Origin of the sequence: Myroides guanonis (assembly GCF_900114085.1) — a bacterium.
GTDB lineage: Bacteria > Bacteroidota > Bacteroidia > Flavobacteriales > Flavobacteriaceae > Flavobacterium > Flavobacterium guanonis.
The window spans coordinates 1-57,671 of record NZ_FORU01000013.1; the positions used below are offsets into that span (position 1 = coordinate 1).

Annotated in this window: 46 protein-coding genes and 1 riboswitch (1 of these 47 running past the window's edge); of the genes, 20 read left to right on the top strand and 26 right to left on the bottom strand. The window is 33.0% G+C overall.

Annotation, left to right across the window (positions count from 1 at the left end):
* From BM024_RS10610 to BM024_RS10620, 3 genes are all read left to right on the top strand, one after another.
* Positions 1-283, top strand: a 283-nt coding sequence (locus tag BM024_RS10610; protein ID WP_143077762.1) for an integrase core domain-containing protein, incomplete at its 5' end; no start/stop codon positions are given.
* Positions 284-1,021: 738 nt separating this feature from the next.
* On the top strand, positions 1,022-3,286 hold the full coding sequence (locus BM024_RS10615; protein WP_090680039.1) for a zinc-dependent metalloprotease: 2,265 nt from the start codon (positions 1,022-1,024) through the stop codon (positions 3,284-3,286).
* A 191-nt stretch (positions 3,287-3,477) separates the two neighbouring features.
* A complete protein-coding gene (locus BM024_RS10620) occupies positions 3,478-3,576 on the top strand; it encodes a 30S ribosomal protein THX (RefSeq protein ID WP_090680040.1) in 99 nt (32 codons plus the stop codon).
* A 110-nt stretch (positions 3,577-3,686) separates the two neighbouring features.
* Here BM024_RS10620 and BM024_RS10625 read toward each other — a convergent pair whose 3' ends face one another.
* Positions 3,687-4,526, bottom strand: coding sequence for a 1,4-dihydroxy-2-naphthoyl-CoA synthase (locus BM024_RS10625; protein ID WP_090680042.1), 840 nt, complete (start codon positions 4,524-4,526; stop codon positions 3,687-3,689).
* Positions 4,527-4,979: 453 nt separating this feature from the next.
* Between BM024_RS10625 and BM024_RS10630 the strand changes: the two genes are divergently transcribed.
* Positions 4,980-6,161, top strand: coding sequence for a serine hydrolase domain-containing protein (locus BM024_RS10630; protein ID WP_090680182.1), 1,182 nt, complete (start codon positions 4,980-4,982; stop codon positions 6,159-6,161).
* A gap of 38 nt (positions 6,162-6,199) precedes the next feature.
* On the opposite strand, the gene BM024_RS10635 is transcribed toward BM024_RS10630, so the two are convergent.
* The 7 genes from BM024_RS10635 to nhaA form a co-directional block, all read right to left on the bottom strand.
* On the bottom strand, positions 6,200-6,574 hold the full coding sequence (locus BM024_RS10635) for a DUF3037 domain-containing protein (RefSeq protein WP_090680044.1): 375 nt from the start codon (positions 6,572-6,574) through the stop codon (positions 6,200-6,202).
* On the bottom strand, positions 6,561-7,355 hold the full coding sequence (locus BM024_RS10640) for a HipA family kinase (RefSeq protein ID WP_090680045.1): 795 nt from the start codon (positions 7,353-7,355) through the stop codon (positions 6,561-6,563). Before BM024_RS10640 ends, BM024_RS10635 begins: the two co-directional genes overlap by 14 nt.
* 279 nt (positions 7,356-7,634) lie before the next feature.
* Positions 7,635-8,444: a prohibitin family protein gene (locus tag BM024_RS10645; RefSeq protein ID WP_090680047.1), complete on the bottom strand. Its 810-nt coding sequence runs from the start codon at positions 8,442-8,444 to the stop codon at positions 7,635-7,637.
* Positions 8,419-8,610, bottom strand: coding sequence for a hypothetical protein (locus tag BM024_RS10650; protein WP_090680048.1), 192 nt, complete (start codon positions 8,608-8,610; stop codon positions 8,419-8,421). Before BM024_RS10650 ends, BM024_RS10645 begins: the two co-directional genes overlap by 26 nt.
* 42 nt (positions 8,611-8,652) lie before the next feature.
* Positions 8,653-9,195, bottom strand: a complete 543-nt coding sequence (locus tag BM024_RS10655; RefSeq protein ID WP_090680050.1) for a DNA-3-methyladenine glycosylase I — start codon at positions 9,193-9,195, stop codon at positions 8,653-8,655.
* 13 nt (positions 9,196-9,208) lie between these two features.
* Positions 9,209-9,610 (bottom strand): hypothetical protein, encoded by a 402-nt coding sequence (locus tag BM024_RS10660; protein ID WP_090680051.1) that lies wholly within the window; start codon positions 9,608-9,610, stop codon positions 9,209-9,211.
* Between the two features lie 89 nt (positions 9,611-9,699).
* A complete protein-coding gene (nhaA, locus tag BM024_RS10665) occupies positions 9,700-11,046 on the bottom strand; it encodes a Na+/H+ antiporter NhaA (protein ID WP_090680053.1) in 1,347 nt (448 codons plus the stop codon).
* A gap of 192 nt (positions 11,047-11,238) precedes the next feature.
* Between nhaA and lipA the strand changes: the two genes are divergently transcribed.
* On the top strand, positions 11,239-12,111 hold the full coding sequence (lipA, locus tag BM024_RS10670) for a lipoyl synthase (RefSeq protein ID WP_090680055.1): 873 nt from the start codon (positions 11,239-11,241) through the stop codon (positions 12,109-12,111).
* Between the two features lie 45 nt (positions 12,112-12,156).
* Positions 12,157-13,164 (top strand): type I glyceraldehyde-3-phosphate dehydrogenase, encoded by a 1,008-nt coding sequence (gene gap / locus BM024_RS10675; protein WP_090680056.1) that lies wholly within the window; start codon positions 12,157-12,159, stop codon positions 13,162-13,164.
* 124 nt (positions 13,165-13,288) lie between these two features.
* Here gap and yajC read toward each other — a convergent pair whose 3' ends face one another.
* The 3 genes from yajC to nusB are packed head-to-tail and all read right to left on the bottom strand — an operon-like array spanning position 13,289 to position 14,999.
* Positions 13,289-13,564 carry a preprotein translocase subunit YajC gene (gene yajC, locus BM024_RS10680; protein ID WP_090680058.1) on the bottom strand — a complete coding sequence of 92 codons (276 nt, stop codon included), beginning with the start codon at positions 13,562-13,564 and terminating at the stop codon, positions 13,289-13,291.
* Positions 13,565-13,583: 19 nt separating this feature from the next.
* Complete coding sequence (locus BM024_RS10685) at positions 13,584-14,033, bottom strand: DUF1573 domain-containing protein (protein ID WP_090680060.1); 450 nt, start codon at positions 14,031-14,033, stop codon at positions 13,584-13,586.
* A 24-nt stretch (positions 14,034-14,057) separates the two neighbouring features.
* A complete protein-coding gene (gene nusB, locus BM024_RS10690) occupies positions 14,058-14,999 on the bottom strand; it encodes a transcription antitermination factor NusB (protein ID WP_090680184.1) in 942 nt (313 codons plus the stop codon).
* A gap of 317 nt (positions 15,000-15,316) precedes the next feature.
* Here nusB and BM024_RS10695 point away from each other — a divergent pair, with 317 nt between their 5' ends.
* The 4 genes from BM024_RS10695 to BM024_RS10710 all read left to right on the top strand — a co-directional run bounded on the left by BM024_RS10695 (position 15,317) and on the right by BM024_RS10710 (position 20,766).
* Entirely contained in the window at positions 15,317-17,068 is a 1,752-nt protein-coding gene (locus BM024_RS10695) for an ABC transporter ATP-binding protein (protein WP_090680062.1), read from the top strand.
* Positions 17,069-17,142: 74 nt separating this feature from the next.
* Positions 17,143-17,505, top strand: a complete 363-nt coding sequence (locus tag BM024_RS10700; RefSeq protein WP_090680064.1) for a PUR family DNA/RNA-binding protein — start codon at positions 17,143-17,145, stop codon at positions 17,503-17,505.
* Between the two features lie 90 nt (positions 17,506-17,595).
* Positions 17,596-17,656: riboswitch (Fluoride riboswitch) on the top strand.
* Between the two features lie 31 nt (positions 17,657-17,687).
* Entirely contained in the window at positions 17,688-18,953 is a 1,266-nt protein-coding gene (locus tag BM024_RS10705) for a chloride channel protein (protein WP_245753884.1), read from the top strand.
* Between the two features lie 274 nt (positions 18,954-19,227).
* Entirely contained in the window at positions 19,228-20,766 is a 1,539-nt protein-coding gene (locus BM024_RS10710) for an FMN-binding glutamate synthase family protein (protein WP_090680067.1), read from the top strand.
* A 184-nt stretch (positions 20,767-20,950) separates the two neighbouring features.
* On the opposite strand, the gene BM024_RS13745 is transcribed toward BM024_RS10710, so the two are convergent.
* Entirely contained in the window at positions 20,951-21,127 is a 177-nt protein-coding gene (locus BM024_RS13745) for a hypothetical protein (protein WP_090680069.1), read from the bottom strand.
* A 129-nt stretch (positions 21,128-21,256) separates the two neighbouring features.
* Between BM024_RS13745 and fumC the strand changes: the two genes are divergently transcribed.
* Positions 21,257-22,654: a class II fumarate hydratase gene (fumC, locus tag BM024_RS10720; RefSeq protein WP_090680071.1), complete on the top strand. Its 1,398-nt coding sequence runs from the start codon at positions 21,257-21,259 to the stop codon at positions 22,652-22,654.
* Positions 22,655-22,725: 71 nt separating this feature from the next.
* Here the strand turns inward: fumC and BM024_RS10725 are convergent, their stop codons facing one another.
* The 6 genes from BM024_RS10725 to BM024_RS10750 form a co-directional block, all read right to left on the bottom strand.
* The gene (locus BM024_RS10725) at positions 22,726-23,106 is read right to left on the bottom strand and encodes an OsmC family protein (RefSeq protein ID WP_090680072.1); all 381 of its coding nucleotides are present in this window, start codon (positions 23,104-23,106) and stop codon (positions 22,726-22,728) included.
* A 4-nt stretch (positions 23,107-23,110) separates the two neighbouring features.
* Positions 23,111-23,989 carry a pirin family protein gene (locus BM024_RS10730; protein WP_090680074.1) on the bottom strand — a complete coding sequence of 293 codons (879 nt, stop codon included), beginning with the start codon at positions 23,987-23,989 and terminating at the stop codon, positions 23,111-23,113.
* Positions 23,990-24,189: 200 nt separating this feature from the next.
* On the bottom strand, positions 24,190-24,846 hold the full coding sequence (locus BM024_RS10735) for a peptidoglycan-binding protein LysM (protein WP_245753885.1): 657 nt from the start codon (positions 24,844-24,846) through the stop codon (positions 24,190-24,192).
* Between the two features lie 354 nt (positions 24,847-25,200).
* Positions 25,201-27,060, bottom strand: a complete 1,860-nt coding sequence (locus tag BM024_RS10740) for an ABC-F family ATP-binding cassette domain-containing protein (RefSeq protein ID WP_090680078.1) — start codon at positions 27,058-27,060, stop codon at positions 25,201-25,203.
* A gap of 69 nt (positions 27,061-27,129) precedes the next feature.
* The gene (locus BM024_RS10745) at positions 27,130-27,669 is read right to left on the bottom strand and encodes a GNAT family N-acetyltransferase (protein WP_090680080.1); all 540 of its coding nucleotides are present in this window, start codon (positions 27,667-27,669) and stop codon (positions 27,130-27,132) included.
* 95 nt (positions 27,670-27,764) lie between these two features.
* A complete protein-coding gene (locus BM024_RS10750) occupies positions 27,765-28,586 on the bottom strand; it encodes an alpha/beta fold hydrolase (RefSeq protein WP_090680082.1) in 822 nt (273 codons plus the stop codon).
* A 290-nt stretch (positions 28,587-28,876) separates the two neighbouring features.
* Here BM024_RS10750 and hmpA point away from each other — a divergent pair, with 290 nt between their 5' ends.
* The 4 genes from hmpA (at position 28,877) to BM024_RS10770 (ending at position 33,649) form a co-directional block, all read left to right on the top strand.
* Positions 28,877-30,094 (top strand): NO-inducible flavohemoprotein, encoded by a 1,218-nt coding sequence (gene hmpA, locus BM024_RS10755; RefSeq protein ID WP_090680084.1) that lies wholly within the window; start codon positions 28,877-28,879, stop codon positions 30,092-30,094.
* A 140-nt stretch (positions 30,095-30,234) separates the two neighbouring features.
* A complete protein-coding gene (locus BM024_RS10760) occupies positions 30,235-30,822 on the top strand; it encodes a uracil-DNA glycosylase family protein (RefSeq protein ID WP_090680086.1) in 588 nt (195 codons plus the stop codon).
* 303 nt (positions 30,823-31,125) lie between these two features.
* Positions 31,126-32,859, top strand: coding sequence for an amidohydrolase (locus tag BM024_RS10765; RefSeq protein ID WP_090680087.1), 1,734 nt, complete (start codon positions 31,126-31,128; stop codon positions 32,857-32,859).
* A gap of 16 nt (positions 32,860-32,875) precedes the next feature.
* Positions 32,876-33,649 carry a glucose 1-dehydrogenase gene (locus BM024_RS10770; RefSeq protein ID WP_090680088.1) on the top strand — a complete coding sequence of 258 codons (774 nt, stop codon included), beginning with the start codon at positions 32,876-32,878 and terminating at the stop codon, positions 33,647-33,649.
* 20 nt (positions 33,650-33,669) lie between these two features.
* Here the strand turns inward: BM024_RS10770 and BM024_RS10775 are convergent, their stop codons facing one another.
* Positions 33,670-34,161 (bottom strand): 3'-5' exonuclease, encoded by a 492-nt coding sequence (locus BM024_RS10775; RefSeq protein WP_090680090.1) that lies wholly within the window; start codon positions 34,159-34,161, stop codon positions 33,670-33,672.
* 187 nt (positions 34,162-34,348) lie between these two features.
* On the opposite strand from BM024_RS10775, the gene rlmF reads away from it, so the two are divergent.
* Complete coding sequence (gene rlmF, locus BM024_RS10780; protein WP_090680092.1) at positions 34,349-35,257, top strand: 23S rRNA (adenine(1618)-N(6))-methyltransferase RlmF; 909 nt, start codon at positions 34,349-34,351, stop codon at positions 35,255-35,257.
* A 49-nt stretch (positions 35,258-35,306) separates the two neighbouring features.
* Here rlmF and BM024_RS10785 read toward each other — a convergent pair whose 3' ends face one another.
* From BM024_RS10785 to BM024_RS10810, 6 genes are all read right to left on the bottom strand, one after another.
* The gene (locus BM024_RS10785; protein WP_090680093.1) at positions 35,307-35,843 is read right to left on the bottom strand and encodes an NADPH-dependent FMN reductase; all 537 of its coding nucleotides are present in this window, start codon (positions 35,841-35,843) and stop codon (positions 35,307-35,309) included.
* Between the two features lie 3 nt (positions 35,844-35,846).
* Positions 35,847-36,164: a GNAT family N-acetyltransferase gene (locus BM024_RS10790; RefSeq protein ID WP_090680095.1), complete on the bottom strand. Its 318-nt coding sequence runs from the start codon at positions 36,162-36,164 to the stop codon at positions 35,847-35,849.
* 748 nt (positions 36,165-36,912) lie between these two features.
* A complete protein-coding gene (locus BM024_RS10795) occupies positions 36,913-38,871 on the bottom strand; it encodes an OmpA family protein (RefSeq protein WP_090680096.1) in 1,959 nt (652 codons plus the stop codon).
* A 12-nt stretch (positions 38,872-38,883) separates the two neighbouring features.
* Positions 38,884-39,813 (bottom strand): PorP/SprF family type IX secretion system membrane protein, encoded by a 930-nt coding sequence (locus tag BM024_RS10800; RefSeq protein WP_090680098.1) that lies wholly within the window; start codon positions 39,811-39,813, stop codon positions 38,884-38,886.
* A gap of 10 nt (positions 39,814-39,823) precedes the next feature.
* Positions 39,824-49,456, bottom strand: a complete 9,633-nt coding sequence (locus BM024_RS10805; protein WP_143077763.1) for a T9SS type B sorting domain-containing protein — start codon at positions 49,454-49,456, stop codon at positions 39,824-39,826.
* Positions 49,457-51,056: 1,600 nt separating this feature from the next.
* Positions 51,057-51,704, bottom strand: a complete 648-nt coding sequence (locus tag BM024_RS10810) for a rhomboid family intramembrane serine protease (RefSeq protein ID WP_090680102.1) — start codon at positions 51,702-51,704, stop codon at positions 51,057-51,059.
* A 97-nt stretch (positions 51,705-51,801) separates the two neighbouring features.
* Between BM024_RS10810 and BM024_RS10815 the strand changes: the two genes are divergently transcribed.
* Entirely contained in the window at positions 51,802-52,698 is an 897-nt protein-coding gene (locus BM024_RS10815; protein ID WP_090680104.1) for a lysophospholipid acyltransferase family protein, read from the top strand.
* A 140-nt stretch (positions 52,699-52,838) separates the two neighbouring features.
* Entirely contained in the window at positions 52,839-53,708 is an 870-nt protein-coding gene (locus BM024_RS10820; protein ID WP_090680105.1) for a pirin family protein, read from the top strand.
* Between the two features lie 86 nt (positions 53,709-53,794).
* On the opposite strand, the gene glmM is transcribed toward BM024_RS10820, so the two are convergent.
* Positions 53,795-55,183: a phosphoglucosamine mutase gene (glmM, locus tag BM024_RS10825; protein ID WP_090680107.1), complete on the bottom strand. Its 1,389-nt coding sequence runs from the start codon at positions 55,181-55,183 to the stop codon at positions 53,795-53,797.
* Positions 55,184-55,285: 102 nt separating this feature from the next.
* On the opposite strand from glmM, the gene BM024_RS10830 reads away from it, so the two are divergent.
* Complete coding sequence (locus BM024_RS10830; RefSeq protein ID WP_090680109.1) at positions 55,286-55,876, top strand: acyl carrier protein phosphodiesterase; 591 nt, start codon at positions 55,286-55,288, stop codon at positions 55,874-55,876.
* 177 nt (positions 55,877-56,053) lie between these two features.
* Positions 56,054-57,671, top strand: the 5' portion of a protein-coding gene (locus BM024_RS10835; protein WP_090680110.1) for a chloride channel protein. Its footprint extends 197 nt past the window's final position; only the first 1,618 of its 1,815 coding nucleotides appear in the window; the start codon lies at positions 56,054-56,056; its stop codon lies off the right edge, out of view.

Genomic DNA, 57,671 nt, shown 5'->3' on the forward strand with positions numbered 1-57,671 from the left:
CAGCACTACTCAGAATGGTAACCCTTTAGATAATGCTGTAGCCGAGAGGGTCAATGGAATCATAAAAGGTGAATTTGATTTAAATTATTCAAATCTGGGATATCAAAAAACAAAACAGATACTAAAGGATAACATAGAGGCATATAATAGTCTTAGACCACATAATAGTTGTGACAATTTAACCCCGAACCAAGCTCATTTAGAAAAGGGTTTTTTAACCAAGAGATGGAAGAACTATTACAAGATAAAACAACTAAAAAAAGAAGATGTACAGCAATCTTAGGACTACTAAATTACATGTACAGTTATAAGCAGGATTAATAACAATAACTGTACAGCTATACTAGGACGAGACAACCTCTATTACTCTAATAGACTTTGAGTGGGGGTTAAGTGGACCTTGAATGGACCCTGAACACGCTTTTACAAAAACATCCTTGCTTCGGCTATAAAGCTGACTTGGGTTTTAGTACCGAATGTTCTATATATTATAACCGATAGTCTCCTCTATATATAAGCGAACTTATTTGCTATTCAAATGGTGGACTATAAAAAAACACTCCTTATATATAGGTAGAGTTTTTATGCATACTTGATATCCTACACAACAAATCCAGCTATTAAAAAAAGAGTAGTTTAGGTTTTCAAACATAAATACAAAACATCCTAAAGAAAACCCTTCCAACAAAGCACTTCTTCCAATCATTAATCCCCTTCTCCTCTACTACTATATAAGCTTATTAAATCAACAAACCTTTTAAAATAAAAATATCACTGTTTTCCAGATAGCTGCACACACCAAATACTTTTTAATTATCAAAAGGTACTGTTCCACAAAAGCATGTTAATCACTTTCAATTGTAATGACATACAAAAAAGCGCAAAGTCACATATATTACTTAGAACCAAATAAAGACAAAGTCTGATTTCTATATTTTAACATAACTAAAAATAAGTATACATGTCATTTTTTTGTAGATTGCAACCAATTAACCTATATTTTTTCATATAAATTTCAATCATGATAAGAAATCACTATTGGATTCTACTCTTACTAACCCTATCCTTTAACAGCTATAGTCAGCAAATCAAATGGGCAAAAAGTTCCGTTCAAGAAGTTTATAAATTACAGAAAATGGATAGAGAAACTATCCCCGAAAATTTTCTAATCTATAAGTCAAACTTAGAAACATTAAAGAAAAAATTAAAAAAAGAGGCAAACCAGTTAATAGCTACGAATTCTAATCTTTCTTTTCCTAACGCTGAAGGAACAATTACAGAATATGAAATTCGCGAAATCCCTGTACTTTCTCCAAAATTAGCTGAAAAATACCCAAACATAAAATCATACTTAGGAATTAGTACGCAAGACAAAAATCAAAGTATCCGTTTTAGTATTACACCTTTTGGTTTACACGCTATTTTATACAGTCCAGACTTTGGAATAAATTATATAGATACTTATAGCGGAGACCAAAATTACTTCATAGCATATAACAGAAGCGATTTAAATACTCCTAATCGACTAAACTGTCTTGTAGAAACAAATGATGATTTCTTTCCAGAAATAAAAAGCAATGTCGATCTCCAAAATGACCCTCAAAATTTAAACGCTAAACACAGAGAATACCGTCTTGCAATGGCTTGTACTATTGAATATGCAAACTTTCATATTAATGCAGCCAACGCGATTGGCATACCAGTAACTACTGAAGCTGATAAAAAAGAAATTGTTTTAGCAGCAATGGCCACAACCATGACTAGAGTTAATTTCATTTTCGAAAGAGATTTAGGAATTCACATGAACTTAGTAGATAATAATGACGAAATTATTTTCATAGATTCAGATAATTTTGATAACAATAATGCCTACAATCTAATCGATCAAAGTCATAATGTAATTTCAAAAATTATTGGAACTAATAATTTTGATATCGGTCATACCGTAAGTACGGGAGATGGAGGATTAGCCAACTTAAATGCTCCTTGTAATAACTACTCGAAAGGAATGGGGATTACCGGAAGTTCATCTCCTGTGGGAGACCCATTTGATGTGGATTTTGTAGCCCACGAAATGGGACATCAATTTGGCGCCAATCATACTTTTAACAGTTCTTGTTCATATAACCGAAATAACTTCACAGCTGTTGAGCCTGGTAGCGGAAACAGTATAATGGGATATGCAGGTGTTTGTAGCCCAGGTCCAACTGGAGGAAATGTTAACGTACAAAACAACTCAACCCCCTTTTTCAATAGTATTAGTATAGCTGAGATAAATAATTTCGTCAATATTGGAGGTAATTGCTCTCAAAATACACCAATCACTATACCAGCTCCAGTTGCTAATGCAGGAGGCAATAGAGTATTACCTGTTGCAACTCCATTTTTTCTTAAAGGAATCATTCCAAACAATACTGACACCAGTACCTATACTTATAATTGGGAACAAATAGATAAAGAGATATCAACACAACCACCAACTGAAAATTCTATAAATGGACCTAATTTTAAATTTATCGCCCCTACTCAATCTTCTACCCGTTACCTGCCAAACTTTAAAGATGTAATAGAAGGAACTCAAACAATGTGGGAAGTATTACCTATAGTTCCCAGAACAATGAATTTCCGAATGATAGTTCGTGATAATAATACTTTAGAAGGTGGTCAAACGGCTTTTGATGATATAACTGTGAATTTCGTTGAAGCTGGTCCATTTCAAATCACTTACCCAGATTCTTTAAATATTGAGTTTGAAGCAGGCACAACTGAAACCATACTATGGGATGTTGCAAATACAGATGGAGTTGAATTAAATACGTCACATGTTAATATTTTATTTTCAGCTGATAATGGGCTTACATTCTCCACTTTAAAAACGAACACAGCTAACGACGGTAAGGAAACTATAGAAATTCCCAATTATTCCACAGAAGATGCTGTAATTTTAATAGAACCTACAAACTCAAGCTACTATACCATATCTAAGAAGTTTAAAATAAATAATGGCACAGCTTCAATAGAAACTCCAGATTCTGAAAATCTTAGCGTATATCCAAACCCTACATCTGACATTTTATTTATCTCATTGCCGAATAAAATAAATCAAGATTTAGAAATTGCAATTTATGATATCACCGGACGCTTGGTATACAGAGAAAATTCTATACCCTTAAACACAACAACTGACCAACATCAAATATCTATGAGTAGCTTTCCATTTGGAATGTATTTAGTACAATTAAAAAGTGGGCAATTACAAAAAACAATAAAAGTCATAAAACAATAATGAAAGAAGCCTCATAGTTTCTCAGACAACAAAGAGGCTTTTCTATTCAAAACAAACCTTTTTTACAAGACCTATATAAGTTCTATCTATAGTAAATTTTGTTTCCCCATAATATTTCGTATATTAGCTAAAATCAACTCTATAGCACATATAGATAGAAATTTTCAACAAAATCATAAAGCTAAAGAATCATGGGAAAAGGAGACTTAAAAAGTAAAAGAGGAAAAATCGTAAACAGTTCATACGGCGCAAAGCGTCCTCGTAGAAAACCAAAAAAAACAACAAAGTAATAAGCTTTTTACAACATTGTAAATATTCATAAAAATGCCCCAATAGTTTCAATAAACTATTGGGGCATTTTTATATAACTAAGAAACTTAATTACACTGTAATAAGATCTCTATGGAATCCATTTCTTTACAAAGTTAGGCTTTCTTTTTTCTAAAAAGGCATCTCGACCTTCTTTTGCTTCATCGGACATATAAGCCAATCTTGTAGCCTCACCAGCAAATACTTGCTGCCCAACCATTCCATCATCAGTCAAATTCATAGCGAATTTCAACATCTTAATTGAAATTGGTGATTTAGCTAGTATTTCTTGTGCCCATTCATAAGCAGTATCTTCTAACTCTTCGTGTGGAATTACAGCGTTTACCATTCCCATTTCGTAAGCTTCTTGTGCTGAATAGTTTCTTCCTAAGAAAAATATTTCTCTTGCGCGCTTTTGTCCAACCATCTTAGCCAAATAAGCAGATCCATATCCTCCGTCAAAACTAGTAACATCAGCATCTGTTTGTTTAAAAATAGCATGTTCTTTACTGGCTAAGGTCAAATCACAAACTACGTGTAAACTATGCCCCCCTCCTACAGCCCATCCAGGAACTACAGCTATTACAACTTTAGTCATAAAGCGAATTAATCGCTGTACTTCCAATATATTTAAACGATGCATTCCATCATCTCCTACATAACCTTGATGTCCACGAGCCTTTTGATCTCCTCCACTACAGAATGAATATACTCCGTCTTTAGGAGAAGGTCCTTCCGCGGATAATAACACCACTCCTATCGAAGTATCTTCTTGAGCATCATAAAATGCACGATATAACTCACTTGTTGTTTTTGGTCGAAACGCATTTCGAACTTCTGGTCTATTAAAAGCTATACGAGCGACACCATTACACTTTCTATAAGTAATGTCTTCAAACTCCATTGCCGTTTGCCATGCAATCTTTGCCATATTCTTACTATTTAAATGTAAAAATAATCTATTTTACATACTCCGTCATAATATAATTCCTCAAAAAAGCACTAAAAACCATATCTATTTGATTGTCCGACTAATAAACATCAATAAAAACTAACCTAACAATAAAAAATAATTTTCTAAAAACAATTAAAAAATGAGATCGAGTTAAACCATTATTTTACAGCAGGATTCATATCTATATTTTTACAAAAAAATAACCAATCAGATTTTATATTTTTTTTAAAATAACATACAAAAAACACATTGAGTCGAGTCCTTTAGAAGAAATCAACAACCATAATCCCTAATAAGCAAAGAAAACATCTATTCTTTGGCAAAATAATCAATACAGAAAGCGTATTTATTTGTTACTTTTTCAACAATTTTAAGTTGTGTGTATTGATGCTTTTCTTATATTTGAAATTCTTGAACAACAAACAACGCATGAAGCCAATATATTATACTTTAATTGCAAGCGCACTATTATTAGTGTCTTGTAAAAAAGAAGAAGCCTACCTAGCAGAGAATATCCCAATATTAAAAGAACATAACGTACTGGAAGACAAGCCATATTCTGTACCTTTTAAAACATTGGAACCTGAATACATTTTAGAAAAAGGGCATTTGGTTGAAGAGTTTTTTCACAAACACATAAAGAAAGACCCTAATTTTTCAGGTAGTTTCTTAGTAGCTAAGAACGGACAAATTATATATGAAGAGTATCAAGGTTATTCAAATAAGTCAAAAAACGAAGTATTAACAGAGAACACACCTATACATGTTGCATCTGTTGGGAAGGTAATTACTGCAGTTACAACTTTACGTTTAGTTGATGAAGGTTTTTTGTATTTAGATCAAAGTGTATCTTCAATCTTACCAGAATTCCCACATGAAGATATAACCGTACGTATGTTATTAAACCACAGAAGTGGATTGCGTTATTATGGTTATTATGACAACACCATTTGGGACAAAAGTAAAACCATTACAAATCAAGACGTATTGGACATAATAAGTACAAAAAAAGTAAGTCTTGATTTTATACCAAATAAAAAATTTACATATTGTAATACCAACTATGTAATACTAGCTCTAATAGTAGAGAAAATAACGGGTGATACATTTAAAAAAGCCGTAAAAGACCTAGTTTTCGATCCTTTACAAATGTCACACAGTTTTGTTTTTGATAATATTGAGAAAAAGAATGAGGTTTGTCAATCGTATTCAGCTTCTAATCGTCAAATGCATTGGGACTATATGGATGGTACTTATGGAGATAAAAATATATATACAAACCCTAGAGACATGCTTAAATTAGATACAGCATTATACTCAGATCAATTTTTAAGTCCAGCACTGAAAGAACAAATGTTTAAAGGTTACAGCTACGAAACTAAAGGAAAAAGAAATTATGGTTTAGGGTTTCGTCTTATTGAGATGGATAATGGTCATAATTACACTTTTCATAATGGATGGTGGAGAGGTAACACAACTTCATATATTCGTTTAGAACAAGACAGTGTGTCAATTATTCTATTTGCTAATAAGTATTCAAAATTATCCTACAAAACAATTGATTTAGCACATCATTTTGGAGATTATAAAGTAGGAGATTTAGACCTATAACTTTAATAAAAAACGCCCTTATATAAGGGCGTTTTTTATTAAAGTATCAATTGGTTAAACAACCTTTTAAATTCATAATCTAAATCATCTGCCTGTCCTGGATGAGGTCTCGATACCTGAATACAAGAGCTCTTAACAGCTGCTAACCATCTAAACCTCTCAGATACCTCCATCTGACCAATAACTCCAGAATTAGGTAAGGCTTTTGCTATTGACACAAAGGAATCAAGATGATCTTTTAATTCTTCTAAACAAACTTCAGTTGTAAATAACTTAACTTTACTTTCATCTAAATAGACCTCACCGAGTAATTCCCTCTTTTGCTTGCAAAATAATAACAAACCAACATTAATAAACTCTTCTCTTTCGACTTTAGGGACAAATCGAATTATTGCAAACTCATATAATAGCATGACGCGCCTTTTTTGCTTCATTAACAAACACTTCAGAATTATGAAGTCTAGTCGTTAAAAAAGAATAATAAACTTCTCTTATTTCATTCGAGCTAAATGTTCCTCCCTCCCATTGTAACCATTCTTCAGGAATTAAATTCACTAACTCTCTTAAAAAATCATGGGTTAGAATCTCTTTAAACTCAACATTAACCTTATCCAACTCACTAGCTTCTGGCAAAAGCACATGTTCTTTAATAAATGCAAAAGGAGTAACTGCACTTTGTTCCCAATTATTAAAAGAATGATGAAAATACAACGCCGCTCCATGGTCTATTAACCATAATTCGCTCCTCCAAATCAACATATTCGTATTTTTATAGGTACGATCAACATTGGTTAAAAATGCATCTAACCACACAATTTTTGATGCTAGTAATGAATCTACCTTTTTTGCAACGGGGTCATACGTCAAAGCACCTGATAGAAAATGCAATGCTAGATTAAGCCCTTGGCTAAATTGTAATAAATCTTGGATTTCCTCATCTGCTTCAGTTCTACCAAATGCTTCATGTAAATTTGCAAACACCAATTCCGGAACTTTTAAACCGAGTTTTCTAGCAACTTCACCTCCTATTAATTCTGCAATCAAAGCCTTCACTCCATGACCTGCACCCTTAAACTTTAAAACATATTGAAAACCATCATCTCCATCTGCTAAAGCGGGAAGTGAACCACCTTCTCGCAAAGGCAATACATAGCGAGTAACTTCAATCGTACGTAATTCCAAAATTTCTTTCATTTCTATTTAATTTTCAACAGAATCATCTAATTCTATTAAGCGAGCATAAAGCTACAAAAAACATTTAAAACTATCTCGAATACCATTAACACTTGAAAACATGTTAAGCTATATTACTATTCTGTATATCTTTCAATTCTAACTATTTTAGTCAATAACACTATCATTCCTCTAAACGCATCCAATCGAAACATAAAATATTTCTTTTAGTATACCATAAAAAAAGCGTAGATATCAATCGACACCTACGCTTTTAAAATTAATATTATCGACTTGAAACTAATTCACACTTTTAAAAAATGCTGGAGCATTACCATATATAGCTGTTTTACCATCCCATTTCTCAATAAATTGTTGTTGTATCAATAGAGGGTTTAAAGATGACTTACGAAGTTCATTCGCTTTGGCTTCTGCTTCAGCTTGTACAATTAGCTTACGTGCTTGTGCTTCTGCTATTTTTAATTCATTTTCTACTCTCATTGCCTGTTGAACAGCTGCATTTTTCTCATTAATTGCCTGAGTAATAGTTTCAGGATACTTAATTCCACTAGTCATTTGTTCTAATTGAAAACCTTCCTTATTCAGAAGATTCCCCATATTTAATTGAATAGAGTTTTCAAACTTCTCTCTATTACTAATGATACTATCTGTAGTATATTTATTAAACTCTATACGGAAAGCATCTTTGATATAGTTATACAAAGTTGTTTCTGTAATTTCACGGATATCTTTTCTATACTTTTTAAAAATCATAGGACTATTTCCATCTTTAACTTTAAAAGATAAAGTAGGGTCAACAGTAAAAACAGAACCATCTCTCGCGTTTACTGTAAATGCACCATAATCAATAGTTTGAACATAGGTAGGAAACTCATAAACACTTTCTATAAAAGGATTATACCAAACGCGACCTGTAACTAAACTAACATCTTGTACTCCCTTATCAGAACCATATAACTTTACCAAAATCCCTTCATATCCAGCATCAATACGTTCTGTACATGAAGCTGCACATACAGTTAGTGCAATAAACAATAAAACTCCAGATAAAATTCTTAATCCTTTAGTCGTTCCAATTTTTTGAGACATAAATTCCTGCTTTAATAATTATAAATATGATTATACATAGCAACATAACTCCATAAAAGACATCATAGTCCGAAGGTTGCCTTAACAATTCAAAAGCCTTTGAGAAAACAAAAAAAGCCAAAGCCAATACTATAGGGACTAAAGCAAATGCATAATATTTTTTCATCTCATAAGATTTTACGCAAAAGTACGATTTTTAACTTAAAATTCACAACCACTTTGGCTTACAATCGATATGTTTCTTATAAATATCACATTCTGGATAATGAGCACCTTCTAAAAAACCAATACTCATTAGAAATTCATTTACAATCTCTCCACCAACAAACTTGAAATTTTTCTTAAACAGAGAAACCCATTCATCTTTACTTATTTTTCCATTTGATTCTAACCAAAGCTTGAAACTTCCATATTCTTTTTGCAACTCTAAGATTCTATTTGCGTTGTACACAGCTGCATTTACCTTAAGTTTATTTCTTATAATTCCTTTATCTTGAAGCAATCGTTCAATATCTTCTTGTCCGTAATTAGCAACAATTTCAACATCAAACTCATCATAAGCTTTATAAAAATTATCCTGCTTTTTCAAAATAGTAGTCCAACTCAATCCTGCTTGATTAATTTCTAAAATAAGTCGACCAAAAAGTGCATTATCAGATTCAATTTCAAATCCATATTCATTATCGTGATAATGTTTATTTGGATTATCACTATTCTCATCTAAGCTAGCAACGAATTCACAATAATTCATTTTATATGTTTAATTATTTAATAATAATTCCAGCTTTTAAAACTTCTTTTTTAACAAGCTCTCTTTGCTTTTTAGAACTCATATTATAAATATCCCTAACCTTGCCATTGTTCAGTTTAAAAACAGCTTTGGATTTCATTCCTGTCGCCTGTTTAAAGAACTTAACATCCTTGGCTATCAATTCAGACGCAGCAGTTTTTACTAAGAAATTATTATAAATTAAATATGCGAAAACAAGCTCCAAAAAAATAAAGACAAAATCATATTCTGATAAATTTCTCCAGTCGATTAATGCCAATTTGATTCCACCTATACAAAATATCAATAGGGATAAAATACGGGAAGATTTCAGTCTTCCACTCATATCATCTTGAAATTCCAAGCTTAGTTTTTTTTCATTAAATTTTACTGACATAATTTAAATTTTAGTTATACTTCCAAAATAAAAAGCTGTTTCAAATATACTCGAAACAGCTTTTACATATAGTTTTAAAATACATTCTTTTACTTCTTTTTACCAGACGAAAGATTTAATAATATAAATCCAACAATTCCACCTAGTCCAGAAGCAATTAAAATACCCAACTTTGCCTGCCCAGGAAATTCAGGATGTACATTTATGTCAAATGCTAATTCCGTAACAAATAAGGACATTGTGAATCCAATTGCAGCTAAAAAACCGATACCTAATAAATTAGTATAAGTCATACCCTCTGGTTTATCTACAACTTTCAATTTAATCAATAATGCAGTCAAACCTGATACGCCAATAACTTTCCCTACCAACAAACCTAAAGCTACACCAATAGTAACATAACTAATAGCTCCACCTTCACCTAAAGAAATTGGAATTGCAGCGTTCGCTAAAGCAAAAATTGGCATCACAATAAAACTCACAAAACTATGCATGCTATGTTCTAAACGAATAGAAGGTGGCAATGCATCTTTGGAAAGTTTTTGCATATCCTCTACTATATGCATTTGCTCAGCCGTCAAGTTAGCTACCTTATCTTTAGGATCAATAGCTCTAAACTTGTTTTTTAGCTCATTCATCTTATGTACAAAATAGCCCTCATTTACTCGTGCTGTTGATGGGATCGCAAAAGCAGCTAGAACCGCAGCAATTGTAGCGTGAACTCCCGAAAGTAAAAACGCTAACCATATCCCACCTATACCAACGACTGCATAATAGATTGTATTTTTAATACCAATAAGATTACTTATAATTAAAAGACCAAAAAAGCCTAACCCCAGCCCCAAATTAATTAAGGATAAGTCTGAAGTATAAAATATGGCAATTACCATTACAGCACCTAAATCATCTGTAATAGCTAACGCTGTTAGAAATACCTTTAAAGAAACTGGAACTTTATCACCTAATAGATACAAAACTCCCAATGCAAATGCAATATCTGTCGCCATTGGAATCCCCCAACCATGCGAAGCATCTGTACCAGCATTAAAGATTGCATACATTAGAGCAGGAAACACCATACCCCCAATAGCAGCAATAATAGGTAACATCGCTTTTTTAGGTGATGATAATTCACCTGTTGAAAGTTCTCTCTTCAACTCTAAACCAACCACAAAAAAGAAGATAGCCATTAGACCATCATTCACCCATTCTTTCAAAGAATGATTCAAATAAAAAGCATCATTGAAACCAATTGCTATCATATTATCATCCCAAAAACTCATATACTGTTCTGCCCAAGGTGAGTTAGCCATAAAAATTGCTATGACTGCCGCTAGAAATAAAACTATACCCCCAGAAGTAGATTTATTTACAAATCTATTAATTGGATTTGTTATCCATTTTTCCGCAGGGGTTACCTTAATATTCTGCTCCATTTTTATAAAAATTAATTAGATAATGGGCGAAGATAGTTTTTTAAAAAATTCTCAACAAAATTGCTATGTTATTTTTATTATAAATCCCTTAACTTTTAGACATAGCAATAGTGCAAAAATCTAATTTAGTCTCAAAATTATTTTATACAGTTAGTATTAATTATATTTGTAGTTCCAAAATCCAAAAACAATATGGAAACCGTTTTAGAACAAAATAACACTACTATTGCTAAACCTAAATGGCTTCGTGTAAAGCTTCCAACTGGAAAAAAATATACGGAATTAAGAGGTTTAGTAGATAAATATAAATTAAATACTATTTGTACTTCCGGAAGCTGTCCTAACATGGGAGAATGTTGGGGAGAAGGAACTGCTACATTTATGATATTAGGGAATGTTTGCACTAGATCTTGTGGATTCTGTGGAGTTCAAACAGGAAGACCAGAAACTGTTGACTGGGATGAACCTGAAAAAGTAGCTCGTTCTATTAAAATCATGAATATCAAGCATGCTGTTTTAACAAGCGTTGACCGAGATGATTTAAAAGATGGAGGGTCAATTATTTGGGCTGAAACTGTTAAGGCGGTTCGTCGAATGAATCCTGAAACCACTTTAGAAACTTTAATTCCTGATTTTCAAGGAATGGAAAGAAATATTGACCGTATTATTGAAGTATCTCCAGAAGTAGTATCTCACAATATGGAAACAGTTCGTCGACTAACACGTGAAGTGAGAATACAGGCAAAATACGACCGTAGTTTAGAAGTTTTAAAATACTTAAAAGATAATGGTATAAAAAGAACTAAATCTGGTATCATGTTGGGGCTGGGTGAAACTGAAGAAGAAGTTATCCAAACAATGCACGATCTTAGAAGTGTAGGATTAGATGTCCTAACAATTGGTCAATACTTACAACCTAGTAAAAAACACTTACCAGTAAAAGAATTCATCACGCCTGAACAATTTAAAAAATATGAAGAAATAGGATTAGACCTAGGATTCAGACATGTTGAAAGTGGCGCCTTAGTTCGTTCCTCTTACAAAGCACAAAAACACATTTTATAATATCTATAGGTCGCTTTACAAAGCGACCTTCTTGTTTCAAACCTTATGAGCACAATAAAAGTAGCAATCAATGGCTTTGGTAGAATTGGAAGAAACCTTTTCCGTTTACTCTTGGATCACCCAGAGATCAAAGTAGTTGCCATTAATGATTTAGCGGATACCCCTACCATGGCACACCTACTGAAATATGATAGTATTCATGGTATTCTCAATAGAAAAGTCAGCCATGATTCTGAACATATTCTAATTGATGAAGAAAAAATTCCATTTTTTCACGAAAAAGATATCGAAAACTTACAATGGAAAAACCTCGATATTGATTATGTTATAGAAGCTACCGGAAAGCGAAAAACTCACAACCTTTTATTCCAACATATATCTCAAGGTGCCAAACGAGTAATACTTTCAGTTCCACCAGAAGACAATGAAATAAAAACTGTTGTATTAGGAGTTAATGAATCTATATTAGACGGCAGTGAACAAATCATATCCAATGCTAGTTGTACAACAAACAACGCTGCACCTATGATTAAAATCATAGAAGAACTCTGTGGTATTGAACAAGTTTATGTTACTACTATTCACTCATACACTACCGACCAAAGTCTTCATGACCAACCTCATAAAGATTTAAGAAGAGCACGTGGCGCTGCACAATCAATCGTACCAACAACTACTGGAGCTGCGAAAGCATTAACTAAAATTTTCCCTCAATATGAAGGTAAAATAGGAGGCGGAGGTATTCGGGTTCCTGTCCCAAATGGATCTCTTACCGATATAACCTGCTATGTAAAAAGAGAAGTAACCATCGAAGAAATTAATCTAGCATTTAAAAATGCTTCAAATAATGAATTAAAAGGTATTTTAGACTACACCGAAGATCCAATTGTATCAGTTGATATTATCAACAATACTCATTCTTGTTTATTTGATGCCTTATTAACCTCTGTTTTAGATAAAATGGTAAAAGTAGTAGGTTGGTATGACAATGAAATAGGATATTCATCGCGCATTATAGATCTAATACTATATTTTGATAAAATAAAAAAATAACACCGCTAAAACAGTTCATTGAACTGTTTTTTTTATCTCCCACTTTTCAATGCAATACCAACATAAAAAAAAGGAGCTCTCAATTAAGAGAACTCCTTAGGATGTAAACGAATAATAACAACTTTTATTTTTGTTCGTTCAATTTTTTACTCATTTCCATAGAGATTGCAGAACGCTCCATCTTCAACTTTCCTGCCATAGTCTCTAATACAACGGTTGTTTCAGCTAATTCGCTTATTTTTCCATGAATTCCAGACTTAGTAATAATACGATCACCAACTTTTATGTTAGCTTCATATTCTTTCTCTTGCTTCACTCGTTTTTGTTGTGGGCGTATCATTAAGAAATAGATAACCACAAACATTAAAATAAGCGGTAAAAATTGTGTAATACCTTCCATTGTAAGTTTATTAAATGTTTTATTCTTGCTTAGGAGCTACGTTTGCTTTTATAGTTAAAAGTTCATCTCCTTTTTCTGTGTTCGTTGTCAAAGTTACGGTTTTTTGTTGTTGTCCAACAGCAGAAGTTCTAAATCTTACCTTAATTTTTTCACTTTCTCCAGGCTTAATTGGTGTTTTAGGATACTCTGGCACCGTACATCCACATGATGCACTTGCATTTATAATTATTAAATCAGCATCACCTGTATTCTTAACTTCGAATTCTGTTTCCACAGATTCGTTATTTTCTATATTTCCAAAATCATGCGTAGTACGATCAAATTCAATTTGTGAATTCCCTGTCTGAGCTACTTCTGCAGAAGCTGTCGTTGTAGTTGTTTCCCCTTCTTGAATTCTTGAAGTAGCATCATTGTTTTTACATGCAACAACACTAAATGCGATTGCTGCGATAAAAGCTAATTTTTTCATTTGTTAGTTATTTTAGTTTAGTTATTACAATAGTCCTTTGCCAATTTTTTTAATCTTGTCATTATCTTGGCACAATTTAGAAATATTATCTAAAATACCATTAATAAAAATACTACTTTTTGGTGTGGAATATTCTTTTGCTATCTCTAAATACTCATTAATACTAACTTTTACTGGAATAGAACTAAATTTAAACATCTCACAAATAGCCATTCTTAATATGATAGTATCAATTTCAGCGATACGATCAACATCCCAGTTAGGAGTTTTATCTTCATACTCCTTAGCCAATTCATCATAATTTAGAATTGTTTTTCTGTACAAGTTAATAGCAAAGTCCTTATCATCTAAGTCCTTAAATATACGTGGAACTAAGAATATAGAATAATCATCCTTTAGTTGTTTTAATTGTTTCTGAATCAATGTATTAACAACTGGTAAATCATCTAACCAAGTAAGTTTATAATCTTCAAAAAACTCATAAATTTTCTCATTAGGTGCTATTATATCAGTAAAAACAGACACTACAAATTTACGATCTTCTTCAAACGATTGTAACTTACTCGACATATAATTTTTATATAGTTCGCTTGATTTTAACTCATCTAATAATATCTGAATGTAGTGATCATGAACTCTCCATTGAGTAATAGATCGTTCCTCTAGCTTATTGCTAATTGAAGTAGATTGAGCTAATAGGTTTAGCACTTGATTATCGATAAATTTTCGATTGGGATTTCGTTCTTCGGCTGTAGCTAAATGTTTTTTCTGAGAAACTTCTTGATATTCCTCTTCCTTGTTTCGGATTTCCGTCAAGGTGGTTAACATCAACAAATATAAATCTTCTACATTTTCAATACTATTAATCAAAAACTTTTCTCCGCTTTGAATTTGATCGGTATTACTTTGTTGCATCGCATAAAGTGATTGCATTACTTTAATACGAATGTGTCGTCTGTTTAACATGCTACTAATAAGAACTTTTTTGAATGATTTCACTATCGCTAAATAATTTAGCAGTTTGCAAAGATAAAAAAAAATATCTTGCACTTACTAGCTTTTTATTATTTGTTTTTTCTTACGTTTTACCAATCAATAGAAAAATACAAAGGTTTTAATGAATCCATATATTTCAATATATTTTACGACTATCCACATCATTTAAGAATAATTAAAGCTCCTATTCAATGCTTTTATAGGTCTAAAAAAAGTATATTTGCAATGTACGAAACTAAAATTTCCCAAAACACAACAATCATTAAATTCAAGTCTGAACGCTATATATGAACGATTTACGTCATTTAAACAAATATTTCTTTAAGTACAAAGTACGATTCCTTGCTGGAATTTTTATTACTATTATAGCACAATTTTTCACTCTTTACACCCCTAAATTAGTAGGTGATTCAATTCGTGTACTAGAACACCTCTCAGTAATTGATGCAAACGAGGTCAAGTCTATCTTATTAAATAATATTTTCTGGATTCTGGTCACTACACTTATAGCAGGCTTTCTAACATTTTTAATGCGTCAAACATTGATTGTTATGTCAAGGCATATTGAGTTTGATTTAAAAAATGATATCTACGAGCACTATCAAAAACTCTCTCAGAGTTTTTACAAGAAAAATCGTACTGGAGACTTAATGAATAGAATTAGTGAAGATGTCGGTAAAGTTCGCCAGTATGTTGGTCCTGCCGTGATGTATTCTATCAACACTTTAATTCGTTTTGTTGTTGTCTTAATACAAATGTTTATCATTTCACCAGAACTCACTCTCTACTCTCTTTTACCATTGCCAATTCTCGCAGTCTTTATATTCAAACTGAGTAATGAAATTAATATCAAGAGTGGTATTTTTCAACAGAACCTTTCAAAACTCTCCACCTATACTCAGGAAATATTTTCAGGTATTCGTGTTATTAAAGCCTATGCGATAGAAGATGAAACTCAAAAGGAATTTAAAAACTTAGCTACTGAGAGTAAAGAGAAAAACATGAGTCTTGCTAAATCAAATGCACTCATAGGCCCCTTAATGATACTACTAATAGGAATTAGTAATTTGGTAGTAATCTTTTCTGGAGGTCTTTTATACATAAATGGTAGTATCTCAGATATTGGAGTTATTGCACAATTTATATTATATATCAATATGCTAACTTGGCCAGTTGCTTCTTTGGGATGGATTTCTTCTATGATACAAGAAGCTAAGGCCTCACAGAAACGGATTAATGAATTCTTAAATGAAGTTCCTGAAATTGTAAACAAACAAAGTAATCACAGTGTAATTAACGGAAGTATTGAGTTTTCAAATGTGTCATTCACATATGAAGATACTGGAATAAACGCATTAAAAAACGTGAGTTTTTCAGTAAAAAAAGGAGAAACCCTAGCCATTCTAGGAAATACTGGTTCCGGAAAAACAACTATTTTGTCTTTAATATCACGTCTATATGATGTTGATCATGGCCATATTTATATTGATAAAACTCCTATTGAAGACCTAAATCTTTATGATTTAAGAGATCATGTTGCCATCGTACCACAAGATGCCTTTCTCTTTTCCGACAGCATTCAAAACAATATAAAGTTTGGTAAAATAGATGCGACTGATGAAGAAATAATTGCAGTAGCAAAACAAGCCGCTGTTCATGAAAACATTATACGCTTTAAGGATGGTTATAAGACCGTTCTAGGAGAAAGAGGTCTAACCTTATCAGGAGGTCAAAAACAACGAGTCTCAATAGCCAGAGCATTGATAAAAAAGGCCCCTATTCTATTATTAGATGATTCTCTTTCAGCAGTAGACACTGAAACAGAAGAAACTATTTTAAAAAATTTATTAGAATTCGCTAAAGACACCACGACCATCATTGTAACACATAGAATTTCCGCAGCAAAAAATGCTGATTTAATATTGATTTTAGATCAGGGAGAAGTAATTCAATTTGGAACTCATAAAGATCTATTAAACAAAGAAGGATATTACAAAGAATTACACAACAAACAATTGGCTGAAAAAGAAATTTTATAAATAGTTGGTTTTATTGGTTTTTTTTTCGACTTTTGGAAACTATATGAACAAATCAATTAATTGATAGAAGGATTATGAGAGATAACGACATGTTAGAAAAAGAAGAGATTTTCTCTAAAGTATTGAGAGCAGGAAGAAGAACTTACTTCTTTGATGTTAGAGCTACTAAAGCAGATGATTACTACATTACAATCACTGAAAGTAAAAAATTTACTGAAGAAGACGGTTCATTCCACTTCAAAAAGCATAAAATTTACTTGTACAAAGAAGACTTTGTACCTTTTAAAGAGATTTTAGGTGAAATGACAGACTATGTACTTTCTCATAAAGGTGAAGAAGTTATTTCTGAAAGACATCAAAAAGATTTCAAAAGAGATTATGACAACAATTCTGAAAGCGTAAGTAACTTTACAGATGTTAGTTTTGATGATATCTAATAGATATTTAAAAGTATTAAGCTGTACCTTTTAAAAGTGTACAGCTTTTTTTTTGACCATTTATAAGTTTTTTTTTTACTTTTGTATTAACAATTAATAGGCAATGATGTCTGCCTTGAACCGCCTCAGTGCTAATGACGTCTACAAAAAAGAACAATCCATTGTATTCTATTTGTATGACTATGAAATTTAAACAAGACATTTCTTCGGTAAAAAACCTCTCTTTAAACTTTCTTATTTGGTTCTTCTTCTCCCTTTTAATTGGAGCTATAATAGGTAGTACTGTCGCTTTATTTTTATTCGGTTTAAATTTAGTAACTACCATAAGAGTATCACACCCCATTATAATATTCGGATTACCATTAGCTGGTTTAATTATAGGGTTTATTTATCATTATTTAGGAGGTACTACAAACAGAGGAAACAATCTACTTTTAGAAGAATACCAATCATCTTCCGAAACGTTACCTTTGAAAATGGTTCCATTAATTATATTTGGAACTTGGACTACTCACATATTTGGAGGATCTGCCGGCCGAGAAGGTTCAGCCTTACAGATAGGCGCTACTCTATCCGATCAAATTGGAAACCTATTCCCTAAGATTCTAAAAGATAGAAAAAGAATTCTTTTAATTGGAATAGCAGCAGGTTTTGCTGCTGTTTTTGGAACTCCAATTGCAGGTTTTTTATTCTCTTTGGAAATTGTAAACAGAAAAATTAAAATTAATTTCCAAACGTTATTATTTATACTACTAAGTGCATATATGGCAAACTACACTTGTCACTTTTGGAAAATAACACATACGCCCTACCATATTCAACTAATTCCTGAATGGTCCTTTATACTAATTACTAAAATAAGTTTATGTGCAATACTATTCGGACTTACTGCCAGGTTCTTTATTTTTTTAACGGACAACTTTTCTCGCTTTTTAAATCATTATATACATTACCCGCCTCTTATACCATTCGTTGGCGCAATACTTTTTATCACTATCTACCTGGCTATTGGAGATGAACGCTTTTTAGGTTTAGGAATTCCTACAATTCAAGAAAGTTTTAATATTCCACAATTACCACAGGTATTCCTTTTAAAAATACTTTTTACCACCATAACATTAGGATCCGGTTTCAAAGGAGGGGAAGTAACTCCATTATTCTTTATAGGTGCAACACTTGGAAGTATGCTGTCAATATATTTCGATTTACCCTTAGGTTTTTCAGCTGCTATTGGTTTTATAGCTGTTTTTTCTGGAGCAACTAAAACCCCTATTGCATGCACTTTTATGGGGCTAGAATTATTTGGAGCAAGTGCCTTTCCATATTTCTTACTTGTATCTATCGTTTCATATCTGCTTTCTGGAGACCAAAGTATTTACAAGTCCCAAAATCACACCCATTTCTGGAAGCTATTTTTTGCAATAAAAAACAAATATAAAAACAGCTAATCAACTTCAAATTACGTTATTATCAATTTTAAACCCAGCACACAGCATTCTATTAAAACATCCTTTGTTTATTGACTTATTTGATAGGAAATAATAAATATAAAAATCCTTGTAGTAATAAAAACTTTATTAACTTTGCGTCAATTTTGACTACCTAAGCAAGCCCTTTATTTATAAGACAATCTTAAAAATAAGGACTTTAAAACTAGTCAAAAGACACGAACTGAAAACAAGCATTAACGAACAACGAACAGATTGCTTTAAATCCAATTTTATGTTTCACAAAAAATTTTTAAATCGATTTACTATTGGCCAAATAACTTTGGCTTTAATTGCTATTTATTTGATTTCAACACTCTATTTTGTGTTGTTCAAACAATCTAGCTTTTTCTTATTAATCGTTCCCATAATACTAGCGATTTTAGCGTTTGGTGATATCAAACAAACAAGACATACAATACGTAAAAACTACCCTCTATTGGGCCGTTTTAGATATATGTTTGAATCTATTCGTCCAGAAATGAGACAATATTTCTTTGAAGGAGAATTAGACGGAAAACCTTTTAACCGAAGAGAACGTTCTATCGTTTATCAACGTGCAAAAAATGAAAAGCAAACCGTTTCTTTCGGTATGCAAGACGATCCTAACCGTATTGGCTATGAATGGGCTTCACACTCAATCTATCCTAAGTCAATATCTAATGATGACTTTAGAGTACTTATTGGAGGAGACCAATGTAAACAACCATATAATGCAAGTATTTACAACATTAGCGCTATGAGTTATGGTGCTCTAAGTAAAAAAGCTATTACATCTTTAAATGAAGGTGCTAAAATTGGTGGATTTGCACACAATACAGGTGAAGGTGGAATTAGTCAATACCACCGTTCAGGAGGTGATTTAATTTGGCAGATTGGTACAGGTTATTTTGGCTGTAGAGATGAAAAAGGATTCTTTAGTGATGTTTTATTTCAAGAGCGCGCTAATTATCCAGAGGTCAAAATGATTGAATTAAAACTATCTCAAGGGGCTAAACCTGGACATGGTGGATTATTACCTGCTGAGAAAAATACTCCTGAAATTGCAAAAATAAGAAGTATTGTTCCACATACTACTGTTCACTCTCCATCATCTCACAGTGCATTCTCAAATGCAACGGAATTAATTCACTTTATTCAAAAACTTCGTGAACTTTCAAATGGAAAACCTGTAGGTTTCAAAATCTGTATTGGTCGTAGAGATGAGTTTATAGATATCGTAAAAGCTATGGTAGAAACAGGTATTCGTCCTGACTTCATTACTATTGATGGTGCTGAAGGTGGTACTGGTGCTGCTCCATTAGAATTTATTGACTATATGGGAATGGCTTTATCAGATGCTTTAGTATTTGCTAATAAAACTTTAATCGAATACGGTTTAAGAGACAAAATTAGATTAATGGCTTCAGGTAAAATCATATCTGCATTCGATTTAGCAAAAGCTATAGCTCTTGGAGCTGATGCTTGTTATAGTGCAAGAGGTATGATGTTTGCTTTAGGTTGTATACAAGCTTTACAATGTGATAGTGGACATTGTCCAGTAGGAATTGCAACACAAGACGAAAGTTTATACAAAGCGATGGATATTACAGACAAGAGAATGCGTGTAGCTAATTTCCATAAAAACACTATGAAAGCTCTTGCTGAATTCATTAGTGCATGTGGGTACGAAAGACCTTCTGACATTGAACCAAGAACTTTCCACAAAAGAACTGAACACGGTACCAGTAAGAGTTATGCTGAAATGTATTTTAGTGATATTAAAAAAGTCTAATAGACTTTTACATAAATTAAAAAAAGAGTTGTCTTTATCAAGACAACTCTTTTTTTTATGACTAGTCACTACATTTTTTAGTAATAAAACACTCACAGTTTAAGTTAAATATCAAAGCACAAAAAAGGGCTCACATTACTATAGTATGTGAGCCCTTTTTAAGTTTTGAAAACAAATTTAATTATTATCCAATTTGTTCTTGTTCTGCTTGTTTTTTAGCTTTCTTCTCTTTAATCAATTCCATAGTAGCTCCTACTGCCCAATACTGAACAAAACCAACTAAGAATATCATTAACCAAAACCCTAATGTTACTACGGTCATAGCTAAGATGAAACCTAAATACTGTTGAAATTCAAACATGTTTTCTAGATTTTTTTGTATACTCAACAAATATAGCTTTATTTCATTAAAACACCTACTAGAAAGTATTTTTTTACTCCTGAATAAATTTCCGTAAATTTATATGGAACAATTCTAAACAAATCTATCATGAACTATAGAATAGAAAAAGATACTATGGGAGAAGTTCGAGTTCCACAAGATTCCTATTGGGGAGCACAAACCGAACGATCTCGTAATAATTTTAAAATAGGTCCATCGGCATCAATGCCTGATAAAATCATCGAAGGTTTCGCATATTTAAAAAAAGCAGCAGCTTACACTAATTTTGATGCAGGATTAATAACCATCATTAAGAGGGATGCTATCGCAACGGTATGTGATGAAATTCTTGAAGGAAAGCTCAAAGATCAATTCCCTTTAGTTATTTGGCAAACTGGCTCAGGAACTCAATCAAATATGAATGTTAATGAAGTTATTGCAAATAGAGCACATGTTTTAGCAGGCCATAAAATCGGTGAAGGCACTCCTACTCTATTAGCGAATGATGACGTAAATAAATCACAGTCTTCAAATGACACTTTCCCAACAGCAATGCATATAGCAGCTTATAAAACTATCATCGAACATACATTGCCTGCCTTATCACAGCTTAAAAACACTTTAAAAGATAAATCTGCAACCTTTAAGAATGTTGTAAAAATTGGTAGAACACACCTTATGGACGCTACTCCTATTACTTTAGGTCAAGAGCTATCAGGTTATGCTGCTCAGCTGGAATATGGTATTAAAGCTCTTGAAAACACGCTACCACATCTATCTGAGCTAGCCTTAGGAGGAACTGCTGTTGGAACAGGTTTAAATACACCTAAAGGATATGCTATTAATGTTGCTAATTATATTGCTAAATTTACTCAACTACCTTTTATAACAGCTCCTAATAAGTTTGAAGCACTTGCTGCTCATGATGCTATTGTAGAAAGTCATGGTGCTTTAAAGCAAATAGCTGTATCTCTAAACAAGATTGCTAACGATATCAGACTACTCGCTTCTGGCCCAAGGTCAGGTATTGGTGAAATACACATTCCTGAAAACGAACCAGGTTCATCTATAATGCCAGGAAAAGTAAACCCTACTCAATGTGAAGCCTTAACAATGGTTGCAGCACAAGTAATGGGGAATGACGTTGCAATAAGCATTGGAGGTATGCAGGGACACTACGAATTAAATGTTTTTAAACCTTTAATGGCATCAAACTTCTTAGAATCAGCTTCTCTTTTAGCTGACGCTTGTATCTCATTTGATATTCACTGTGCAAAAGGTATAGAGCCAAACTACAAACGCATCGCTGAGTTAGTTTCAAACTCATTAATGTTAGTCACAGCACTAAATACAAAAATCGGTTATTACAAAGCAGCTGAAATAGCTCAAACAGCACATAAAAATGGCACAAGTTTAAAAGAAGAAGCTGTCCGACTAGGATATGTTACTGAACAAGAATTTGAAGATTGGGTTAAACCAGAATCTATGGTTGGAACTATTGAATAAAACAAAAATCCCAGTTGATAAGATATTTTATCAACTGGGATTTTTACTTTATAATATAAAACGTTTGCTATTTAAATGATTTCTGTTTTTATATTCAAAACAGATTCAAGCAACTTATGTATTGGACACTTATTAGCAATAAGCAACATTCTTTCTTTATTCACCTCAGAATTTGCTCCAATCAATTCAATAACTCGTTGTATCTTCTTAGATTCTTCATCGTATTCAATCTTGAGCTTTATTTCTTTAATCTCCCATTCTTTTCTATTTGCATACATTTTCAAAGTAATTAGAGTACAAGAAGCTAAAGAAGCTACTAATAATTCAAAAGGAGATGGAGCTGTATTTTCTCCTCCCAGTTCCACAGGTTCATCTGCATATATCACATGATCCTCTGTATTAATTTCGGTTTTGAACGGAGTGTTTTTTATGCTCGCATTTAATGTTTTCATATTTCTAAAATTTAAAATCAGGTAAAGGAACAAAATCAGTTTCTCCGACTATTGAATCAAAACGTTGAGCACGCCAATCCTCACGAGCTTTATCTATAAGCCCCTTATCTGAACTTACAAAATTCCAATGAATAAAATGTTCTTCTGTCAAAGGAGTTCCACCAAATATACATACAACACTATCCTTTTTCATAGTAAACGAACAAAGTTCTGCATTTTTTGTAATAAGCAATTGCTTACCTCCAAAATGGCTCCCTTCAATCATCACTTCTCCTTCTAAAACATATAGAGCGCTTTCTCCAAAAAGATGTTCGCCTATATTAACAATACTATCTTCACTTGCTGTCAACTCTATAAAATAAAGAGGACTAAAAACAGGAACTGGAGACTGATGCCCAAATAAATTTCCTGCAATCAATCGAATTGAAAGATTGCCTTCTTCCCATTGTGGAATATCTGAAGCCTCAATATGATGAAAACTCGGTTGTCTTTGTTCTTCCTCAACTGGTAATGCAATCCATATTTGAAAACCATGTACCACTTTTGCAACATTTCTTAATCTTTCGGGTGTTCGTTCTGAATGAACAACACCTTTACCAGCAACCATTAAATTAACTGCTCCTGGTATGATTTCAACATCACTACCAAGACTATCTTTATGATGAATAGAACCTTCAAATAAATAAGTTAGTGTACAAAGTCCAATATGAGGATGTGGCCCTACGTCCATATTTTCTTTTTCAGAAAAAGACATCGGTCCCATGTGGTCTATGAATACAAATGGCCCTACTGCCCTTTTTTGTCTAAAAGGCAATAAGCGTCCAACTAAAAAATTCCCAACTTCAGAGGCTCGCTCTTCAACAATTAAATCGATATTAGACATACTATATTGTTTAGATTAATAATTTTAGTTACTAAATATAATAAAAACCCGCCTTTCTAATAGAATGTTTAAATTATTTTACTTTATCAATATAGAAGACCACCTAAATATCATCTATTAATATAATTTAGAGTATCAAAAAAAAAGAGGTTAGTACCTTTAACGGTTCTAACCTCTTCTAATTTTTACAGTAGTTATGATTACACCACTACTACTGGATTGCTATCGGCAATGATATGTGAAGTATCATAACCAGCAAATTTCTTTAAATACGTTCGAATCGATGTTCCAAATCCATCTCTGAATCCTGCACTACCGTTCGATTTCAAAAACTTTTTAACTGAGAAAGCACCACCTAAGTGCGCAGCCGCTAAAAGCCCTGATTCAGTAATTGTTACTCCGCCAATACGCTTTCCGCTATATTGCTTAATTTCTTTACGCAACTCCCATTTGTTTTTTGCTAATAAAGCTTCAAAAGCTTTTTCTTGCATAATGGGATTTGTCAAGAATCCTGATGCGTCATTAATACCTACAGAACGCAAAGCGCTTTTTCCAAATTGATATTTCCCCATATATCCAAAAGGATTTACTAAGGTATATATCCCTAAGGACTCGCGAACTGCTAACGCTTGTTTAAAACCTGTAAAAGTTTTACCTGTAAAGGGTATGTCTAATTTCTCTTCCTTAACTGAAGTACAATATTCAAAAGCTTCCTCCGTTTGTACATCATAGAAAAGTGGTTGTGTTGGTTCAATTCTCAAATCTTGTAAAAGTGTAATTTCATACCTTTTAAAACCTGAAAAAATACCCCCAACCAATAAGACAAATCCAATAAAATAAGAACATTTTTTTTTCATTAAATTTAGTTTCTCAAACCCTGTCACCATTTGAAATTTCCAAGTGCAAAGTTACTTCATTTTTACAAAGAAGCTACAAATTATACGTTTTTTTAACTTTTATCCTTTTTAAAAACAGCACAACAACCTTATAATCAAGGATATAAAAAGAAATAAAAAAAACAGAAATAACTTCACAATCTAAATATTTTTAGGTATTTTAATAGCGATAGTTCCCTTTTTAAATACTCAAAAATCGTTTTTCAAGTACTTTTTAAGCAAAAAAAAGCGTCTGATTTTTAAGTCAAACGCTTTCTTTTTTTTAAATTAATTGCTGTTTTTAACTTATAAAAACAACATAAATATTTCAAACTTTTACTCTTCTATTTTTGCAGCTAATTCGAACCAACGTTCTTCTTTAGTCTCCATTTCTTTTAAAACTTTTTCTAATTCTTTAGAGTTTTTTTCTATTGCTTCCTCACTTAAACTCACATCTAAAAACTTCGCTTCAATAGTTTCTTTCTTTCTCTCCAAATCCTTAATATCTCTTTCTAATCTTTGATATTCTTTCTGTTCATTAAAGTTCAATCCACCTTTTTTCACCTGATTATCCTTCCAGTTAACCTTTTCCTTAGGTTCTTCCTTTTCAGGTTCAATACTATCTTCATAAGCTCTAAAGTCAGAATAGTTTCCTGGAAAGTCTTCAATTACCCCTTCTCCTCTAAACACAAATAAATGGTCAACAATTTTGTCCATAAAATAACGGTCGTGTGAAACAACTAACAAACAACCTGGATAATCAAGTAAGAAACTCTCCAAAACATTTAGAGTGACAATATCTAAATCGTTGGTTGGCTCATCCAGTATTAGGAAATTAGGGTTTTGAATTAGCACTGTACATAAATATAACCTCTTTAATTCTCCACCACTCAATTTCTCTACGAAATCATATTGCTTTTTTCTATCAAATAAAAAACGTTCTAACAGTTGTGCCGCCGATATCATTCTTCCCTTAGTCAACGGAATTTGCTCACCATATTCCTTAATAATATCGATGACTTTTTGTCCTGGCTTAGGATTGATACCACTTTGAGTGTAGTAACCAATTTTTATAGTTTCTCCTACTACTACTTTTCCACTATCAGGTGCTAAAGATTGAGCAAGTATATTTAGATAGGTTGATTTTCCAGTTCCGTTTTTTCCAATAATTCCAATACGTTCTCCTTTATTGAAAGTATAACTGTAATTATCCAACATCACTCTATCCCCAAATTTCTTGGAAACTTTATGTAGCTCAATAATTTTGCTACCTATTCGCTCCATATTTATTTCAAGCTCTACTTGATGTTCAACTCTACGACTTTGTGCTTTTTCTTTTATTACATAAAAGTCATCTTGTCTTGATTTGGACTTAGTTGTACGCGCTTTAGGTTGTCTACGCATCCAGGACAATTCTTTTACAAATAAGTTTTGAGCTTTGTCAATACTCGCATTTTCTGCTGCAAGTCTCTCTTCCTTTTTTTCTAAGTAATATGAATAGTTCCCTTTATAAGTATATAACACACCATTGTCTAGTTCTACGATTTCATTACAAACTCTTTCTAAAAAGAAACGGTCATGGGTAACCATAAAAAGTGTAATATTCTCCTTAGCAAAATAATTTTCTAACCATTCAATCATTTCTAAATCTAAATGATTCGTTGGTTCATCCAAAATCAATAAATCGGGTTTATTAATCAAGATAATTGCTAAAGCTAATCGCTTTTTCTGTCCTCCAGAAAGAAACTTTACTTTTAGCTTTAGGTCTTCCATTTTCAGTTTTGACAGAATCTGCTTATACTGTGTTTCAAAATCCCATGCATTATGAAGCTCCATCTTTTCAAAAGCATCTTGGTATGCATCAGCATCTTCTGGATTTTCTAAAGCCTTCTCATATTGCTCAATCACATGTAGAATTGGGCTATCAGAAGCAAAAATACTTTCTTCAATTGTTAGTTCATCTTGTAGACTAGGTTCTTGAGACAAAAATTCCATACGAATTCCCTTTCTCATGACTACCTGTCCTGAATCTGGTGAATCAGATCCTGTAAGAATTTTTAGAATTGTGGTTTTACCCGATCCATTCTTAGCGACAAAAGCCACTTTTTGATCTTTGTTAATTCCAAATGAGATGTTTTCGAATAACGTTCTTGCGCCAAACGACTTTGATATATTTTCAACTGATAAATAATTCACTATGCTTGAGTTTTCTACAAAAATAGTCTTTTATTTGGCATTCTTGGTATTTCAACACATAACACCAAATTAAGTAGATACTTCTTTAGGTCTTAGTTCAGTTGAAAAGAGCAATACATCTTCCGAATCATTAGGTAATCTAATAGTCCCTTTTAATTGTAAGCCTAATTTTTCTAACAAATTTCTAGATGCCGTATTTTCAGGCAATGTTATCCCGTTTAACTTATCTAATTTAAAATGATTAATAGCTAGGTCCTTAATCTCAAGCGCAGCCTCATACATATAGCCTTTTCCTTCAAACTCTGGTAACATTGCAAAACCTATGTCAACACCATCTAATCCTTCTCGTTTATAAATTCCACATGTTCCCATTTTTAAACCATCTTCCTTTCTAACTAACACATAATTTCCAAAACCACAAGCTTCCATCTGTGGAAGCATTCTCACTTTTATATACTCTTTTGCTTGAATAACATTTTTGACGTCTCTATCTCCTATAAAACGAATCCATTTAGGAGTATTAAGTAACTCCAAAATAAAAGCAGCATCTTCAAGTGAGACTGCTATTAAGTATAACCTATTAGTTTCAAATTCTTTTAAAAGTGACATAGTATTAGTTTTAAATTTTAAATATACACAAAATCACCTTTCCTATTTCAAGGATTTATTTTTTTTAGCATACTCCCTGATACTGTGTCTTACTTCTAATCAATGAACTCAATTAATATTTTATTAAGCTCTTCTGCATGTGTAACATTCAATCCATGTGGTGCATTATCGATTATCTTATAGATGTTATTCTTTATCATCTTAGCAGCCTGATCACCAGAAGTTTCTATAGGCACAGTTTGATCTTTATTTCCATGTACAATTAATATTTTTAAAGAAATAGCTCCTAATTCTTTTCTAAAATCTGTAGTTGCCCAACTTTCCGCACATTTTAACGTAGCAATTGGTGAGGCTTGTGAGGCAATACTCCAATCAAAATCTAACTGTTCTTGAGATACCGTTTGATTGTCCTTAGTTACATTATAAAACGCATTATGAAACCCTTTTAAGAAATGAAGTCTCTCTGTTTTTACAGAATTCAAAATACCTTCTAATATCTTTTTAGGTACTCCCTCTGGATTGTCCTCTTTCTGTCCAACCAATGGTATGATTGAAGATATTAAGGCTATTTTATCAATATTATTTTCTCCATATTTAGTTAAGTATCGTATTACCTCTCCCCCTCCCATTGAAAACCCAACTAATACTACTTTAGTTAAATCTAAATGCCCCATTAATTCATGTAAGTCTTCTGATAGCGAATCATAATCATATCCTTCATACGAGGCATCTGATTGTCCAAATCCTCTTCTATCATAAGTTATAACCCTATATCCCGCATCAACTAAACTTGAAACTTGAAACTCCCATGATTTTCCTGACAAAGGCCACCCATGTATAAGTAATACTGGTTTTCCTTTACCATAATCACAATAATACAATTGAGTACTATCTCTTTTTGTTCTGAAATGTGTCATAATTGTCTTTTTTACATTAACAAGATAGTAAATAATCAATAGCCCCCTTGTTAAACATATGTTTACAAATAAAAAATCATTACAACAAAACCTCTTCAAATCATTATTTTAACAACAACACCTTAATGGTCTTGATTTTTAAACTACCTATTTATTGCAGTAACTATTTCATCAATTCTTATGATTCTAATCATAACTAAACAAAAGAGTCCTCGATACTTTTGTACTCGATAATTTCACTGTAAAAGAGTTGAATAAATCAATATTTTAAAAAACTTAAACACACAATCATGTTAACAGAAGATCATAAATCTATCATTCTTATCACAGTTCCATTATTACGTGAAAATGGTGTAGTTCTAACAAAGCACTTTTACGAAAGAATGTTTTCACATCACCCAGAATTGAAGAATTTATTCAATATGGGAAATCAAAAAAGTGGAAAACAACAAACCGCTTTAGCTATGGCTGTTTTAGCATATGCAGAAAACATTTCGAATCCAGCTGTTTTAATGCCAGCTGTTGATTTAATAGGTCATAAACACACTAGCTTACACATTCAACCCGAACAGTATGATATTGTAGGTGAACATCTATTGGCATCCATTAAAGAGGTACTAGGTGATGTTGCTTCTCCTGAAGTTATCGAAGCTTGGGGTCTAGCTTATGGGCAATTAGGTAATTTAATGATAGGTCATGAACGTTCTATTTACACGCAAAAAGCAGCAACATTAGGTGGATGGGTTGGATGGAGAGATTTTGTTGTAAAAAGAAAAATGGAAGAATCTACCGAGATAACCTCTTTCTATCTCTATCCTGTAGACGGAGAAGCTGTCGCATCACACAAACCTGGACAGTATTTAAGTATCCAAGTATTTCTTCCACAGTTGGATTTAATGCAAGCACGTCAATATAGTATTTCATCGGCACCAAATAATGAATATTACAGAATCTCGGTTAAAAAAGAATTAGGAAATCAATCGGCTGATCATTTTGGTATGATTAGCAATCATTTACACAATGAGATAAATGAAGGGGACATGGTTCAATTAACCTCTCCTTCTGGGAACTTCATTTTGCAAGACAATGGTAAAAACAAGGTGTTTATCAGCGGTGGTATTGGACAAACACCACTTGTTTCAATGTTAGAAGCTTTAAATTTAAAAGAGAATGTAACTGAAAAACTAACTTGGATTCACGGTTGTAGAAATCAAGAAGTAATGGCTTTTAGCTCTAAACTTGAAAAATTTGAAGCGAACTGTGAAACACTTGAGAAATTTGTATTCTTCGATCAAGTAGAAAGTGAGAAATATTCTGAAAACATTCTAAAAGGAATCGTAGATTTAGATAGAATTCCTAATTGGGAATTAGACTTCAATGCAGATTACTACTTATGTGGTCCTGCTCCTTTTATCGAAAAACAGGTTACTTATTTAAAAGAGCAAAACATTGCTATGAGTCAAATTTTCTTTGAAGAATTTGGCCCTCAATCTTTGCAACTAAACTAGACTGTTTTTAGTCTTTTTTGAACAGAAATAGAAGCTTATTTAAATGAGCTTCTATTTCTGTTTAATCTGCTTTCATTATTTGATTTGATAAATTTTCATTACCTTAATAACATATTACCTAACTATTAAACCATCAGAAAATGACGAATAAAGAGTTTGATATATTGTTAGAAAAAATCAGACAATGCAAAGTTTGTGAACCCCACTTGCCTTTAGGTGCAAACCCCGTTATGAATGCAAGCATTAGTTCAAAAGTTATCATTATTGGTCAAGCACCAGGTATAAAAGTTCATCAAACTGGTATTCCATGGAATGATAAAAGTGGTGACCAACTAAGAAATTGGCTTGATGTTACCAGAGATTCATTTTATAATCCAGAAAACTTCGCAATTGTTCCAATGGGATTTTGTTACCCTGGTAAGGGAAAGAGTGGAGATTTGCCACCTCGCAAAGAATGTGCTCCTTTATGGCATCAACCTCTTCTAAAAGGTATTTCAGAAACTAAATTAATATTGCTAATCGGAAATTATGCACAACGTTACTATCTGAAAGAACAAGTTCAAAAAACACTTACAGAAACAGTTTCAAATTTTGAAAATTACTTACCTCTTTACTTCCCTCTTCCCCATCCTTCTCCAAGGAATTTTATTTGGCAGTCAAAAAACCCTTGGTTCACAGAAAAAGTACTTCCTGTATTAAAAGAACAAATTAAGATTATCGGGATTTAACAGACATTATATCTAGAAATAATTGTCATTATATCGTTGAAACTTTTTTAGGAGACATATCTATATTTTAATAGTCTAAATCGATTATTGTATTAGGTTTTACACCATTTTAAAACAACTCCTAAATCTAAAAAATTGACATAGCTAAGCAATGTTAATTTATATTTTTGAAAATTTAAATTAAATACGTACTTTTAAATACGTACTTTTAAATACGTAACTTCTTTAAAAGAAACTGTTTTTGTTTAACGACGGTCAAAACTCGAACAGTAGTATCAAATAACTTTATATACTATAAATTCTATGAGAAATATAACAAAATTATTACTGCTTATTTTTCCAATAGTATGGCTATTTAGCTGTGGACAATCCGATAACAAAAAAGCAGATAATCAGAAAACACCTGACTCCCGTCTCTATTATAATGGTCATATTATAACTATGGAAACGGAAGAAGTTGAATACGTTGAATCAATCGTAGAGCAGAATGGGAAAATTGCATTTACTGGTTCACTTAAAGAAGCAGAAAAACTATTTACCAATAGTGAAAAAATAGATTTAAATGGTAAAACTTTATTACCTGGATTTATAGACCCACACAGTCATTTTGGTATGGTTTCAAATACGATGGGACAAGTAAATTTAAACCCTCCACCTGTTGGTACAATCTCTAGTATTCCGGAGATAATTGAAGCTATTGAAAAGTTTAAAAACGAAAACGAAATAAAAGATGGAGATTGGATATTTGGTTGGGGATATGACGATAATCAGTTAAAAGAGAAACGTCACCCTAATAAAATGGATTTGGATGCCGCTTTCCCCAACAATCCTGTTTATCTACAACACACTAGTGGACATATGGGAGTAGCTAATTCCTTAGCTCTTAAAGCAATGAATGTATCAAAAGATACACCTAACCCTGAAGGAGGAAATATAGACAGAATCCCCAATACGAATGAACCAAATGGATTAGTACAAGAAACGGCCATGTATCCTTTTGTAGGAAATATGCTTCAAATACTTAGTTCAAAACAAGAAGTGTACTTTGAAAAGACTCAAAATTATTATGCGGAATATGGTATTACTACTGCCCAAGACGGAATGACAGACCGAAATACACTCCAATTTTTTCAAAAGCAAGCAGATGATGGCAAACTAAAAATAGATTTAATTGCATTGGCAGGTTATAGCGATTTAGATAAAAACTTGGCAGACTCTTCTATTCATTTCAAAAAGTATTCAAACGGCTTTAAAGTAGAAGGAACAAAAGTTATTGCGGACGGGTCTCCTCAAGGTAAAACAGCCTATTTCACAAAACCCTTTTTAACACCAACTCCTGGCTGTGCACATGATTGCAAAGGTCTCGCTAGTCTTTCACAAGAATCTTTGAATACAATTTTCAAAACAGCTTATTATCATGATAATCAACTTTTCGTACACTGCAATGGAGACGCCTCTATTGATATGCTCCTTCAAGCTCATGAATATGCTTGTAAAGAACTTCAACAACCTTTAGACAAAGACAGAAGAACTATTGCTATTCATTCTCAGTTTGTTCGTCCTGACCAGTTAGAAATGTATAAAAAATATAAAATTGAACCTTCATTCTTTACAAATCATGCTTATTTCTGGGGAGATGTACATGTAGAAAACTTAGGAAAAGAAAGAGCTTTTTTCTTAAGTCCTATAGCTACTGCTGATAAAATGAAATTAAAATACACAAACCATTCAGATGCAACTGTAACACCAATTAATCCCTTATTTACAGTATGGACGGCAGTAAATCGTATTTCCAGAACCGGTAAAGTAATTGGGGAGAACGAAAGAGCAACTCCATATCAGGCTCTAAAAGCCATAACTACAAATGCAGCCTATGAGTTTTTTGATGAAGATTTAAAGGGTTCACTAAAAGTAGGAAAATTAGCAGATTTCGTACTCTTAGATAAAAATCCTATTACATTAAATCCTGCAGAGTTAAAAGAAATTAAAGTAATGGAAACTATTAAAGCAGGAAAAACAATATTTAAAAAACAATAAACTCTCGTCTCCTATTATGAAAACATCAGAATTATTCAATTTAAAAGGAAAGACTGCTATAGTAACTGGCGGAGCAAATGGAATTGGAAAAGCTACTGCAATTATCTTAGCACAACACGGTGCTAATATAGCTATTGGAGACTTTAACTTAGAAAACGCTCAGAAAACAGCTAAGGAAATTGAAGCCTTGGGTGTAAAAGCCATAGCAGTTTCGTGCAACGTTTTAAAGGATGAAGATTTAGTAAATCTTGTAGATACGACTATAAAAGAATTGGGAAGTATTCACATTCTAATAAATAACGCTGGAGGTGGTGGAGGAGGAAGAGAAAATCCTTTTAAAATTTCGATAGATGCTATTAGACGTGATTATGAACTCAATGTTTTTAGTGGATGGAGGTTGTGTCAACTAGTAGTTCCTCACATGAAAAAAGTGGGATATGGGTCCATTGTTTTCACTACTTCTATGTCTAGTATTAATAGAAGTCCAAACATGAGTGGATATGGAGGATCAAAAGCAGCAGTTAATCATACAGTCGCCAATTTAGCACATGATTTTGGACCTGAAGTTCGAATTAATGCTGTAGGACCTGGAGCAACTAGAACAGCTGCCCTTGAAAGTGTTCTAACTCCTGAAATCGAAAAAGCTATGCTTACTCATACACCAATAAAACGTTTAGGAAAAGTTGAAGACATAGCAGGAGCTATGTTGTATTTTGCCTCCCCTATTTCGGAGTGGGTAAGCGGACAAACTCTTTTTGTAAATGGTGGCGGTGAACAAACACTAGAATAAAATCTATTTGAAGTAAACTTTTAAAATAATTCAATTGCTATGTGTGCGCACGCTTCAGCATCAGCAAGTGCATTATGATGATTTTCCAAGTTAAAACCAAAATATCTAGATACAGTAGTTAATTTATGATTAGTCAATTCAGGTAGCTCCTTCTTCGCTTTCCTATAAGTACAATAGAAGGGATTGGTATGCAGAGGTAATCCATAAGCTTGCAATGTGGCTTTTAAACAACCTTCATCAAAAGCACTATTATGAGCTACCATTGGGAGACCTTCTATTCGTTGAGAAATAATCTTCCATAATTCAGGAAATTCCGCTGCGTTTTCTGTATCTATTGAAGTGATTCCATGCACTTGGATATTCCAATAACTATAAAAATTCGGAACTGGTTTTATTAGTGCATAGAACCTATCTACTATCTTATAATTCTCTACAAAAACCAACCCTACACTACAAACACTAGTTCTATGTTGATTGGCTGTTTCAAAATCTATAGCAACAAATGAATCCATTCTTATAATTTTATTTCACTTTTACAAAAGTAACAGTATATTCAATGAAGAGAATACTTATCCTCATTAAATTTAGAGTCTGATATTTGTGTTCTAGTAAATAAATCAACCTCTAAACATTCTTGTCGCAATAGAAGTCTATAGAAACTCATCAAAATAGTCTAATTTTACACCAAATAGCAAAGAAATGAAGGGTATTGAGTCAACAAAGAAAAAATTACACGAGCGAAACAAACATCAACAGTTTTATAATTTTGATGTATTAAAACGTTTGGTACCTGAATTAGGAGAGTATATTATTAAAAATCCAATGGGAATTGACACTATTGATTTCGCTATTCCAGAAGCTGTCGTTTTACTAAATAAAGCAATTTTAATGCAGGATTATAAGATAAGATTTTGGGAAATACCCAAAGCTAACTTATGTCCTCCAATTCCTGGTAGAGCTGATTATATTCACTATATAGCTGATTTATTATCCGAAGAAAATAATGGAGAAATACCAATAGGTAATAGAGTGAAGGTTTTAGATTTGGGCATAGGAGCAAATGCAATTTATCCTATTATTGGAGTAGCAGAATATGGATGGTCTTTTATAGGTTCTGATATAAATATGCAGTCTCTAAAAACAGCAGCGAATATAATCGACAACAACGATCATTTAAAAAACAATGTTACCCTACGTCAACAAATTAATAATAGAAATATTTTAAAAAACATTATTGGAGAGAACGAATGTTTTAATGTAGTTATTTGCAACCCACCTTTCTTTAAATCAGAAGAAGAAACTCTTTCAAAAACAGTACAAAAACTAAAGAATTTAGGTAAGATGACCACTGACAAACCTGTTCAAAATTTCAGTGGGCAGCATAGTGAGCTATGGTGCGATGGAGGAGAAAAATCTTTTATTACAAATTATATCTATGAGAGTGTGCACTTTAAAACACAAGTTCTATGGTTCACTAGTTTAGTGTCAAACAAGGAACATCTTAAGCCATTACAAACTCTTCTCAAAAAAGTAAAAGCCAAAGATGTCAAAGTAATAAAGATGGAACAAGGAAATAAAATAAGTCGCATATTAGCATGGAGATATTAAGAAACTAAATCTTTCTTACAATCGGCTAAAAATAGCTATAACTTATATTTTACAATTCTCTTCTAAACTTGTCTGTTTTTTCCTTTAATTCAGTGAGTAATTCCATATTAATTATGCCATTAACCTCATCAAAATTCTCATAGTACTTGGGAAGTGAAAAACTATCTCTGACCTGTCCTCCAAAAGAAGGGAAAACTTTTATAGCTATGTTCAACGAGTTTTGTCCTCCGTATCCACCTGGAGAGGTTGACATTAAAAACATAGGTTTTTCCTGAAACACTTTCAATTCAATACGAGAACACCAATCAAATAGATTTTTAAAACTCGCAGTCCAATTTCGATTGTGTTCAGACAATGAACAGATAATAGCATCAGACTGTTTAATCTTTTCTAAAAACCGTGTAGCTCCATCTGGAAAACCGTTTTTTTCTTCATCTATAGAAAATAACGGAACTCGATAGTCATTCAAATCTATTACTTCTACTTCTCCTGATGGAAACATAGATATGGTAGATTCTACTAATTTCTTATTAATGGAAGTACTTGAAGTACTCGCAGCAAATCCTACTATTTTTACAGTCTTCATTTCTTATAATTTTTCATAGTTAGGAAAATCCTTTGACACTACACGTTTCCATTCAGGATGACGCTTGATATAAGCAAACACTAAAGGACATAAAGGAAATAACTCATAGTTATTTTCTTCTATATACAGTAAACTCTTCTCTATAAGAGCGGTTGCTACACCCCTGCCCGCTAATTCCTCAGGGCTTTCTGTATGAATTAACTTGATAATAGAAGCTTCTTCTATATAATCTATAAATGCAATGAAACCCTCCACAATTAATTCAAACCTCTTAGTTTCTGCATTTTTAGACACTTCTAATTTTAAATATTCTTCTTTCATAATATCTATTGTTACTCTTGATTGTTTCTCAAAGATAACATTCAATTTTTCTTTTCTTGTTATCCTAGATTAAGTTATTTTCTCTATTACCCACTCTCTTTAATTTACTTTACTTATTCTTTCTATCGCAAAACTAGAGGAAAATACAAAACTCGTTTTTGCATTGTGATTATTTTGATATCATTTGATATATAATGATTTAAAATATTTCATAAACACCTGTATATCAAAACTTAAAAATATTAAAAAAGTACTTTGTTCGGAGACTCTTCGGGGATTTCTAGTGTTTACTTTGGCTAGAGGCTCGTTTTCCGAACAAGACCCGAAGGAGACTCGAACAAAACACAAATAAAACACAAGAATTAGTATTTTTTGACACTCAATATTTTGGTTTTAGCATCTATCTTCTGTTAAAGAAAAAGTTCTGCTAGGAGTATAAGCATACGCGTAAAGGTCACTAACATCCTTTTTAAGAGGGTTTAATGGGAAAAACAACCTCTTTTGTGCAAAGAATTATTAGAGGGGCTTAGAAGGAGATAAATAGAATTTATAGATAATTAAAAAACAAACATACTTCAATAGCTAAAACTATTGGGCTTATTTAATTATGAGGGTAATGGTGTCCTGTTATTAGGGAAGCTTACAAGTACTCTATATTAATAAAAAAACGACGACCTCTTTTCAGAGATCGTCGTTTCTTTTTCTCAACCTTAAAGGTTTAGACAGTTTCTAAAACCTGTAATTAAATTTACAATTCTATCACAATAAATTCACTACGACGGTTTAACTGATGTGCTTCTTCAGAACATGGAACACCATCTGCACATTCATTTACCAATTGGTTTTCTCCATATCCTTTCCAAGTAAGACGTGCACGATTAATACCATTAGCTACTAACCAATCCGCCGTTGATTTAGCACGACGACTCGATAAATCTTCGTTGTACTTATGAGAAGCACGACTGTCAGTATGCGAGCGAATATCTATTTTCATAGTTGGATATTCTATCAAAACTGCTTGTACTTTAGCTAATTCTGCTGCTGCATCTGGACGGATATTGTGCTTATCTAAATCAAAATAGATTGGATTTAACTTTAATACTTTAAATAAGTCATCACCTTTTTTAATTTCAATACGCTTTTTATCTAACTCCAAGTCAGCCTTAGTAACTCCTGTTTCGTTTGGTAACACTACTGTTTTTTCAACAGTGTTGTATCCTTCTAAACTAGCGTTAATTCTAAACTTAGTACCACATGTCAAACTAGGGAAAGAGTAAAAAGCATTCGCATCAGCTTTTGTTTCTGCTACTAAATTAAAATCTGCATCATACAATTTAACTTCTGCAAAAGGCAATCTCTCTTTTGTTTTTGCATCGTATACAACCCCCTCAATTCCTTGAATACAATCTAATACTAGAGCACGCAATTCATTAAAAGAATAAATATCATCTTTACCCACACCGTTTACACGATTAGAACTTAGAAATCCTTTTTTGCTATCTACATTAATATAGAATGAAAAATCATCTAAAGGACTATTAGCAGGTTCTCCAATATTTTGAACTTTTGAAAAACTACCATCTTCTTTAATCTTCGTTACAAAAATATCTAGTCCACCTAAACCTGGTCTTCCATCTGTAGAAAAATAAAGTTCATTGTTTTCAGTAATGAATGGAAAACTTTCTCTTCCTTCAGTATTGATTTCTTCACCAAGATTTATTGGCTGTCCAAAACTTCCATTCTCTTTGATTTCAACTTTGTACAAGTCTGATTTGCCAAAACCATTTGCTCTGTCGGAAGCAAAATACATCCACTTACCATCAACTGTTAAAGCTGGATGTGCTGTACTAAATGCATTACTATTGAAAGGCAATTCTTCTGCTTCAGACCATTTTCCTTTTTCATCTTTTGATGATTTGTAAATCTTCAACAAAGTGGTTTTGTGTGCATCTTTTCCTCTTTTTCCTTTATTAAAGTTATTTCGAGAAAAATACATTGTCATTCCATCTTTTGTTAGAACTGGTGTCGACTCATTGAACTTAGTATTAAGCTTTTTTGCAAAAGTTTCTAAATCTCCATAAGTACCATCTTCTTTAATCTCTACTGAATACAAATTTGTAAAATACTCACTCGTCCAACTGTGAATTTTCTTTGAAACAGTTCCCTTTTTACGTGCTGAAGCAAAAATCAATTTCCCATCATAAACAGTAGTTCCATAATCAGAAGCTCCACTATTAAACGGTACTAATTGTAATTCATAACGTCCAGAATTAGCTTCTATCTCAGCTCTATAGTCTTTTGAACCTTCAATTAACTTGGTACGAATATCTTCTGCCTCTAGTTTATTGAACTGCTCTAATACTACAGTTGCGCGGTCATACTCTTCAATAGATTTCAAAGTTTGTGCATAGCGGTAATAGTATTCAGAAGCTATCTCATTGCCTTCTATTTCTTCAAACAGAATAGAATACCATTTGTGAGCTTCTATTAGCTTACCATTAAAATAGTACGCATCTCCCAAGTTTTTCAAAACCTCTGGTGTATGATACCCTTTGTTAGCCACATGCTCATACAATTGAATAGCATCAATATAAGCAAAGCGTTCCATTCGAGTGTCTGCACGTTTAGCTTGCGCCTCTTGTGCTTGTGCAGTTGTTCCTAAAACAAGAAGCACAAACATTACTAAAAAGTTTATATAATTTCTCATGTTTCTTGTCTTTTAGAAGAATCGTGGTGTATTGATTCGGTTATAGCGATTAAACAATTCAAAACGCATAAATATTTCATGCGAACCCGAGTTGTAATGTGCTAATTTGGTCGTTTCTGCATCATAACTATACCCTATTAGTAACCCGTCATTTACTTGGAATCCAACCAATCCACTAACAGCTGCATCCCATCTGTAAGCAGCTCCTACAACAAACTTATCGTTAAACATGAAGTTAGCTGTTAAGTCAACCTGTAAAGGTGCTCCTTCCAAAGCTTTCACTAAAAAAGCAGGCTTGAACTTTAAGCTAGGATTCAAGTCAAAAACATAACCTCCCATAACATAAAAATTCATCTTTTGCTTCATAGTTGAAACTGCATTATCATCATATCGAGTTGTCTCCAACAAATGAGGTACAGAAACACCAAAATAAGACTTATCAGAATGTAAGTAAATACCTGCACCTACGTTTGGAGTGAACTGATTTTCTACATTTTGTTCAAACACAAAGTCTGAAGAATTATCCATTGAAAGTTTCGTATAGTCAACATTCAATAGATTTGCTGTTCCCTTTACACCAAAAGACAATTTATAATTTGATCTAAGATCTATGGTATAAGATAAATCAATTGCTAAGTTGTTTTCATCCATAGCACCAATACGATCGTTCAAATAAGAAACTCCTAAACCAAGTTTAGAATCACCTAATGGTGTGTTCATTGAAATATTTGCTGTTTGAGGAGCTCCATCAAGACCTACCCATTGGGTTCTATATAATCCAAACACACTCATTACCTCTCGCGAACCAGCATAAGCAGGATTCACTTGATTTGTATTATACATATAGTGTGTGTATTGAGGATCTTGCTGGGCATGCATTGCTGCACTGCCCAGAAACAAGATTCCACAAAACGCTGTTTTTATTGTTTTATGAATTTTCATCGTTTTCAAATTAATTAGATTCTAAATGAATGTATCCTGATTGATCCATAGTTTGTGTAGTTCCATTACCCAAACTAAAGTCATACTTCACAACGTAGAAGTATGTACCAGTAGGCAATTTCTCACCACCACTTACTACATGTTTTGTATTAGCATACCCTTTAAACACATTACCGTTTGAATTGTAATTTGTTGTAGTGTATACTAATTTACCCCAACGGTTGAAAATCTCAACTGTGTTACCTGGATAACATTCAATACCTTTTAATTGGAATTCATCATTCACGCCATCTCCATTCGCAGAAATTGCGTTTGTAAACTCAATTTTACAAGCCACATGAATAGTTTGTTCAAACTCAGTTTCATTTCCGCAAGAATCTGTTGCCGTCCAAGTTCTAAGTAAATCATATCGGTTTGGACAATCGCCAGCTATTGTTTCTTCAGTAAAAGTTACATTAACAGTACCACATGAATCAATTGCTTTTAATTGCTCTCTCTCTTTCAAATCTTCACATGATAAGAACAATTCTTTTGCAGGTAATGGATCAACAAATACAGGAGCTGTTGTATCTTCAATTGTTATTTTTTGAACATGACTCGCTGTGTTCCCACAAGAATCTGTAGCTGTCCATGTTCTAACTAATTGATAGCTTCCTAAACAATCTCCGTTTGTACGTAACTCCGTAAATTCGATTTTAGCTGTACTACAAGCATCAACTGCATTCATAACAGCAGCTTCAGGAATTCCAGCAGTACACTCTAAAGTTAAATCCTTAGGTAAGTTTGTTGTAAATACTGGTGCTACATCATCTACTATTGTAAATGTAGCAGTCGTTTCACTCTCGTTTCCACAAGAATCTGTAGCTGTAAATATTACAGTAGCTGTTCCTGTTGAACCGCAAGCTTTAACTAACCCTGTAAAGTTATTTGTCCAAGTAACTGTATTGGAACAAGCGTCTATTGCTTTTGCCCCACCGTGATTAGCCAACCAAGCAGCTAAATCATTCGCGTTGCCATTACCATCACAAGCAACTGTCGTGTCTATTGCTTCCACAATAAAGTCTGGACCTATTGTATCGACAATTGTAAACGTAGCCTGCTTACTAGAAGTGTTTCCACACTCATCAGTAACTGTAAATTTAACAACCGTATTTCCTGTTTTTCCACAAAGAACACTTGTATTTACAACCTCTGTTGTCCAAACTAATTTATCAGCAGCAGAACAATTGTCTGATGCTACTGCATTTCCAAAAGTAGCCAACCAATCTTTGTAAGCTTTTATATTACCAGCTCCATCACATTCAACAATTACATCATCTGGCGATTTTGTAAATTCTGGTGCTGTTTTGTCTTCAACTGTAATAGTTTGTGTGAAAGAAGTTACATTTCCACAAGAATCTGTAGCCGTCCATACTCTAACTAAATCATAGCTATTAGCACATAATCCACCAACTTTTTTCTCTGTAAATGATATTACAGCTTCACCACAGTTATCAGTAGCTACTAATATAGGTGTCGCAGGAACTACATCACATGAAACAGTCATTTTAGCCACTGGTAATGTTCCTACAAACTTAGGTGCTTCTGTATCTACAACAGTAAAAGTAGCCGTAGTTGTAATTTCATTACCACAAGCATCAGTTGCTTTGAAGATTACTTTTACACTTCCCGCATTTCCACAAGTTGTTACAAAATTAGCTGGAACATAATCATTTGTCCATTTTACTGTTGAACAAGAATCTGTTGCTTCTGCACCTGCATGGTTTGCTAACCAATTATCTAAAGCTTGTTGGGTGGTAGTACCACATTGTACTGTTAAACCTTGAGCCTCTTTAACTAGCGTTGGTTTTAAAGTATCTACTACTTTAATAGTAGCACTTGTAACTTCTGTATTACCACATGAATCTGTAGCTGTAAATACTACAGTAGCATTTCCTGTGTTTCCGCAAGCTGCTGTTAATCCAGTGTAATTATTAGTCCAAGTTACCGAGCCACATAAATCAGAAGCGATTGCTCCACCGCGATTGTTTAACCAAGTTGTTATTTGAGTATCCACATTAGTACCACATTCAATCACTAGATTATCTGCCGGTTTATCAATAGAAGGAGCCATTTCGTCTTTAATGGTAAATGTCGCTTGCTTACTAGAAGCGTTTCCACACTCATCAGTAACTGTAAATTTAACAACTGTGTTTCCGGTTTTTCCACAAAGAACACTTTTATTTACAATCTCTGTATTCCAACCCAATTTATCATCAGCAGAACAATTGTCTGTTGCTACTGCATTTCCAAAATTAGTTAACCAATTTTGAAAATCAGCCTTATTTCCAGTTCCATCACATTCAACTGTTACATCTTGTGGAACAACATCGAATACTGGAGCCAATTTATCTGCAACGATAATGATTTGTGTATGTGAAGTTGTATTTCCACATAAATCTGTAGCTGTCCAGGTTCTTTTTACAACAAAGTTATTAGCACAAGTACCATCAACTTTTGTTTCTTTAAACTCAACATCCGCAGTACCACAGTTATCTTTAGCTGTTAAAGCAGCTGCTACTGGAACGTCATTTAAACAAGAAACGGTAATATTAGAAGGAAGGACCTCAACAAATTTAGGTGCAATCTTGTCTTCTACTGTAACTATTTGAGTATGTGAAATTGAATTTCCACATTCATCGGTAGCTGTCCATATTCTTGTTAATACAAAACTATTAACACATGTACCAGCTACTTTTGTTTCTTTAAACTCAACATCCGCAGTACCACAGTTATCTTTAGCTGTTAAAGCAGCTGCTACTGGAACGTCATTTAAACAAGAAACGGTAATATTAGCAGGAAGATCCTCTACAAATGTTGGGGCAATCTTATCTTCTACTGTAATAACTTGTGTATGTGAAACAGAGTTACCACATAAATCTGTAGCTGTCCATATTCTTGTTAATACAAAACTATTTGCACAAGTACCATCTACTTGAGTTTCTTTAAATACTACATCAGCAGTACCACAATTATCCTCAGCCGTTAAAACTTCTACTGTTGGAACGTCGTTTAAACAAGAAACTGTATTATTAGCAGGTAGATCTGTTTGATCAAACTTCGGTGCTACTTTATCTTCAACGGTAATCGTTTGTGTAAAGCTTGTTGCATTTCCGCAAGAATCTGTAGCCGTCCATACTCTAACTAAATCATAGCTATTCGCACATAAACCACCTACTCTTTTTTCTGTAAACGATATCACCGCTTCACCACAGTTATCAGTAGCTACCAATATTGGCGTTGCAGGAACAACATCACAAGAAACAGTCATTTTAGTTACTGGCAATACTCCTACAAATTTAGGTGCCTCAGTATCTACAACTGTGAAAGTAGCTGTAGTAGCGATTTTTCTACTACAAGCATCAGTTGCAGTAAATGTTACTGTATAACTACCTGCTTTTCCACAAGTTGAAATAAAATCAACTGTTTCGGAATCATTTGTCCAAGTTACAATTGAGCAAGAGTCAATAGCTTCTGCACCACCATGATTTTTCAACCAATTAGTAAACGCTAATTCTGTATTAGAATTACATTCTACTGTTAAGTCTTGAGCCTCTTTTGTAATTGTCGGAACTATAGTATCTACAACTTTTACAGTTGCCATTGTAACACTCTTATTATTACAAGCATCTGTTGCTGTGAAAGTAACCTCAATCGGTGCTCCACATACAGTTAACTTTCCAGCGTAATTATGAGTCCATGTAACCTCTCCACAATTATCTGTAGCAACAGCTCCACCAAAGTTACTTAACCACGCGTTTAGTTCATCTTCCACATGAACACCACATTCAATCTCTAAATGAGATGCTGGTTTTTCAATTATAGGTGCTTTCGTATCTTTAATAGCAAAAGTAGCTTGTTCAAATGCCATATTTCCACATGCATCCGTAACGATAAAGTCAACAATTACAGTCCCTGTAATACCACAAATAGTGTTGGTGTCTTCTATATGAGTGGTTGACCAAGTTACAATACCACAGCTATCTGCTGCTTCTGCACCACCATGATCAGCTAACCAAGCGTGGAATCCATCAGGTCCATCAAGATTTCCTTTACCATCACACTCTACTATTTTACTTTTTGGTTTTTTCGTAAAAGTAGGTGCGGTAGTATCTACAACTGTAAAAGTTGCTACAGTTGTTGCTTTATTACCACAAGGATCAGTTACTGTAAAAGTTACTAGGGCACTTCCAGTACCTGGACACGAACCCTGTGTAACAACTGTAAAATCATGATCCCATTCTAAATCTACATCATTACTACAACCATCAGTTGCTGTGGCTCCACCATTACTGCCTAACCAAGCATCTAACAATTGTTGATAATTTGCAGACTTACATTCTAGCGTTAAACCTTCTGCAACCTTAGTTATAGTCGGTGGTGTTTTATCTTCAATAGTAAATGTAGCTATTTCTGAAACCTCATTTCCACAAGCATCTGTAGCTGTAAAAGTCACTGTATAACTACCTGCTTTTTCACCACAAAGAGCATCAAAACTAATAGTATCAAAATTGTTTGTCCAAACTACAACACCACATGCATCAGTTGCCACTGCTCCACCGTGGTTTCTCAACCAACTCTCTAGAGCTTCTGTTGTGTTTGATTCACAAGATACCGTTATACTTTGTGGTTTTCTGTTTAAGACTGGAGTCACTTTATCTTCTATAGTGATAATTTGCTCACACTCAACCTCAACCCCACTTACATCTGTAACTATAAAAGTTCTTGCAAAGCTTCTAACTCCAGCTATACAAACAGAAATTTGACTGTCACTATAAGTATATGTTGTAGCACCACAAGATGTAAGAATTGTTGGAATTCCTGTAATTTCAGGACCATATCCTTGTTCACAACTTGTTATTGTTATATCCGAAGGACATTCAATTTGCAATGTACAACAAACTGGTGCCTCTCCCTCAATCACTAATGGAGTACAGTTATTAGCATCTGTAAAAATAAGAGAATACGCTGTTCCTTTAGCAATAGTATCTGATGTCCAAACGTCACCATTAAACGACCCTGGCGCTCCTGTTCCCGAAACTAAATAAGGTCCTTTCCCTGTCAGTTCTACAACAATATTATAAGTCTGTTGATCTATAGAACAAATTAAATCAGTTGTTCCTATTAGAACTTCATTATTCAAAAGAACTTTAATTTCACCTATATTACTTTTACAAGCTCCATCCGCAATAAATCTATTGATAACATAATACGTTCTTCCATCTACTAAAGGTGTGTTTAAAGGTAAACGTGTATTAACTTTATCTGCAATTGCCTCTTGCTCATTTTCATACCACGATAAGTAAAATCCATTAGTAAACGTTACGTCTTCTAACGTAGGAACCTTTCCATCTAATGACGGATTACAAATTATCCTAGTTTGTTGGGGAGGATCAATCGTCAAAACACCATCAACTGGTAAAATCATTGGAATTAAATCTTCTAAAAGAACCTGATCGATTCCCTTTGGACAGCTCGGTGTATTACAAGAAGAGACATCTATATTTTGGAAAACCATCACAGCAATTTTTCCAAAGTCATGATTACAAGTTAGACTTACTTCATCATTAACTGTGTATTTCAATGGAACATTGACAAGTTTAATACGTTCATCAACACTGATATCCTGAGTTACTTTATAAATATAACCGCGATTATCAAGTTGATCTATTCCTTTATATTCTACCTTTCCTGCTGGTTGTATATAATCTTGTGGATTACCCACTATACTCCATCCTACTGGAAGTTTTATGGCAAAATAATACTCATCCGTAATCGCATCAGTATTTTTATCAGCACCTGTATTCAATAACTCGAAATTATATTTCGCTCTAAGATTTCCTCCTACTGTTAGTACAGGGTCTAAAACAACCTTATGAGTAATAGTTTCTAACTCTGGGAAAGAATCGGAACCACCTTCAATTAAAATACGTTTTGAAGTAGCTGGTGCAAGATCAGCTTCAGCTAACTCTGCTCCACAAATGTTCGTTCCTAAGCCTGTAAACCCTAACTTAGCACCACTTCTAAAATCACATCCATTTATATCAAAAAACACTTTTACCTGAACGCGATCTAACGTATTAAGTTTAACTGTATTTGGTAGACTAAGGTTAAGTGTATCATTGCTTACTATAAAGTTCGTCCCCGCAGTAAAAGTAACTGTAGGATTCAAATCTGTAACATTAAAAACATTACTAAATTCAAATCTATCGAAGACCAATCCTGGTGCAGTATGTAAAGGAATACGCACTTTTAATTCATCTACTTGAGTGTCTCCTCCATTATGAATTTCAATAGTATACCACAATTCTTTACAAAAATCTTGTTTGTCATTTTGATTAGAAGCATCCACAATAGATGTTTGCAAATCATCTTCCAAATCCTTATGTGTTAAAGTATATTTTGCTAAACCACAACCTTCTGCGTTATTTGCAGGATATGTATCTGGTGCGCAATTATAACCCGCTACCAGTGTCAATTCTTCAACCTTACAATCAATTATTTTTGAAGTAATTTTATAGAATTGTGAACCACCCCCTCCAAAGTTTCCTAATTTATATAAACCATTTTCTGGTGATATCGCAGCCCCCTCATTAGAACCGTCAAAACCAGAAACAGGAATTATAGTCTCTATTCCTAAAGCACCGGAGTCTTTAGAAATCCAAACACTATTAAAATTTCTTTTTCCTTCACTTTCAAGCTTAACAATCCAAGATACTTCCGTTCCATCAGGACTTAAAGTTCCCAACTCAGCTCCATTAGTTAGAGACAGTTTTAAACTACCAATACCAGTGTTGTATTTTAAAGCTTGTGTTTCAGTGAAAGGAGATTCTACTCCTGCTCCATCATAAACAACTCCTTCTAGCTTTATAGCTACTTGCAATTCTTTAGCCGTTATAGTAGGTTCACAACCCAATAAAACTACAGTAGGTACAATCTCTATTACAAATCCTTCATCAAAAAGAGCTGTATTCGTAATAGCATTTAAAATAGTTGCTAAATCTACTATATACGCCCCATTTGATACTGCAAGACCAGATATTGTAGCCACATTATTTATTCCTAACCAAGGCTGATTTTTTATGACAACCTTAACCCCTGTCATTTTTAAATAATCAGGCACAGTTAAAGTAGCTTTAGTAGCTTTAAAAAGCTTTCTAAACTCTTTAGTAAAAATAGCATCTTGTCTGTCTAATTCAAAAACAGTAGCTGTAAATGTAGCTATATTGGTATTTTCTTCACAAGAAACGAAATCAACAGTTCCTGCTTTAAAATTAAATGCAACAGGCACATAAAAACCAGTTGCTGTGTAATCCCTTCCACAAGCCAAGGCTTCATTTCCACGTATTAAATATGATTTCGTTGGAAACTGAACAAACTCTTCACTAACCTCATTTGCTTTAATTTGTAGAGAAAGTGTTACAGTATCATTATCCAAAAGTACATTGTTTAATGCAGCTTCATTTGACACCGAAAACTCCACAATAAAACTTCCTGCATTTTCTTGAACTACTAAGTTTGAAAATGTATGAGGAGTACCATTACGTGTTACCACCACTTTTCCAGTATTATTCTCAAAATATGCCAATACATTATTGTCTTTTGCAACAACCATACGAATCGTTGTAAAAACTTCACCTGCTTGCATCACAACTGTAGAACTTTGAGAAATCTCTAAAAGATCTCCTGCAATAAAAGTTCTAATTTGAACATCATTGGAATTTGCAATTGTTCCAACAGTAGGTATTCCAGGTCCATCCACTGCATACCCTAAAGACACGCGCTTCAAAGAAGCTGCATGGTTTTGCAATCCATTAGTACAAGGTCCAGCATCACAATATCCATTTAACTTTGTTTCGTTACATTTGAAAACGATAGAAGTACATGGACTATTAGCTGCATCCTTTTTATTCAACTCTCCCCCTACTCGATACCATAAATCAGACATCATAGGGCAACTCAACTCTAATGGGAATTTTAGACGTGCCGTCGAAAGATTCAAATCTGTATTCAAGTCCCAAGGAGCTGTTCCATACATAAATGTTAATTTATATTCGCTATCCGAACCTGTCGGAACAGCTACTACAGGAAAACCACCAAGGGTCATTGCAATAGCAGTCGCATCAGAAATAGATAAATCAGGAGATAAACTAATTATTACAGAAAACGTATCTCCTACTGCTAAACCAGCAGCAGGAATTTTAAAGTTTTTAAACAAGAAATCTGCTTCAAAAGCCTCTCCTGTTGTAATATCAATTTCTCCAATATTTTTCCCATCAAAAGAATAGGTTGCCTCAGCAGTCACCGATCCATTTGCCAAAACTGGCGCGCAAGCACCACTAAATGTATAAGACGCATTGAAATAATTTCCGTTATTCGTAAACGAAGTAGGTGCTGTAGTACAATTAGCTTGTGTACTTTCCGGTGCACTTATATACTGGTCAAATGTAATCACAACACTTTCTCCTGGTTCTAATGCTGAAATGCTTATTTTAACATTCTTAGGCTCATTACCTGGAGTTCCTATGACTGGTGCTGAACTACCATTTATTTTAATAGTATTCGGATTAATATTACCACCTAGTTCATTCGTTCCAATTTCAAACTCAATAACTGATGTAGCCGTACCTCCTTTATTGGTAATAGTCCACGTTTGCGGAACATATCCATTAAAACAAGCCGCTACAGATGTATTTGCTTTTACCTCTAATTGTGGTGCATTCGCAGCCTTTATGTTTATAATACTTTTTGTTGTACCATTTACACCTGAGTTGGTACATTTTTCTGAACAGCCATAATACACCTCATAATCTGTAGCAGATAATTCGCAAGCTACAATATTTACTTTTTCTGTAAAAGAAATTGTGCCTCCTGACTTTAAAGTATTTCCTGTAAAAACAAGTTTATTTGAATCACTCGTATCCACTGCCCATCCATCCACAACACCATAAGTCAGATGTTCTAATCCATCCCCTAATATGCGTGCTAAATAAATTTCAGAAATTGCACCCGCACCCTGATTTATTATCGTAATCGTACGTTCTACCTCATCTCCAACATTTCCTAATATCGGACTCGGTGAAACAGAAACTCTTAATACTGCATGGATAACATTAATAGCTTCACTTGTATCTGGTTGATCTACTCCACAACCTGAAAAAGTATATTGTATTACATTTCCATCCGCAGGTTTTCCAATTACCTCACATAATGCTTTAACCTTAAAAGTAATAACCATTTCTTCGGTTATAGATCCAGCAGTAATCGTTGGTAATTTTATCTCTCCTCCATTTACTGTTACACTATTCATAACCGCATTATTACCATCTACTTTTACGGTATTCGTATCCAATGCAAATCCTGGAGGAATCACAAAATTCAAAGTACCATTTGTACATTCCGTAGCGCCCTTTCCTATTTTTACGGAAAACTCCTTATAGTCTGCACAAGCATCTAATCCAACTAATTGACTCCCTGTTATAAGGGTCTGCGCTTGTGATTGAAATGCCACTAACGAAAATAAGGAAGTAAAGAACAACAACAGCGCCATTCTATTCTTCCTTAGATTCGAAAAAACATAATTTAATGTAGTTTTATAACTCATAAATTTTAATTTAATTTCTATTCTTCTTTTTCAATCTTTTATCTAAAAAGATCTTCTCACATTTATTTACTATATCACATTATTAACAAATTTTTAGATTATACTTTATCATAGTTTTCAATTTTATTCCTTTAACCCTAATGTTCTATATTCATACTATTATAAAACACCCAAAAACTTCTCTTCGAAACATGCAGACATACCAATGCTTTCACTAATCCATCTTTAAAAAGACTAGTAAAATCATTTTGTAATAAAACATTTTGGGAGAGACTTAGAAAATCTTATTTAAGAATTTCAAGTTAGATAAGAGAACTAAATGGTATTTCATAGTTAGTAAGTTTTGATGTTTATTATAATATATTGGCTTTTTAAAGTCTCCTACTTCATTATTCAAACAGCAAACTAATAAGAAGATTTAATATTCCATTCTATGTTTATTTACAATAAAACACACAAAACAGCATACATAATTAATCTTCTATCTCAATTGTCAAAATTACGAACTATATTAATTTGACAAAACAAACTCTAAGACACACGACATTTTTATTAATAACTAAAAAAAACACGCTCTTTTATTAAAAATGAAACAAGTCATTTAATAAATTAAATATGAAATACAAAATTATAGTATAAATTACACTAACTATTATCATTCTCAATGCGCGAACAATTATCGTGATTAAAGATTTTAACTTTTTTAACTTTAAAAAAACGACTAATATTTAAAAAATTGAAACATTAATCAGAATACAAACAAATTACAAACAAATTTATTACATATTGTCATTTATGTGTTAAAAAGCAAAAAAGCAAACCTACTCTACTTCATTAAGAAGATTAAATATATTTCTTACTTAGAACACAAAATTTCATATAATGAACCACAAAGTTTAGTAATTATAGAGGAAGTTTTTCTTCATACACTAAACAATTGTTCTAAAAAACATGAATGGAATTGGAGAAGTTCAAAATTGTATAAAAGAATCTATATGAAACATTAATATACAGTATGGGAAGGCATAACTCTATAGTGTCTTAAAGCTCTATAAGTTTCTATTAGATCGATTTGTACTCCTATGTTTGTTTAGAAATTGAAGATGCTGTTATCTATTACATTTAATTTTATTGATCTAGAATATTGTTAAATACAAATCAGCAAGCCTTCACATCTCAAAAAACAATTCATATTTCTAACGATACTCTTTGCAAGGGTTATTCAAAGGCTACTCACTCAATAAGTGAACACTATTTGCTACCGATCTGAAAGAATTTGTGGTCGATGTTTCATGTAGAGCACATCGATAAAAAGCTAGTTAGAAATTGTATTTTATAAATGGTTTCTATTATTGTTATGAAAAGCTGATAACAGACATACTAACTGTTGAAATATAAAATACTCAATTGATTAAATGTCGTAAAACAAAACATTTCTATCATGAAACCAAGACTATGAATACTAAGGTTTGTATGCAAAATTATGTCTAACTTTATGAATTAAGCCTTAAACAAAGAGTACGATAAACTTTTTTACTAAAAATTAGTTATATCTATTCTTATATCCTCTTAGAATATTCATTTTTATAGATTAAAAATTCTATATTTTTTTTGATTTTACCATATAGAACAGTACAGCTATAGGTATCAACAACAAACCGATTATCATGGGTTCTGATTCTATTAATTGAGGTGCACGAACTAAGGTAAGAACTAATCCTCCAAGTGCGCCACCAAAATGTGCAGCATGACCGATATTATCTTTATTTGCTTTCATTCCATATATTGAATAAAACAAGTATCCTATCCCAAAAATATAAGCAGGAATTGGGATTGGAATAAATAATAAAAATAATTTCATTTCGGGATTAATCAATATTGCAGCATATACAATCCCCATAACAGCACCTGATGCCCCTATTGCTCTGTAATTATAATTGTTTTTATAAAAATACAAGGTTAATGCACTACCTACTATTAGACTACCGAAATACAGTAACAAAAAATAAGCTGATCCAAATATCTGAACAACCAATGGTGCAAACATAAAAAGCGTAAACATATTGAAAGCTAAATGCATCAGATCTCCATGCAAAAAAGCAGAACTAATCATTCGATACTTTTCTCCTTTCAATATACTACCTATATGAAATTCATATTTTGAGAAAAACGAGTAGTCTTTAAATCCTTTAAAGCTTATTAAAGCCGTGATTGCAATCAATAACACCAATATTATAGGAGTTGCCATATTTGAAATTTTAAGTAAAAATACTCATTGTTTTACAACGCTGAAATATTTCACCTCAAAAATAGATAATAAAGTATCTTTGTAGAAACTTAGTTTTATGAATTACCTTGTATATATACTGGCATATCCTTTTCTTTGGCTTTTCTCAAGAATACCATTTGCTCTTTTTTATATATTTTCTGATTTTATGTATTACCTACTCTACTATGTTGTAGGATATCGTAAGAGAACGGTTAGAAAGAACTTAGAATTAGCTTTTCCCAATTTAAACAAAGAAGAACGACTAGAAATCGAAAAAAAATCATTTCGTCATCTTTGTGACACTTTTCTCGAGATGGCCAAAACAATTAGTTTACCAGAGAAAGAAATGAGAAAACGTTTTCAATTTACAAACCTAGATTACCTTTTAGAGTTAGAAAAAGAAAACAAAAGTATTATGCTATTCTGTGCACATTACGCTAACTGGGAATGGACAATTGTTTTAGGAAATCAAATAAATTTTCAAGGTTTTGCTGTTTACAAAAAAATAAACAATCCTTATTTCGATGCTTTTATCAAGCGTACACGTTCTCGTTTTAATACCATATTAATAGAGATAAAAGAAACGATACGAGTAGTTAGAAAAAATGAAATAGATAAAAAACATGGTGTTTATGCTTTCATCAGTGATCAATCTCCTATGGTTAGTCAAACCAACTATTGGCATGAATTTATGGGAATTGAAGTGCCTGTTTACACCGGCGGAGAAGCTTTGGTAAAAAAGTACGACATTACCCCTCTTTATTTAAAAGTAGAATATGTTTCTAGAGGGCATTACAAAGCTACTTTTGTTCCTTTATTAAATGAAGATGAAGTTTTAAAAGAAATTCCAAACTACGAAATTACCAATCGCTTTTTAAAGGAAGTTGAAAAACAACTTATTGAAGCACCTGAATACTACTTTTGGACTCACAAGAGATGGAAGCATAGAGGTAAAAAACCTAAGAACTTATAAAATTATGATTGATGATAATAACTGTCATATAACTCTGATTACACAATAGATATAGACAACAATCTAACTAATTTTCTTAATCTAGGTTAACTTTTTTCTATATATTAAGTAGTAATTTTATAGTACTAAAAAACAGAGATATGAAAACAGTTAATAAAATAGTTAAACCCCGTACACCGCATTTTGTAGGTGATGGTTTTCGAGTACATAATTTTATTCCTAGCACACCCAATATGGATATGATAGAAATGGATCCTTTCATCAATTTCGATTATAATTCCAAATTCAATTTTTCGCCAACTGATATTCCCAGAGGTGTAGGTGTACATCCTCACAAAGGTTTTGAAACCGTTACAATTGCCTATCATGGACAAATTGAACACGGAGATAGTAGTGGCGGAGGAGGAGTTATTGCCGAAGGTGATGTACAATGGATGACAGCAGGTTCAGGAATTTTGCATAAAGAATTTCACGAAACAGAATGGAGTAAAAACGGAGGTGTTTTTCAAATGGTACAGTTATGGGTAAATCTACCTGCAAAATTCAAAAACACGGCACCTAACTATCAGTCGCTCAAAAACGAAGCTATCACCCGTTACAACTTAGATAACAACAATGGCTTTATAGAAATAATTGCAGGGGACTATAAAGGTATTAAGGGGTCGGCTACCACCTTCTCTCCAATTCATATGTACAATCTAAAGGCTAAAAAAGGTGCTGAAATTAACTTATCATTCCCTTCTCATTATTCTACATTGTTATTGGTTATTGAAGGAGAAATTAAAGTGAATGACGGTGAATTAGTACAAACCGACCACGTGGTTTTAATGAATAGAGACGGAGAGGATTTCAATGTTCAAGTTTCTTCAGATGCAATAGTATTAGTGCTGTCAGGAGAACCTTTAAAAGAGCCTATCGCCCACCATGGACCCTTTGTGATGAATACACGTCAAGAACTTATTCAAGCTTTTGAAGATTTTCAAGCAGGGAAATTCGGAGAATTAAATTAATACTATTCAACAAATCCATATTTAAGCCAAAAAAGGCTGTGTTTTATAAAACACAGCCTTTTTTTAATCTTTTAAGATTTACAGTATTAAATACCTGCTATCACTTTAATTTCCTCAATAATTCGAGAAGCTAATCCGTCTGCATCATCTTGTGTCGGTGCTTCAGTATAAATTCTTATTATAGGTTCTGTATTTGATTTCCTAAGATGTACCCATGATGTAGCGAAATCTATTTTAACGCCATCAATAGTAGATATATCTTGATTACTGTAGTTTTCTGCCATTTGTTCTAATAGCATATCTACATTTATCTTAGGAGTTAATTCAATTTTATTCTTACTCATATAATACTGAGGATATGAAGCTTTTAACTCTGCTACTGTCTTTTCTTGATTCGCCAAATAAGTCAAGAATAAAGCAACTCCAACAAGTGAATCTCTTCCATAATGTAGTTCAGGATATATAATACCTCCATTTCCTTCACCACCAATTATAGCATGATTTTTCTTCATTAGTTCAACTACATTTACTTCTCCTACAGCTGAAGCAGCATAATGCCCTCCATGTTTTTCTGTAATATCTCTCAATGCTCTCGAAGAAGATAAATTGGAAACTGTATTTCCAGGTGTTTTACTTAAAACATAGTCTGCACACGCCACGAGAGTATACTCCTCTCCAAACATTTCTCCATCATTCGATATAAATGCCAAGCGATCGACATCTGGATCTACAACAATTCCAAAGTCAGCATTCTCTTTAGGAACCAATTCACAAATAGCACCTAAATGCTCTTTTAGAGGCTCAGGATTATGAGGAAAGTCCCCATTAGGTTCACAATATAGCTCTACAACCTCAACACCCATTTTTCTTAGTAAATTCGGTATTATAATACCTCCCGAAGAATTTACACCATCAACTACTACTTTAAAATTCTTTTTCTTCACTGCTTCTACATCCACCAACGGCAAATCCAACACCTTATCGATGTGTATATCCATATAATCATCTCTATGTATTATTGTTCCCAAAGAATCTACATCCGCAAAATCAAATGCTTCTGCTTCTGCTAATTCTAAAATTTGGGCACCATCGTCTCCACTTAAGAATTCTCCCTTCTCGTTTAGTAACTTTAATGCATTCCACTGTTTGGGATTATGTGATGCAGTCAAAATTATCCCTCCATCAGCTTTCTCCAATGGCACTGCTACTTCAACAGTAGGAGTTGTAGACAAACCTAAATCTACTACATTAATTCCCAACCCAACTAATGTTTGTACTACCAAGTTATGAATCATCGGTCCTGATATCCTTGCATCTCGCCCTATCACAACCGTTAATTCTTTGTTTATATTACTGTTCTTTAAAAAGGTTCCGTAAGCTGATGCAAATTTAACTGCATCTACTGGAGTTAGGTTATCTCCTACTTTTCCTCCAATGGTACCACGGATTCCTGATATAGATTTTATTAAAGTCATACTTTTAGTTTTTGCAATTCTTTATTCCAACAAATATAACAATTGATAAAGGTTTTTAACAATACACTGCAAAAAAATCATTTTAATGTTTTACTTTGTAGTATGAATTTTTTAGCCCACATCTATTTGTCAGGAAATGACTCATCTTTACAAATTGGTAATTTTATTGCCGATAGGGTAAGGGGTAGGTTATATCTTGATTTTTCTCTCGGAATTCAAAATGGTATTTTATTACATAGAGAAATTGATTCTTATACTGATTTTCATCCGGTTTTCAGGGAGAGCAAAAAAAAATTAGTTCCTAGATACAACCATTATTCTGGTGTATTAGTAGATATGTTTTACGATCATTTTTTGGCAAAAAACTGGAAGATGTACTCAGACCAATCTCTTGAAGAATATGTTCGTGATTTCTATCTATTGTTAGAAAGTAATTATGAGGTTTTACCTAAGGCTATACAAAACATGATGCCTACAATGACCATGGAAAATTGGTTAGTCAAATATCGTAGCATAGATGGACTAGGCTATATTTTGAAACAAATGGACTCTAGAACAGATTATAGCTCGAAAATGCAATTCGCAACGGAAGAACTTGAAATGTACTATGAAGACTTCCAAGCCGAATTCACTTTTTTCTTTGAAGAAATCCAACTACACTTGAAATCCTTTAAAGAGTTGAAGGGTTATTAAACTATTTTATGTAGCTTTTTGACAATCTCTATTTATATTAATGCTTTTTCCATTTTATTACGGTTCAAACATAGCGATAAAAAATACTTATAAGTACTATAATCACAGAAAAACATAATTCAATTTTTGTGATGTAAATAAACTTGTCACTCTAGCTTTTTCAAGTAATTTTACACTATGAAATCGACATCAAAAAAACATATTAAAACTTCTCTAATCAAAGCCTTTAACTATATAGAGGGTTTTGTTTTTTTCTTAAAATCGATACTTTCTGATAGACAATTCATCTACCTATCTTGTGTTATTGTTGGAGCTTCATCTGCTCTGGCTGTAACTTTATTGAAATATTTTGCACATTCTGTTTTTGAATTTGTTAGCTATATTGACAATATTTTTCACTTACCATACAGTAATAGTATACTGCCGATTATTGGAATATTTCTGACCGTGTTTATCGTAAAACGCTTTCTTGGAGGAAATATAGAAAAGGGGACTTCTCAAATTATGATTGCTGTTGCTAAGCGTTCAGGAATGATGCCCAAAAAGCAAATGTATGCACAAATTATAACAAGTTCTTTGACGGTTGGTATGGGAGGTTCTGCAGGTTTAGAATCCCCTATTGCTATCACAGGTGCAGCTTTTGGGTCAAATTATGCACAGAATTACAAATTAAGTTATAAAGACCGTACACTTCTTTTAGCTTGCGGAGTTGCAGCTGGGATTTCTGCGGCCTTTAATGCACCAATTGCTGGAGTTCTATTTGCTATCGAAGTTATATTAGCTGACTTAAGTGTAACTGCTTTTATACCAATCATGATTTCTTCTGCCACCGGATCAATTGTTTCTAATCTTATCATCAAAGAAAACATATTACTTGCTTTTAAACAGGAATTATTATTTGATATCGGCAATACCCCCTACTATGTTATTTTAGGAATCACAACTGGATTAGTATCTGTATATCATGCACGTATGTTTCGGAGAGTGGAGCACTATTTTGACAAATTCAAAAACAAAGTTTATACTAAAGCTGCCATTGGTGCTTCATTACTCGCCCTATTAATTTTCTTCTTCCCTACATTATTTGGAGAAGGATATGAGAGTATTAAGGTGTTATCTAGTGAATCTCCAGAGAAAATATTAGAGAACACCTTGTTGTCTAGCTATAGTTCAAGTAGTTGGGTTTTATTGTTTTTTGTAGGAATCACAATGATGGTTAAAGTATTTGCAACAGGTTTGACCCTAGGAAGTGGAGGTAACGGAGGTAATTTTGCTCCTTCTCTTTTCGTTGGCTCCTATTTGGGTTTTGTATTATCAAAATTCATTAATCTAATTGGTTTTAAGGAACTTCCTATTAGCAATTTCACTGTTGTCGGTATGGCTGGTGTATTGAGCGGGCTTTTTCACGCACCACTAACTGCAATATTTCTGATTGCTGAAATTACTGGAGGTTATGGTCTAATGGTACCTCTATTAATAGTATCATCTATTAGTTTTGGTATTTCAAAAAACATGGAAAAGCACTCTATGGATATTAAGAACATTGCTGAAACAGGAATGGTATTTACCTCAGATAAGGACAAAAACATTTTAACCACTATACTTCCACATCAACTTATTAAACAAGACATTAAAGTTTTAAATTTAAATAACTCTACTGAAGATTGTGTAAACATCTTTAGCCAAACGAATCAACTATTTATTCCTGTCTTAGACGAAGAGAATCACATCATAGGAATCATCAACATGAACACAGTGAGACCTATTATATTCAGTCCTTTTCAAACTCGTTTTA

What these genes read in the sequence shown, in the direction of transcription:
- BM024_RS10615 (WP_090680039.1), top strand. Translation starts at nt 1,022, where the DNA reads ATGATAAGAAATCACTATTGGATTCTACTCTTACTAACCCTATCCTTT.
- BM024_RS10620 (WP_090680040.1), top strand. Translation starts at nt 3,478, where the DNA reads ATGGGAAAAGGAGACTTAAAAAGTAAAAGAGGAAAAATCGTAAACAGT.
- BM024_RS10625 (WP_090680042.1), bottom strand. Translation starts at nt 4,526, where the DNA reads ATGGCAAAGATTGCATGGCAAACGGCAATGGAGTTTGAAGACATTACT.
- BM024_RS10630 (WP_090680182.1), top strand. Translation starts at nt 4,980, where the DNA reads ATGAAGCCAATATATTATACTTTAATTGCAAGCGCACTATTATTAGTG.
- BM024_RS10635 (WP_090680044.1), bottom strand. Translation starts at nt 6,574, where the DNA reads ATGCTATTATATGAGTTTGCAATAATTCGATTTGTCCCTAAAGTCGAA.
- BM024_RS10640 (WP_090680045.1), bottom strand. Translation starts at nt 7,355, where the DNA reads ATGAAAGAAATTTTGGAATTACGTACGATTGAAGTTACTCGCTATGTA.
- BM024_RS10645 (WP_090680047.1), bottom strand. Translation starts at nt 8,444, where the DNA reads ATGTCTCAAAAAATTGGAACGACTAAAGGATTAAGAATTTTATCTGGA.
- BM024_RS10650 (WP_090680048.1), bottom strand. Translation starts at nt 8,610, where the DNA reads ATGAAAAAATATTATGCATTTGCTTTAGTCCCTATAGTATTGGCTTTG.
- BM024_RS10655 (WP_090680050.1), bottom strand. Translation starts at nt 9,195, where the DNA reads ATGAATTATTGTGAATTCGTTGCTAGCTTAGATGAGAATAGTGATAAT.
- BM024_RS10660 (WP_090680051.1), bottom strand. Translation starts at nt 9,610, where the DNA reads ATGTCAGTAAAATTTAATGAAAAAAAACTAAGCTTGGAATTTCAAGAT.
- nhaA (WP_090680053.1), bottom strand. Translation starts at nt 11,046, where the DNA reads ATGGAGCAGAATATTAAGGTAACCCCTGCGGAAAAATGGATAACAAAT.
- lipA (WP_090680055.1), top strand. Translation starts at nt 11,239, where the DNA reads ATGGAAACCGTTTTAGAACAAAATAACACTACTATTGCTAAACCTAAA.
- gap (WP_090680056.1), top strand. Translation starts at nt 12,157, where the DNA reads ATGAGCACAATAAAAGTAGCAATCAATGGCTTTGGTAGAATTGGAAGA.
- yajC (WP_090680058.1), bottom strand. Translation starts at nt 13,564, where the DNA reads ATGGAAGGTATTACACAATTTTTACCGCTTATTTTAATGTTTGTGGTT.
- BM024_RS10685 (WP_090680060.1), bottom strand. Translation starts at nt 14,033, where the DNA reads ATGAAAAAATTAGCTTTTATCGCAGCAATCGCATTTAGTGTTGTTGCA.
- nusB (WP_090680184.1), bottom strand. Translation starts at nt 14,999, where the DNA reads ATGTTAAACAGACGACACATTCGTATTAAAGTAATGCAATCACTTTAT.
- BM024_RS10695 (WP_090680062.1), top strand. Translation starts at nt 15,317, where the DNA reads ATGAACGATTTACGTCATTTAAACAAATATTTCTTTAAGTACAAAGTA.
- BM024_RS10700 (WP_090680064.1), top strand. Translation starts at nt 17,143, where the DNA reads ATGAGAGATAACGACATGTTAGAAAAAGAAGAGATTTTCTCTAAAGTA.
- BM024_RS10705 (WP_245753884.1), top strand. Translation starts at nt 17,688, where the DNA reads ATGAAATTTAAACAAGACATTTCTTCGGTAAAAAACCTCTCTTTAAAC.
- BM024_RS10710 (WP_090680067.1), top strand. Translation starts at nt 19,228, where the DNA reads ATGTTTCACAAAAAATTTTTAAATCGATTTACTATTGGCCAAATAACT.
- BM024_RS13745 (WP_090680069.1), bottom strand. Translation starts at nt 21,127, where the DNA reads ATGTTTGAATTTCAACAGTATTTAGGTTTCATCTTAGCTATGACCGTA.
- fumC (WP_090680071.1), top strand. Translation starts at nt 21,257, where the DNA reads ATGAACTATAGAATAGAAAAAGATACTATGGGAGAAGTTCGAGTTCCA.
- BM024_RS10725 (WP_090680072.1), bottom strand. Translation starts at nt 23,106, where the DNA reads ATGAAAACATTAAATGCGAGCATAAAAAACACTCCGTTCAAAACCGAA.
- BM024_RS10730 (WP_090680074.1), bottom strand. Translation starts at nt 23,989, where the DNA reads ATGTCTAATATCGATTTAATTGTTGAAGAGCGAGCCTCTGAAGTTGGG.
- BM024_RS10735 (WP_245753885.1), bottom strand. Translation starts at nt 24,846, where the DNA reads ATGAAAAAAAAATGTTCTTATTTTATTGGATTTGTCTTATTGGTTGGG.
- BM024_RS10745 (WP_090680080.1), bottom strand. Translation starts at nt 27,669, where the DNA reads ATGTCACTTTTAAAAGAATTTGAAACTAATAGGTTATACTTAATAGCA.
- BM024_RS10750 (WP_090680082.1), bottom strand. Translation starts at nt 28,586, where the DNA reads ATGACACATTTCAGAACAAAAAGAGATAGTACTCAATTGTATTATTGT.
- hmpA (WP_090680084.1), top strand. Translation starts at nt 28,877, where the DNA reads ATGTTAACAGAAGATCATAAATCTATCATTCTTATCACAGTTCCATTA.
- BM024_RS10760 (WP_090680086.1), top strand. Translation starts at nt 30,235, where the DNA reads ATGACGAATAAAGAGTTTGATATATTGTTAGAAAAAATCAGACAATGC.
- BM024_RS10765 (WP_090680087.1), top strand. Translation starts at nt 31,126, where the DNA reads ATGAGAAATATAACAAAATTATTACTGCTTATTTTTCCAATAGTATGG.
- BM024_RS10770 (WP_090680088.1), top strand. Translation starts at nt 32,876, where the DNA reads ATGAAAACATCAGAATTATTCAATTTAAAAGGAAAGACTGCTATAGTA.
- BM024_RS10775 (WP_090680090.1), bottom strand. Translation starts at nt 34,161, where the DNA reads ATGGATTCATTTGTTGCTATAGATTTTGAAACAGCCAATCAACATAGA.
- rlmF (WP_090680092.1), top strand. Translation starts at nt 34,349, where the DNA reads ATGAAGGGTATTGAGTCAACAAAGAAAAAATTACACGAGCGAAACAAA.
- BM024_RS10785 (WP_090680093.1), bottom strand. Translation starts at nt 35,843, where the DNA reads ATGAAGACTGTAAAAATAGTAGGATTTGCTGCGAGTACTTCAAGTACT.
- BM024_RS10790 (WP_090680095.1), bottom strand. Translation starts at nt 36,164, where the DNA reads ATGAAAGAAGAATATTTAAAATTAGAAGTGTCTAAAAATGCAGAAACT.
- BM024_RS10795 (WP_090680096.1), bottom strand. Translation starts at nt 38,871, where the DNA reads ATGAGAAATTATATAAACTTTTTAGTAATGTTTGTGCTTCTTGTTTTA.
- BM024_RS10800 (WP_090680098.1), bottom strand. Translation starts at nt 39,813, where the DNA reads ATGAAAATTCATAAAACAATAAAAACAGCGTTTTGTGGAATCTTGTTT.
- BM024_RS10805 (WP_143077763.1), bottom strand. Translation starts at nt 49,456, where the DNA reads ATGAGTTATAAAACTACATTAAATTATGTTTTTTCGAATCTAAGGAAG.
- BM024_RS10810 (WP_090680102.1), bottom strand. Translation starts at nt 51,704, where the DNA reads ATGGCAACTCCTATAATATTGGTGTTATTGATTGCAATCACGGCTTTA.
- BM024_RS10815 (WP_090680104.1), top strand. Translation starts at nt 51,802, where the DNA reads ATGAATTACCTTGTATATATACTGGCATATCCTTTTCTTTGGCTTTTC.
- BM024_RS10820 (WP_090680105.1), top strand. Translation starts at nt 52,839, where the DNA reads ATGAAAACAGTTAATAAAATAGTTAAACCCCGTACACCGCATTTTGTA.
- glmM (WP_090680107.1), bottom strand. Translation starts at nt 55,183, where the DNA reads ATGACTTTAATAAAATCTATATCAGGAATCCGTGGTACCATTGGAGGA.
- BM024_RS10830 (WP_090680109.1), top strand. Translation starts at nt 55,286, where the DNA reads ATGAATTTTTTAGCCCACATCTATTTGTCAGGAAATGACTCATCTTTA.